35 protein-coding genes (1 of these 35 running past the window's edge) are annotated in these 57,671 nt (G+C 56.9%); 9 read left to right on the plus strand and 26 right to left on the minus strand.

Going from position 1 to position 57,671, the window contains the following annotated elements; all coding sequences use genetic code 11:
• Nucleotides 1-82 precede the first annotated feature (82 nt).
• The 5 genes from FTW19_RS20875 to FTW19_RS20895 form a co-directional block, all read right to left on the minus strand.
• Nucleotides 83-556, minus strand: coding sequence for a DUF6196 family protein (locus tag FTW19_RS20875; protein WP_147649483.1), 474 nt, complete (start codon nt 554-556; stop codon nt 83-85).
• Complete coding sequence (locus FTW19_RS20880) at nt 556-858, minus strand: hypothetical protein (protein WP_147649484.1); 303 nt, start codon at nt 856-858, stop codon at nt 556-558. Before FTW19_RS20880 ends, FTW19_RS20875 begins: the two co-directional genes overlap by 1 nt.
• Before the next feature lie 156 nt (nt 859-1,014).
• Nucleotides 1,015-1,545, minus strand: coding sequence for an ester cyclase (locus FTW19_RS20885; RefSeq protein WP_222705485.1), 531 nt, complete (start codon nt 1,543-1,545; stop codon nt 1,015-1,017).
• A 101-nt stretch (nt 1,546-1,646) separates the two neighbouring features.
• Nucleotides 1,647-2,249 (minus strand): gamma carbonic anhydrase family protein, encoded by a 603-nt coding sequence (locus FTW19_RS20890; RefSeq protein WP_147649485.1) that lies wholly within the window; start codon nt 2,247-2,249, stop codon nt 1,647-1,649.
• Nucleotides 2,250-2,613: 364 nt separating this feature from the next.
• Entirely contained in the window at nt 2,614-3,624 is a 1,011-nt protein-coding gene (locus FTW19_RS20895) for a zinc-dependent alcohol dehydrogenase family protein (RefSeq protein ID WP_147649486.1), read from the minus strand.
• A gap of 119 nt (nt 3,625-3,743) precedes the next feature.
• On the opposite strand from FTW19_RS20895, the gene FTW19_RS20900 reads away from it, so the two are divergent.
• Nucleotides 3,744-4,700, plus strand: a complete 957-nt coding sequence (locus tag FTW19_RS20900; protein WP_147649487.1) for a GlxA family transcriptional regulator — start codon at nt 3,744-3,746, stop codon at nt 4,698-4,700.
• A gap of 339 nt (nt 4,701-5,039) precedes the next feature.
• Here FTW19_RS20900 and FTW19_RS20905 read toward each other — a convergent pair whose 3' ends face one another.
• Complete coding sequence (locus tag FTW19_RS20905; RefSeq protein WP_147649488.1) at nt 5,040-5,906, minus strand: NAD(P)H-dependent oxidoreductase; 867 nt, start codon at nt 5,904-5,906, stop codon at nt 5,040-5,042.
• A 179-nt stretch (nt 5,907-6,085) separates the two neighbouring features.
• Here FTW19_RS20905 and FTW19_RS20910 point away from each other — a divergent pair, with 179 nt between their 5' ends.
• Entirely contained in the window at nt 6,086-6,481 is a 396-nt protein-coding gene (locus tag FTW19_RS20910) for a winged helix-turn-helix transcriptional regulator (protein WP_147649489.1), read from the plus strand.
• A gap of 397 nt (nt 6,482-6,878) precedes the next feature.
• On the plus strand, nt 6,879-8,021 hold the full coding sequence (locus tag FTW19_RS20915) for a glycoside hydrolase family protein (protein WP_147649490.1): 1,143 nt from the start codon (nt 6,879-6,881) through the stop codon (nt 8,019-8,021).
• 124 nt (nt 8,022-8,145) lie between these two features.
• On the opposite strand, the gene FTW19_RS20920 is transcribed toward FTW19_RS20915, so the two are convergent.
• Nucleotides 8,146-8,919 carry a hypothetical protein gene (locus FTW19_RS20920; RefSeq protein WP_147649491.1) on the minus strand — a complete coding sequence of 258 codons (774 nt, stop codon included), beginning with the start codon at nt 8,917-8,919 and terminating at the stop codon, nt 8,146-8,148.
• 242 nt (nt 8,920-9,161) lie between these two features.
• On the minus strand, nt 9,162-11,825 hold the full coding sequence (locus FTW19_RS20925; RefSeq protein ID WP_147649492.1) for a hypothetical protein: 2,664 nt from the start codon (nt 11,823-11,825) through the stop codon (nt 9,162-9,164).
• 173 nt (nt 11,826-11,998) lie between these two features.
• On the opposite strand from FTW19_RS20925, the gene FTW19_RS20930 reads away from it, so the two are divergent.
• On the plus strand, nt 11,999-14,179 hold the full coding sequence (locus FTW19_RS20930; protein ID WP_147649493.1) for an alpha-amylase family protein: 2,181 nt from the start codon (nt 11,999-12,001) through the stop codon (nt 14,177-14,179).
• 19 nt (nt 14,180-14,198) lie between these two features.
• Here the strand turns inward: FTW19_RS20930 and hemQ are convergent, their stop codons facing one another.
• The 7 genes from hemQ to FTW19_RS20965 form a co-directional block, all read right to left on the minus strand.
• Nucleotides 14,199-15,041 (minus strand): hydrogen peroxide-dependent heme synthase, encoded by an 843-nt coding sequence (hemQ, locus tag FTW19_RS20935; RefSeq protein ID WP_147649494.1) that lies wholly within the window; start codon nt 15,039-15,041, stop codon nt 14,199-14,201.
• 183 nt (nt 15,042-15,224) lie between these two features.
• A complete protein-coding gene (locus tag FTW19_RS20940; protein WP_147649495.1) occupies nt 15,225-21,044 on the minus strand; it encodes an Ig-like domain repeat protein in 5,820 nt (1,939 codons plus the stop codon).
• A gap of 438 nt (nt 21,045-21,482) precedes the next feature.
• A complete protein-coding gene (locus tag FTW19_RS20945; RefSeq protein WP_187143087.1) occupies nt 21,483-24,536 on the minus strand; it encodes a sensor histidine kinase in 3,054 nt (1,017 codons plus the stop codon).
• A 394-nt stretch (nt 24,537-24,930) separates the two neighbouring features.
• Complete coding sequence (locus tag FTW19_RS20950) at nt 24,931-25,623, minus strand: VOC family protein (RefSeq protein ID WP_147649497.1); 693 nt, start codon at nt 25,621-25,623, stop codon at nt 24,931-24,933.
• A gap of 63 nt (nt 25,624-25,686) precedes the next feature.
• Nucleotides 25,687-26,736, minus strand: a complete 1,050-nt coding sequence (locus tag FTW19_RS20955; RefSeq protein WP_246153424.1) for an alpha/beta fold hydrolase — start codon at nt 26,734-26,736, stop codon at nt 25,687-25,689.
• A 389-nt stretch (nt 26,737-27,125) separates the two neighbouring features.
• The gene (locus FTW19_RS20960; protein WP_147649499.1) at nt 27,126-28,424 is read right to left on the minus strand and encodes a trans-sulfuration enzyme family protein; all 1,299 of its coding nucleotides are present in this window, start codon (nt 28,422-28,424) and stop codon (nt 27,126-27,128) included.
• A gap of 357 nt (nt 28,425-28,781) precedes the next feature.
• Nucleotides 28,782-29,840 (minus strand): hypothetical protein, encoded by a 1,059-nt coding sequence (locus tag FTW19_RS20965; RefSeq protein WP_147649500.1) that lies wholly within the window; start codon nt 29,838-29,840, stop codon nt 28,782-28,784.
• A 40-nt stretch (nt 29,841-29,880) separates the two neighbouring features.
• Here FTW19_RS20965 and FTW19_RS20970 point away from each other — a divergent pair, with 40 nt between their 5' ends.
• Together FTW19_RS20970 and FTW19_RS20975 are read left to right on the plus strand one after the other, a co-directional pair.
• Nucleotides 29,881-30,402, plus strand: a complete 522-nt coding sequence (locus FTW19_RS20970) for a TlpA family protein disulfide reductase (RefSeq protein WP_246153425.1) — start codon at nt 29,881-29,883, stop codon at nt 30,400-30,402.
• Between the two features lie 273 nt (nt 30,403-30,675).
• The gene (locus tag FTW19_RS20975) at nt 30,676-32,871 is read left to right on the plus strand and encodes an alpha-galactosidase (protein WP_147649502.1); all 2,196 of its coding nucleotides are present in this window, start codon (nt 30,676-30,678) and stop codon (nt 32,869-32,871) included.
• 319 nt (nt 32,872-33,190) lie between these two features.
• Here the strand turns inward: FTW19_RS20975 and FTW19_RS20980 are convergent, their stop codons facing one another.
• Nucleotides 33,191-34,765, minus strand: a complete 1,575-nt coding sequence (locus tag FTW19_RS20980) for a sodium:solute symporter family transporter (RefSeq protein ID WP_147649503.1) — start codon at nt 34,763-34,765, stop codon at nt 33,191-33,193.
• Nucleotides 34,766-34,767: 2 nt separating this feature from the next.
• Nucleotides 34,768-35,784, minus strand: a complete 1,017-nt coding sequence (locus FTW19_RS20985; RefSeq protein WP_147649504.1) for a LacI family DNA-binding transcriptional regulator — start codon at nt 35,782-35,784, stop codon at nt 34,768-34,770.
• 247 nt (nt 35,785-36,031) lie between these two features.
• Here FTW19_RS20985 and FTW19_RS20990 point away from each other — a divergent pair, with 247 nt between their 5' ends.
• Together FTW19_RS20990 and FTW19_RS20995 are read left to right on the plus strand one after the other, a co-directional pair.
• Nucleotides 36,032-37,123: a hypothetical protein gene (locus tag FTW19_RS20990; RefSeq protein WP_246153426.1), complete on the plus strand. Its 1,092-nt coding sequence runs from the start codon at nt 36,032-36,034 to the stop codon at nt 37,121-37,123.
• On the plus strand, nt 37,120-38,331 hold the full coding sequence (locus FTW19_RS20995; RefSeq protein WP_147649506.1) for a hypothetical protein: 1,212 nt from the start codon (nt 37,120-37,122) through the stop codon (nt 38,329-38,331). The genes FTW19_RS20990 and FTW19_RS20995 overlap by 4 nt, the downstream gene beginning before the upstream one ends.
• 197 nt (nt 38,332-38,528) lie before the next feature.
• Here FTW19_RS20995 and FTW19_RS21000 read toward each other — a convergent pair whose 3' ends face one another.
• The 8 genes from FTW19_RS21000 to FTW19_RS21035 form a co-directional block, all read right to left on the minus strand.
• Nucleotides 38,529-39,929, minus strand: coding sequence for a family 43 glycosylhydrolase (locus FTW19_RS21000; protein ID WP_147649507.1), 1,401 nt, complete (start codon nt 39,927-39,929; stop codon nt 38,529-38,531).
• On the minus strand, nt 39,926-40,315 hold the full coding sequence (locus tag FTW19_RS21005) for a c-type cytochrome (RefSeq protein WP_147649508.1): 390 nt from the start codon (nt 40,313-40,315) through the stop codon (nt 39,926-39,928). The genes FTW19_RS21000 and FTW19_RS21005 overlap by 4 nt, the downstream gene beginning before the upstream one ends.
• Before the next feature lie 9 nt (nt 40,316-40,324).
• Nucleotides 40,325-42,598, minus strand: a complete 2,274-nt coding sequence (locus FTW19_RS21010; RefSeq protein ID WP_147649509.1) for a tetratricopeptide repeat protein — start codon at nt 42,596-42,598, stop codon at nt 40,325-40,327.
• A gap of 119 nt (nt 42,599-42,717) precedes the next feature.
• Entirely contained in the window at nt 42,718-44,337 is a 1,620-nt protein-coding gene (locus tag FTW19_RS21015; protein ID WP_147649510.1) for a DUF5597 domain-containing protein, read from the minus strand.
• A 29-nt stretch (nt 44,338-44,366) separates the two neighbouring features.
• Nucleotides 44,367-45,788 carry a tetratricopeptide repeat protein gene (locus FTW19_RS21020; protein WP_147649511.1) on the minus strand — a complete coding sequence of 474 codons (1,422 nt, stop codon included), beginning with the start codon at nt 45,786-45,788 and terminating at the stop codon, nt 44,367-44,369.
• Nucleotides 45,789-45,875: 87 nt separating this feature from the next.
• Nucleotides 45,876-49,424, minus strand: coding sequence for a TonB-dependent receptor (locus FTW19_RS21025; protein WP_246153427.1), 3,549 nt, complete (start codon nt 49,422-49,424; stop codon nt 45,876-45,878).
• A 230-nt stretch (nt 49,425-49,654) separates the two neighbouring features.
• Nucleotides 49,655-51,391: a CRTAC1 family protein gene (locus tag FTW19_RS21030; RefSeq protein ID WP_147649512.1), complete on the minus strand. Its 1,737-nt coding sequence runs from the start codon at nt 51,389-51,391 to the stop codon at nt 49,655-49,657.
• A 360-nt stretch (nt 51,392-51,751) separates the two neighbouring features.
• Nucleotides 51,752-52,963, minus strand: coding sequence for a hypothetical protein (locus FTW19_RS21035; protein ID WP_246153428.1), 1,212 nt, complete (start codon nt 52,961-52,963; stop codon nt 51,752-51,754).
• A gap of 339 nt (nt 52,964-53,302) precedes the next feature.
• Between FTW19_RS21035 and FTW19_RS21040 the strand changes: the two genes are divergently transcribed.
• Nucleotides 53,303-56,767: a TonB-dependent receptor gene (locus FTW19_RS21040; RefSeq protein ID WP_147649514.1), complete on the plus strand. Its 3,465-nt coding sequence runs from the start codon at nt 53,303-53,305 to the stop codon at nt 56,765-56,767.
• A gap of 159 nt (nt 56,768-56,926) precedes the next feature.
• On the opposite strand, the gene FTW19_RS21045 is transcribed toward FTW19_RS21040, so the two are convergent.
• On the minus strand, nt 56,927-57,671 hold the 3' portion of the coding sequence (locus FTW19_RS21045) for an NADP-dependent oxidoreductase (RefSeq protein WP_187143088.1). It continues 167 nt past the right edge of the window; 745 of the gene's 912 nt are visible here — the last part of the coding sequence; its start codon lies beyond the right edge, outside the window — the gene reads right to left on this strand; it ends in the stop codon at nt 56,927-56,929.

Below are 57,671 nucleotides of genomic sequence, written 5' to 3' on the forward strand. Positions count from 1 at the left end.
ACCATCGGATGCGCACCGCTACGGCGTCGCTAATAACCGTTGTCCCACAAGATGCGGCTCAGGTTTAGGCGCGTAATTTAGGTTAATGGACCGAGTATTCACCTGCGTATTCCCGGGAATCATCGATTAAATCATGGCGAAGTTCCTTGAGCAGGCTCATCGCTTCGTTGCGCATAGCCAGCGGGACGCCCCAGTAGTCAAAGATGCCCCCACGCCGCGAGTTCTGGCCACAAACAACGAAGACGCCTGTACCAAGGTTTCTCTTCAAGATCGAGGCGAGCCAGCCCACAAATCCGCTGTTGTCCAAGCCGTCCTGGAAATGGAACGAGAACAACCCGAAGGGCTCAGCGGCTTCCGGGCCAGCCCCCTTAAGCACGCTCCAAACCTCGTTGTCTCTCACAATGGCGAGCCCACGCTCAGCTTCCGAGGTTGGGAAGGCTTCAACCGGGAACTCATAGAATGCGAACGGACCTTCGTGCCAGGTGAGTTCCGCCGCGGCAATGACCCGACGCAACCGGCTATCGGTTTGTTCTGTTGTTTCTTGGCTGACGTACATTAGCTGACATCTCCGGTGTCTCTTATCTCTTCAAATACATTGTTGCCACGTCCGGGGCGCGTGAGCCATTGAAACGATTCCTCAAGGCGCACCCTGCCGTCCTGGAGATGGCTAATCGTGGCCGTTGACACGCCTGCGTCCACGTTGCCGTGCAAATCAATCTGCACATAACAGAAGCGCAGCGATGTTCCTGCAGAATCCAGCGTTCCAATCAGGTAGCCGTCTACGATGGAACCGCCCCGATAATGAGCCGACACCATATCGTTTGTCTGTTTGAACTCCAGAATGGTCTGCCCTGACACAACTCCCAGTGGATCCGTGGCGACTACTCGCAGGCGCTTCCCTTGCAGGTCAAATGTAGTGATGGGCGGCCCCCTTTTGTTAAGTACGGTGTCATAGCACCTATGCTTCGTCTCCCAGTTCGAGCGTTAGGAGAAGCTAGAACTTTTGCCCCGGGTTCATCGAGAGGCTTGATCCTTAGCGGCATTCACTCGAAGCTGTAGTTCTACACCCTTCCGATCGGCCTGAATCCAGTACTCAACGATCTTTCCGTCTTTCACCCGATAGACTGCGTTTGTGATCTCTACGATAGGCAGGCCAGTTGGTGCGAAGCCCTGGATCGATCCCAAGTGCTTCCCTTCCTGTCTCCAACGAACGTAGACCCGGTCTCCGTCCGAAATCAACTCCGTGACCGTCAGTTGATACCTCCCGTACATATTCAAGAATTCATGCACGTGTTCGGCATAGCTTGCTGGAGTTCTCACAACCGTAGTCTCGCCTTCCGAGTTAAGTTGGTGGGCACTAACCTGGTCCGCGAGAAACTCCGATGCCCTCTCGGGAGTGCGCCCCGAGCGCACCGTATCGATAAAACCTTGTACAACGCCTTTCGGCGAGGACGGATTGACCAAGGAGGACTCCTTTGGGCTTTGGGCCGGGGCAGTGACTTGTAGAAGAGCCACCACAAACATTAGATGTGCGTAGAGTTTCAAGATATTACCTCCTGGCATAAATCCGCCCGTTTCGTGCGAGTCGCGCGAGTCGTGCGAACGAGCTGGCAGCCAACTATGCGCACTGGATGCGTTAATCAATCTCAACCAACCGGGAGGTCGTTCCGAATTGCCTCTAAAGATTTCGAGAGGCTACTTGAGATGTGCCTCATAATGCTTGGGGTCTCACGAGGAACCCCATAGACCCAATCAGGAAAATTCAGTGGCTTTTGTATCGCCCAGATTTCCTCATGCTTTTCAGGAGGCAGAATCTGCACGGGATCGCCCACCGCGATCCAGCCGATCGGCACGATCATCCCCGCGCGCAAGTGCGTACGAAGATGGACAGTCGCATGCACTCGAACCTCCACACCCCGTTCCAGTCGCGCTCCATGGAAGACGGCGGCAGCTGTCGCTATGAAGACTTCATCGTCCAGTACAGCGCCGACAACGTGAGCATTGGGTCCAATCAAACAAGCATCGTTGATCGCGCACGGATGGTTTGCTGTGGCCCGAATAACCGCATTTTCCATCACGATGCAATCAGAGCCTATTTGGATCTTTCCGCCGTTTTCTCCAATGATGCGCGCCCCGTAAAGAACCCTTGTATTAGGACCAATGCTTACGTCTCCGCAAATTGTCGCGTCAAGCGCGATAGAAGCTGTTGGATCAATCGTCGGACGCTTACCGGCATGTTCGATGATCATTGTTTCCCCGTTTCTCGGATTCGGTTGACGTTCTATTCGCCTGCATCGCTTACCCATACGGTTTCTCACGGGCACGTCAATCGGCGCATGATGACGGCGATATGAGTGCGCGCCCCGTCTACGTGCGGAAAACCAGCATTGTCAGGATCGAATACGAGCGATAGATCTGTCCCGGCAAGCACGATGCATCCAGGTTCTCCCGTGAGATGAGCGTGTGGGCCATGGACTGCAGCGTCTCACGCTCGGCCGGGGAGGCCTGCGATTAGGCCCAGCATCGGCGGTGAGATATCGGGCGTCGTTTTTTCGCTTACCATAGGTGGCTCTCGCACCCCCTCGAACGGGCCTGCAGGAACGCGCGTCCTCGTCACTGCTGAATCCGGATGACAATCTTGCCGAACGCTCCACGATAGAGGTGCTTATAGGCCTCAAGCGCGTCGTCGAATGAATAGACCGTATCAATAACCGGTCGAATCTGGCTCTTCTCGAGCTCGGCATTCATTTCTTCGAACATCCGGCGCGACCCGGTCACAATTCCTTGAATCGAAACCTGCTTCTGCAACACAGGAAAGATTGGAATCTCCGACGTGAAGCCTTCCAGGATTCCAATGACCGCGATCCGCCCCCCAGGGCGAATGGCCTCAATCGACTGGCCTAAGCTCTTGCCTGCGGCAACCTCCAAGATCTGATCTACACCTCGCTCGGAGGTTAGTCTCAAGGCTTCCTTGTGCCATTCAGGTTTTCTGACATAGTTGATGGCGTCGTGCGCACCGAGATCTTTTGCTCGTTCGAGCTTCTCATCGCTACTTGACGTCACAATCACTCGAGCACCGGCCAGAGAGGCGAGTTGTAGTCCAAAGATAGAGACACCGCCGGTACCTTGCACGAGAACAGTCTGATCCGACGATAAGCCTCCATTCTTCACCAAGGCGTGCCATGCAGTGAGCGCGCCCACGGGCAGAGTGGAGGCTTCTTCATTGGTTAGGTAGGTTGGCGCTAAGACCAAAGCATCTTCGTTCAAAACCAAATACTCGGCCAGGCCGCCATTGATGGTGTTTCCCAACGTGTGTACAACCTCGTCAACAGCCGGCCTACCATCGATCCACCGTGTCGCGTAGTTTGAGATGACACGGTCCCCAACTTGAAAGCGAGACGCCCCTGTTCCAATCTCGATCACTTCTCCGACGGTGTCTGCCACTTGAGTCACCGGAAAGCGAAGCTCAGGATTGTAGAGGCCCTCAACGACCAGCTTGTCCCGATAGTTCAGAGACACAGCACTGACTCGGATCAAGACCTCGTGAGTTCCGGGCTTTGGGATTGGAATATCTACCATCTTGAGGTTCTCCAAACCGAAGCCTTCTAATGCCCAAGCTTTCATACAATCTCCCCCAACTTGCCTCTGGCGACATCAATCGTCATCACCTGCTACCGAGCTTAGGTGTAGGGTTCGGATGCTGCTAGTGGCAATATTGACGTTGTTTATGCAAAACTTGCCATATGCATGTCGTCCTGTATCTGCCAGAGGCTTTCTATTCTGCGATTGCTTCCACCTTTGTGGAGACCCTTCTGGCGATCAACGGGGTACGGGGCGAAACGGCATTTTCGTTCGAGTTTGTTTCGAGCAACAGCCACGCATGTTCGAAGTCCGGAATCATCTATCCCGTTAAGTCCCGCCCTTCTCGCAAGATGGATGTCTTAGTTTTGCTGACAGGGGTGGGGCTGAATGTCATGGAATCGGTTTGTGCCTTGGAAGAAGAGACCGAACGTGCAAAGTCGTTGGTGTTGCTTGCCAAACGGCAGGGCGCTCTCATCGCTGCAACCTGCGGAGCTTCCTACATCCTCGCGAAACTGGGCCTTTTGAATGGGAGAAATGCAACAATCTCGTGGTGGCTCGGGAAGGAAGTAAAAAAGAGATTTCCCCGTGTCAAATGGGAACCCGCACGCATCGTTATCCGAGATGGGTCCTTATATACAACCGGAGCTGCCTTCGCCGGGTTAGAACTCATCAGCAAGCTCGTGATCGATCTTGGCTTCGCAAAAGAGGAACGGCAAGTCAGGAAATTGATGGTGCTTCCGCCGGCGCGCGAGTCCCAAGATCCATACGAGGTTCCGGGGCTGGAAGAGTCCACATCCTTTGAAAAACATTTGCGCCGGCTGGCGCAGCGAAACCTCGTTGACCTTGATCTGTCATTTCTTGCGGCCAAACTCAATACTTCGCCCAGGACGCTCTCAAGGCGATTTGTCGATGAACTGCAACTTACTCCCGGAAAGTGGATTCAGGAGCAGCGGTTGGAAGCCGCACGTGTCTTGTTGGAATCGACGAAACTGAGCGTCTCTGAAATATGCTTTCGGGTCGGGTACCAAGATGTTGCTTCGTTCGGTAGGCTCTTTGCGAGAGCAACAGGTTTGACGCCGGGTGAGTTTCGTAAAGAGCTTCGTCCCACAAGTCGGTGATGGATTGATTGAGGCCGTGTTGCCGGATGGATGCGGCAAATGCCTCCAGCTTCGATGGTTCGAAGGTCGGACGTGGGTTGGTGGTGGATTCCTGAATCTGGTCGCTCTGGAGTTCAACACCCGCGAACATCACAACGTACCATTCACTGTGCCTTGGGGTGTATTGGTAGTCGATAGCGTCCGATCCCATTGTCGTACCCGACCGTTGGCAGGAATGCATTGACTGCAGTTCCTCTTCCGTCCATCGCAGGCCATCGTTACGTTGTCTCAGGTGCTCCTTAGCGGAGCACCCTGGTAGAAGAGGCGCTCAAAGCTATGCGGGGTCCAGTAAGAAGAGCCTCAGGACGCATCTCCGACCCGTGAGGTCGGCGGCACGTGGCGGGGTGTGTAATCCCCTGGAGTGCCCAGATAGGTATTGGAAATGAATGCTTGTTCCCCCTGATGTAGAGCATGGCCACTGGCGCCCGAGTCGAGATGAGGTTTGAGCACCTGAACGTCATCGTAATCTCCGCCATTCTGTGGCCTGAAAGGAATTGGATCAACGAATGGAGCGCTCAGCACGCGTTCAACATAAGTCTGCGTCATTGCCTCTACAGCTTCCGCACTCGCGTGTCCGACTTCGTAAAATACGGCCGGGGGCACGATATCCATACCGGGGTAGAAGAGAACTCCGTGTTGAATGGGCCAAAGGAGATCGTCGATGGTGCCATTGACTCCACGCGGGCCGTAATGTGCCATGCGGCCGCCAACAGTCATCGCGATCATGGAGCGCCTTCCTTTGAGCGTGCCTTCTCCAAATCGATCTCCCCACCTTCCTCCGCCGTGGACACCGACACCGTATGCGAAACCGTAGGCGTAGACGCGGTCGACCCACCCTTTTAAGATGGCAGGCATTCCGTACCACCACATTGGGAACTGCAGGATAACTACGTCGGCCCAGAGCAGTTTGCGCTGCTCGTCTGCGATATCAGCCGCCTGCGTTCCTGTCTTATAAGCTTCACCGGATGCTTTGTCGTAGTTTAGCGGCCCGCTGTCTTTACGTTCGGGAAAATCCTTAGCGTCATAGACCGCCTTCCATCCCATGGCATAAAGATCCGAAACGATGACCTCATGACCAGCAATCTCGAGCGCAGCAACTGCACGGTTCTTGAGATGGCCTGAAAGCGACAGGGGTTCTGGGTGTGCATAGACGATGAAATATTTCATGATCGAGGTCTTTGACTACATCTCCTTATTGAAGTTGGCGGAAGACGTGGGCGAGCCTGGAAGAGCCTCGCCATGCTTTCCTCTCGGACTGCAACAATGAGATGACGCGGGTCGCGACTAAGCTTCATAGTTTTGTTATACTTACATTTTCAGCACATACTTACATTTTGGATAGTGTTATGAGACAACGGCGCTACAAGTCCTACGAACTGGGCACTGGATGTGGAGTAGAAGCCTGCCTCGAAGTGATCGGCAGCAAATGGAAGGGTGTGATCCTGCATCAGCTCATGACGCACGGTGTTCTGCGCTTTAACGAGATACAAAGACTTAAACCCGACCTCAGTCCGCGCATTCTGACGGCACAATTGCGGGAACTGGAGAGCGATGGCGTCATCGATCGAAAAGTCTATCCGGTTGTTCCGCCGAAGGTTGAGTACTCTCTTTCTAAGACCGGTGAATCGCTGAAACCTTTGATTCAGTCTATGCAGGACTGGGGCGATGCGCATTTGCTTCGCACAAATGCGCCGGTAAAACCTCGCACGAAAGCCACTCCAACTGCTATTGCCGCTGGCTAAGCGCGATGGGGTCGCGATCGCCCACTAGGGCAGTTCATCGACGGGTTGGGGACTGGCTCATCTATCACGCCAATCCTGAGCCCCATCAAGGGTGCGGAAGCCACCGCAGTCCCGCATCCAGCCATTCCACTGGAATACGGATGGGCCCCCGCTTTGGGAAGCCTGTGCCATTGGAACAGCCCTTGTCGAGCCTTCCGATAAGTAACGAGCGTGCAAAACAAGTGTCCTGCACAGGTTCAATTCCCGCCCTCACAATCATTCAACCTCTTTGTACTCAGACCCAGCATCGGCACGAGAGTAGGAAGAACCGATCCACCGAGTAGAACAGGCTTGACAGGTTTATCGGTTAACATCTAGTCTCCTATCGATTTCTTACACACAGATCACGGGTGCGGACATGAAAACCTGGAAGTGGGGATCGCGTTTCCTTATCGCGGTGTGTCTGCCGCTATTCGCGGTCTTTTCAGGCCAGGCCGGCGCGCAAGCGTCAAAGGAAAGAACTGCTTCTGTTCCGCCGCTCGATTTTCTCCACATAATGCAGCCCATCCCAGCATCTGCTGCCTTTCATGATCCTGGCTATTTTGTCTGGTGCGGCGCCCTGATCAAGGGCGGCGACGGGAAATATCACCTGTTCTATTCCCGCTGGAAGGTCATCGACGGATTCGAGTCCTGGGTCACACGGTCGGAGGTTGCCCATGCGATTGGAAGTTCTCCTGAAGGCCCCTTTGTCTTTCACGACCTAGCTCTGCCGGCGCGTGGAAAAGAGTTCTGGGACGGGATGGTGACACATAACCCGACCATCCACCGGTTTGGGAGGAAATACTACCTCTACTACATGGGGAACCGGGGGAATGGGGTCGTCATGTCCACCCTCAACTGGGACCATCGCAACAATCAGCGTATCGGCGTGGCAGTAGCTGACAATCCCAATGGTCCGTGGAAGCGGCTTGATACTCCATTGATTGACGTCAGCGCAGATGCCAATGCACCTGATGCCCTTTGCGTATCCAACCCAAGCATTACTCAAGGGTCCGACGGCAGGTTCCGTCTGCTCTATAAGGCTGTAGGAAAACAAAAGCCGTTGCCTGGTGGTGGTCCCGTGGTCCATCTGATGGCGACTTCCGATTCACCTACCGGGCCCTTTCGTAAGAATCTGACACCGATGTTCACGTTTCAGAATCTCGCATTTCCCTTTGAAGATCCGTATCTGTGGTTTGACGCGAAGCGTGACACGTACTTCGTCATCATGAAGGAGATGGCCGGCATCATTTCCGGCACCGGCCACTTTTCGCTCGTGCTATTCCAGTCGCACGATACCGTCACATGGGAGAAGGCCGAACATCCACTTGTGTCGACACTGGAGCTTCACTGGAAAGAAATGCCTCTTCAGGCGGTGCGGCGGCTGGAGCGTCCGCAGCTGATGTTCGACGCAACAGGCAAGCCCATCGTGCTGCTCGTTGCTATCGATGACGGAAGCGCGGAGACTTATAACGTACGTATTCCTCTCTCTGAAGAAAACCCCAAAGAACGAAACCTATAGAGCGGGCCTTCAGCCCGTCCATGTCTTATCGGCACAGGACCTGGGGCGTTGCCCCAGGATGGTATAGAACGCGCCTTCAGCGCTTATATTGCTATTGCCCGGGCGCCCACCTCGCCGGCGGTGACTATTGGGCTTTCGCGATTGCTGCAGCCTTACGCTCGCGCCGTGCTTGCCTTTTCCGTTGAAAGTATGCGGTCAAGTCCGGAGAGAACTCCAGGAACTGGGCTCCGATCATTCCTTCTACCGTGACAATCGAGGCATTCTCGATCGTGAGGCCCGCTCCGCGTTCATCGCTGGGATAGTATGCATTCGAAATACCTCCGGCCATGAAGTTGCCCAGTACATTGGAGGCATTGAACTGGCGGTGGCCGTTGTCTCCGTGGCAAATAAACGCGGTCAACGCAGAGTACATCATGCGAGACCTGATCGAACCGGTCCCTTTACGGTAATACCGGGGATCCTGATGAAGAATACTGGGTAAGATTGCGTTCCCGATGAGTGTCCCGTTTGCGTTGTCAGCATACGCAGCGCCGAATCGCTTGAAGTAACCCGCTGGTCCGTGACCATAGCCAGTGTGATTGTCTGAATATTCTCCATAGCCGGCGGCGAGAACGGCCAGGCCTATGGTGGCGGGATCGGTGATGCTATGGAATGCGAGATCGAACTTCTGGGAGCGAGAGAGTGGCGCGGCATGACCATTTAGGACAACATTGAAGTTCGGGAGGACCCCGCCGATACGCTGCTTCTCCTCTGCCTTAACCTCACGCGCAGCCTCTTCCTGCTGATCCCTGGCCTGACGCTCGGCGTCTGTCTGTTGTGGCTCGGAAGAGGTTGACGAATTTTGTGACTGCATCAACGTTGCGGAAGGCGAATCCGGAAGGCTCGCCGCAGTAGCCACCAAATTACCAGCCTTAGACGCAGGCTGTGCATACGTGAGCGATGCGCACATTGTGAAGACAAAAAAAGCGGCCTTTGAGCAGCGGATCACGGGTTCTAAAATGCCCCCAGTTCTATTGCATGAAACGGCTTCATCCGGTTTGAGCCTCCCGATCGACTGCAAGAAAAATCAAGCGAACTCGTTTTGTGGCTGTTGTTTCCCAAAATCATATAGCCCGGCCCCGCCGCTTTTGACTGTCTCCATTACGGTTCGCGGCGATGAATGGCAAAGTACGGCTGATTTGAAAGCGTCCGGTTTAGCGACGGATAAAACGTTGCCCCCTGCGCCTTCCGCAGCTCGAAATAGTACTGCAGGGGAAACGGAGATTGGGTATAAGTTCCTGGAATCGCCGCCTGAAATGAACTATCTTTCCGCTGCATTGGTATAGACGACCAGCGCTCGCCATGCGTGACGTGGCGATACCAGAGACGCGCCTCGTCAATTGGAGAGTAAACTTGGAGATCCAATACCAGAGACGCGCCGGGACGGAAGAAAGTTGCGGCCGAATGAGTAGCTCTGAACTCCGGGCGTGGACGTGGCGTGAGCAGGGATTCTGCGTCGGCGCTGGTTTCATGGACATCTGCCGTAGCGAAGTATTGTTCGAGAGCGGACACATCCTTCTCGATCATGGGGACACGATCAGCCCAGTGGCCTCGCCGTACCGGGATAGAACCATAACTGACGTCGGCGGTGTAGGCCGAGCTGGCGCGGGTTGCCATCGTCTTCCATGACTCCAGAGCCTTTCGATATTGCCTGACGCCCTCAGCAGCTGTCTTCTTGTTCCCGGTGCCCTGGAAGAGTGCATAACAAACGGCGGCACGGAAGAGTCCGGCGTAGTATCCGCCCAGGCCGTTCAGAATGAGGATGTCTTCTTCCGCGCGGCGGAATGCCGGGGATGCCGTGCGGCCGGCGACAGACTTCTGCGCTGCGGCAAGCGCGCTCGATGATTGCGAGACCAGCTCGTCAATCCACTGCGCAACCTCGAGCGGATGATAGTGCGCAACGACGGAATGGCTCAGCAAGGCGCGTGCATAATCATCGATCGAAAGAAAGATCTGAGGATCGAGCGGACTGATGGCGCTGACATTGTGGGGAGCAGGCGAGTCGCTGTAGAGGGGCTTCTCTTTCGTCGGCAGGATCGAAATGGGCGTATAGAGCTCAAGCCATAACGAGTGGTTGGATGCGGAAGGCAGCCATGCCGTCGTGATCAGCGGAAGGATGCGGCTGGAGCTAGCCAGAGCTACCTCGATGTGCTCTGCCGCGCTGCCGTAGGCTCGACGGAGAGAACGCCTGTACGCTTCCGGCGCCGCGTCGGGGTTGTACAGGGAGCGGCCCCAGATAAGGTAGGTCAGCTCGAACTTCTCCGCATCGAGTGTCGGAGAAGCCAGTTGCCGGTTCGCATAGGCGTTGCGGCCATCGCGGTGTCCTGAGCCTTCCCTTCCCTTGAAGGTGAGCGGCTCACAAAGCTCCATGCCCGCGGCGCCGCAGAAGTGGGCGGCGTTGCCATAGCCTGAGGCGAGCGCAGGATCGGCCCACAGCAGGTGGCGCTGGGTTCCGGGCCAGGCGCGATAGAGAACCTCGATCTCAGATCCCTGTTGATAGAAATCTCCATACCCATAGCGGGTAAAGTTCCTCGCGCCATTCGAGACGGCGAAGGTGCCGGTCACATTCTCACGCGGATATTCGGTCGCACGAATATCCGCCTGGTGATAGCCGAGCCCCAGATGTTCTGCCCAGAACTTCGCACCCGCCGTCAGACGCATTCCAGTCTTGTGGCCGATGTCGATCATCGTCTGATTGAGGCCCTTGGCATGCATATCAATCTCGATGGGACGACCTGCATCTCGTATCGCTTCAAAGAGCGTCTCCCAGAAGGGATAGCTTCCTTCGGGAATACCGCTCTCGCCGTGAATGCGAAGCGTCAGCCCGGTGATCTCGGGACATACTTTCAGGATTTCCGCCAAGGCAGCGCGGCAGTACGCGGCATGCGTCTCCGGCGTCAGGCCAAGGATCTGGTGATCTGCATGAGGGCTGGCTGTCCACTGATAGGCATGCGTCCAGAGGCCAAGCTGGAAGTCGAGGCCGCGACGCCGGGTCTCCTTCGCGATGAACTGCAGGGTCTCCAGATTCTTTTCCCGTTCTCCCTCGGCCAGCGGTGGATCGACGCGCACATCGGGATGGGCCGCAAGTTTGACCAGGTAGGGATAGGGAAAGTGCAGGTAGTCCCCGGTTACTCCGGTGGGAAAGTCATAGCCGAACCCCAGCGCGAAGTTGAAACGGTTGAAGCGCGCGGAGGCGATGTTACCGAGATAACGTGTCCAGAACGAACGGTCGTAGAACCAGGACTTGTCTTCGATCTCAGAGCAGAACGCACGGGCAACGCTGCGCACGCGATTTGGACTCCGCTCAACGATAGACGCATTCAGCTGGAAGGCTGTGTCCAGGTGATCACTCTCGCGGATGCGATCTGCTAATTCCAACAGGCCATAGGTGATTCCTCGCCCGTCGAGGCCACTTACGAGAATGACGTTGCGTTCGGCTTTTGCAGCAACAATCATGGTCATCTCAGCGCTGTGATCGCCCGGCAGTTCGAAGGCTTTGGCGAGCTCACTAGCAGCAGAAGCGACCACGATCGTCGCCACCGGCTTGCCGCCGGTTTTGACAGATACTCCCTTTGCTTCCAGCGATGACTGCAGCTGTTCCAACGCCCATGCAACACCCGGCTGTTGTGTCAGTTTTTCTGCGGGATCGGTCTTGATCTGCACCGTTCCATGGGAAGGAGCCGCTGTAGCGGTGCGTCCAAGAGCACTCGTCGTCGAAAGTGCTGCAAGCTGTACAAACCGCCGCCGTGTGGTGTTGAGACCCATCGTGTGAACTCCTCATCGCCGTAAAAATTGGATCCTGAACGTCGTCGGACTTATACAGGCTCGCAGCCAGGGACTGCAAACGACGCCGATGCCAGCCATCTGTTACTCTGCGGTCGCGCGACGTAGCCATCATTAAACCGGCATGAACAACTGCGAAACAGGAGCTAACTTCAATGAGCATGAACCGGCGGGAATTCAACGCCCTGGGTGCAGGCACACTCATATCGCTGGCTGCAAAGAACGCTGCGGGTAGCGAGTTGGCAACCATCCTTGCAGCTCCGGAACAACAGAGCGACGCTCTTCCCTGGTATCGGACCATCAAGCGGATTGGCCAGACGAATTTCAACGAAAGGGACGGGGAGTCGCAGAACGTTGAACAATGGGCTGACTACTGGGCCTCCGCAAAGGTACAGGCTGTGGCCCTTTCGGTCTCCGGCCCTGTGGCCTTCTATCCTTCGGAGGTTCCCTTCTTCCACCACAGCATCTACCTGAAGGGCCGCGATCTCTTTGGAGAGTGCCTACGCGCCGCCAAAAAGCGCGGCATCCGCGTGTATGGCCGTATGAGTCCGGATATCCAGTGGACCGATCCGGAACTGCTGCAAACCCATCCACTCTGGTTTCGCAGAAATCAAAACGGAGGCCTGCAGCAATCTGCACCAGACATTGCCTTCACCTGCATCTTCAGTGAGCATTATTCGAAACAGCAGCCCGCTATCATTCGCGAACTGAACGCAAACTACGATATCGACGGCGTCTATATGAACGGATGGCCGACCATGCAGGTTTGCTACTGCGAGAACTGCCGCAAGATCGGAGACCCACACTCGAAGGAATATCGTTCGGCATTGATGGATAAGGCCTTCGAACTGATTCAGCTTTACAAAGCAACGGTAATGGAGAAGAGCCCGAACAACTTCTACTCCTGCAACCTGGGCGGTGGATTGAAAGAGTCGGGACTGGACCAGTGGCGTCTCACGCGTGAAGCCACCTGGTATACAGCCGACAACCAGTCGCGGTCCGGTGTTGCTGCTCCGGTCTGGCAGGATGCCCAACAGGTGAAATTCGCACGCGCTTTGATGGGAGACCGTTCGGTGGCAGCCGTCAGCGCTAGCTACGGACGCGCGGGCAGCATTATGTGGCGACAGGTGGCTGACACGTCCGTTGAGCCGGTATGCCGCATGGCGCAAACGGCTGCCGCTGGCGGAATCATCTGGTATCACTGGCTCGGTCTGGAACAGGGGTTTCATGACGATCGCCGCTGGCAGGCACCAGGCCGGGAGTTCCTCTCATGGCATGCGAAGAATGATGCGCACTTTCACAACAAGCGTTCTCTCGCAAAGGTGGCCATTCTCACTTCGCCGCGCTCGGTGACTCTTTACCAGGCGCCCTACACAGAAGATCGTACCGACCATATCGAGGGGATGTATGCGGCACTGCTGGAGGCAAGGATTCCGTTCGACTTCGTCCATGAGGAGGATCTGAATCAGGATCGCTTGCGCGCATACTCGGTTCTCATTCTGCCGAACGTAACTCTGCTCTCCGATGTACAGGCCAGTGCGATCAGGCAGTTTGTGCAGGCGGGCGGTTCCCTTCTGGCTACCTTTCAGACCGGTCTGTTCGACGAGAGCGGCAAGGCGCGTAATGATTTCGCACTCGGAGATCTATTCGGAATCAAAAAAGCTGGCGAAGCCGTGCGCACTACCGCGCAAGCGACGGACCCTATCGGCGGTATTCATCTTCAGTACATCCGCAATCGTGGACCTCTCACCGAAGGTTTTGAAGAGACACGCTGGATCGCCGGTCCGGTATGGCGGCAGCCGGTCGAACCGATTCAAAGCAGCACGATGACCTTCATCAAGCCTTATCCGGTCTATCCGCCGGAGGCCGTCTATCAGCGAGAAGAGCCGAGCGATCTGCCGTCGATGGTGGCTCGTGAAACAGGAGCATCGCGCCTGGTGTATCTGGCTGGAGATATGGATAGCTCCTTCTGGAGGCTGGATCACCCTGACCTTGGACGGCAGATCACAAACGCCGTGCGCTGGCTGTTGAAAGACACCAATACCGTCGATGTGCATGGAGAAGGACTGATGGAAGTGTCCGCATGGGAAACACAACCGGGCTATGCCTTCCACCTGCTGAACTACACGGGGGCGAATGCGTTTCGCGGACACATGCGCAAACCTGCAACCCTGACAGATCAAAGGCTGGAGATTCGATTACCGGATGCGAAGAAGATCAAAAAGGCATCCCTGCTCCACGCAGGGACGCCTGTTGTGTTCCAGCAGAATGGGAATCGTGTTTCTGTTACTGTCCCTCGCGTGGAGCTTTACGAGGTAGTCGCGCTGGAGGTGTAACAGCGCAGGGTTCTACAGATCAGGCGAGCGTGCCATCAAACCACTGATTGACATTGGAGGCATGCACGCGAACCGAGAGGAAGAACTGACCGAAGGAAGCGTAGACGGCGCTCACCTTGTCGAAGCGCATCTCGTAGATGAGCTTTTTGAAGACGATGGGGTCGTCGGCGAAGAGGTCAACGCCCCACTCCCAATCATCGAGGCCGATGGAACCGGTGATGATCTGCCGGACGTGATCGGCGTAGCGGCGACCGATCAGGCCGTGCTCGTGCATCATAGCGCGGCGGTCAGCCATGGGCTCGGTGTACCAGTTGACCTGTTCGCCGCGCTTACGATCCATGGGGTAGAAGCAGAGATACTTCGCCGGCGGGATGGCCGGAAAGAGGCGCGAACTGAGCGAGGCGAAGGTGCGTGCAGTGGCCTCGCCGGCTCCGGCGTTCCACTCGGGCGTACCAGGCTCAAGACCCTTTTCAGCAAGTTGCGCGTAGATCTTCTCCGAAGACTCGTAGAGGCCAAGCTCGACGACGGAAAGGTACGAGGATGTCTGTTGAAGAAAGGGATAGAGACGGGTCTGAGCCAGCTCGAGCTCGACACGGTTCAGGTCTTCCAACGAATCGCGGAAGTGGATCAGGATAAGGTCGCCCTTGTGGCCGATCTGCGAGAACAGTGCTGACTGGTTCGGGTGCCCATTGGGCTCAGTGTTGCCGCCCTCCCAGCGAGCGAGGAGCCCGCTGAACTCCTCTGAAATGGCAGTGCGCTCGTCAAGGGGAAGCTCTTTCCAAGCAGTCCAGTCAAAGCGGAAAATCTGATGAAGGACGTTGGAACCTTCAAGCGTCAGGGGTACCTGTGGGAGTTCGGGCAAAAGGACATACCTCCGTTCACCCTTAATTATCGCAGCAGAAGAGATTCAGATCCCTACCGGCATTGTTCATCTACAGTGCGGGAATAAAAGCAGTCTCGCTTCGCTCGATATCCCACCCTTGTTACCCCACCCTTTCGCTTCGCGAAAGAATGGGGCAACGAGTGTATTGCCTCACTTGCGGTGTTATTGCGTAACCGTAATGGTTGCACTCCCCGATCCTGAGGCATAGTTGGCTCCGGTAAAGGTAGCCGTGATGGTGTGGCTGCCGGCCGTCAGACTGGAGGTTGTATAAGTGGCTTTCCCATTGCTGTCCACCGCGATAGTCGCCAATAAGGTGCTGCCATCATAAAAGGCGACCGATCCGACGCCGGCCGGCGGGCCTGCGCTCCACGAGGTTACAGCCGCCGAGAAGGTCAGGCTTGTTCCGGCGCTTGCATACCAGCTCGATGGCGTGAGCGATACATTCACAGGAGCCGCCGTTATGGTGAAGCTCTGCGCCTGAGTCGCTGTGCCATAGTTGGTTTGCTGTGGATAGGTAATGACAACCGTGTGGCTACCCGCCACAGGCTTTGTCAGAGTAAAACCAGCACTGCCGTTGCTCAGCGGAACAGATACCGCCGCGCCGCCGTCAAGACTGTAGTTGATTCCTCCCTGTGGTGCGCCCGCATTGGAGCTCACGTTGACCGTGCATTGATAGTTAGAGCCGTAGGGCGAGGACGCATTCCAACACGAAGCTCCCATGGTGACCGGAACCGGAGTGACATTCACCGTGGTCTGCGCCGAGGTGCCTCCCGGGTTGTTTCCATCACCGGAATAGACTGCGGTGAAGGTGTGCGTACCGGCTGCCAGCCCAGGCGAGATGTACCAGTAGGCGCATCCATTCCCTTGTAGCGACAGCGTGGTTAGCGAAGAAACTCCGTCTACGATCTGAACGGTTCCAGTGGGCGTTGCCGTCGTAGCTCCCGTCACACACGCGGTGACATTGGTAGCGCCGGGATACGTCAGTTGCGTACTTGCGAACTGAAGCGCGACGGCAGCGTCGTAGACATTCAGCGTCAGGTTAGCTGAGCCGGTGAGGTGGTTGGTATCCCCACCATACTGAGCCGTAATCACCTCACTGCCGGAAGTTGTCGGGACAAAAGAACAGGTTGCGACGCCTGATGTACTTACCGTTGCCGTACACAACACGTTTGAGCCCGCGCTGAAGACGACGGAACCTCCGGGCTGACCTGCCCCGGAGACCGTAGCTGTCAGCGTCTCTGTCTTTCCTTGTGCAGCAGGATTGGAGCTTGCAGCAAGTGCCACGGTGGCTGCGACTTGCTGAATCGTCAGTGTCCCGTTCACATAGTGCAGACTGTAGTTCGCCACGCTCAGAGTGCCTGCCGCAGCCGTGATGGTGTACGAGCCGGCATCGGTTGGAGTGGCCGGGTTCGTGGTCAATGACGGCGCGCCACTCAGGATGGACGCCGTGTCTCCGTTCACAAACCCGCTGTAGCTGGCAGTATAGGCCGGTACAGTCTGGCCATAGGTGATGGTCGAAGAGGCTGCGGTAACAGTCAGGGCCGGCTCCGACGCTGTAATAAAGCTCACGTTATCGAACTTGCTGGTTTCTGTGGAGTAGGTTGTGATGTCTCCCGAGCATGCCGCAAGACCGACATAGTAAGTGCTTGCCATGTTGATGGTGCGAGTGTCGACGACAAACCAGGTCACACCATCAGAGGACTGCGAAGCGGTGAAGACATTGCCCGCACGCTCCAATCGGAACCATACCGGTATCCATGTGTACTGGTTACCGGATGTCCAGGTCATAGTGTCGCCTGTCGACGCCCGTCCTCCCATCTGTGCGATGCGGCCGCCGGTCGACCCCAGGACCATCGCCGCAGCGGTGGCATTGGCATCCAGTGTCTCCCGCATCATCAAGCCGGTATTGCTCAACGTTCCGCTCTCACCGAACAGGCGTGCGGTCAGTGTGAAGTCGCCCGTGACCTGTTGATAGGCATAGTGCAGCGAATCAGCCGCGCCTCCGATCCCGCTTCCTTGACCGGTGACCACGAACGTATTGCTCGCTACGGTGGCATACTGCGCACTGCCAGGCGCCTGTACGACGCCGATGTCCGCATCGAGCCAGCCCGTCGGTAATGCTCCCGCACTCATGGGAGTAGCACTTGCAGAGGTCGATGTCGCACTGGTTCCTGACTGATTGACCGCCTGCACCTCGTAGGAATAGGCCGTGCCATTGGTCACGCTTGAATCGGTGTACTGCGCCATTGTGGTCTGTGTGAGGCTGGCGATCACCGTATACGACGCACCGTCCGTGGAGCGTAGAACGTTGTAGCCGTTCGCTGTTGCTGTCGTTGACCAGTTCAGAAAGACCTGGCCCACACTGGCGGTTGCGGTCAGTCCAGTTGGCGCAGCAGGGGTAGGCGACGGAGGATACGCCGACGCAGAAGCATTCAAGGTAAAGGTCAGTGTGCCATATCCGAAGTGGTCGGTGCTGCCATGCTCCGGCCGTTGCAACTGAGCCATTGCCTGGGTGTTGGGTGTGCTTACTCCCTGAAGAACGTTGTAGTGGTTGTAGAGCAGCTCCCACACTGGACGATCATCCAGACGGTCGCGTCCGTTGGTGGAAGGGTAGTACTGCAGCACATTGTCGCTGTTGTTGTAGGAGGTATACGGAACCGTCTGGTTCATGTTGTACTGCGCCACATATTCGCCTCCCGCGAGAAGGCGGTTGTTGCCATAGCCGAAGAGATCGACGCCCTGGTTCCATGCCGTCTGCGCCGCATAGCCGAGCAGGCCTACACCGAGCTGGGCATGCTCCTGGTCACGGCCTGATTCCTGCCATTGCCCCAGCGCTCCATCGTTATAGAGCGTCCAGAGCGCGTGATTGATTGCGCCATTCCCTGCTCCGTTCTGATAGTAAGCAACGCCCTGATTGAACCAGTCGGTGTTGTCATTGAGCACGCCCATGGCAATCAACGCACCAAGATTGCACGCATCCCAATTCGCCCAATAGTGATCGATTGCCGCGCCATTGTGATTGGTAAGGAAGTTATTGACCACCGGATAGAGGTAGTTGGTAAACATGTTCTGGAAGGCGGCGAAGTCGCTATCGGACCAGCCGGAGTAACCGCGCAGGGTCTCGCCGGCGAGGGCGAAGTCCTGAACAGCGATGCCCATCAGGCCCGGGATATCGGTGCCTGTCGGCACCTGGTTCACCTTCGAGGCCCATGCGTTCAGAATCTTCTTCGACTCCTCCGCATAAGTCGTATCGCCGGAGATGCGCCAGCGGAGAGCGTTCAGATAGGCGGCATGGGCATCCAGGTCCGCGTTCTGACGGCTGCTGCCCATATTTGCTGTTGCGTGGTTTGCATAGGTGCTCTGCGCCTGTGAATCCGTGATGAGCAGGTTCCAGTCATCAATCCAGGGATGCGCACCGGCGGCCACCTGCGCTGCCATACGGTCGAAGTCGGCCTGGGTATGCAGCCCGCCGGGATGCACAAAGGCACGGCCTGAGACCGTCACGGTAATCGCCGGCGACGTACCGCTGGTGTAGTTGCCGTCTCCGCTATAGGTTGCCGTCAGAACATCGGACCCATCGGGGAGTGCTGTTGTCGCAAGCGTCGCGATACCGCCGGTCAAAGTTCCAGTACCGAGGACAGTGCTTCCGAAGTAGAAGGTCACTGTGCCAGTTGGCGTAGCGCCTGCTCCGGATACTGTGGCTGTCAACGTTTCTTTCACACCAAGATTCAACGAAGCTGACGATGGCGTGAGCACAACGGTCGGTACTCCATATACCTGAACGGAGACCGTGGACGACGAAGCGGCAAAGGTGGCATCGCCGGGATAACTTGCCCGAACGCTGTTGAGACCGACCGGCACTGCCGTAGTCGACAGAACCGCGTTGCCCGATCCGTCAAGAGCCGCACTGCCAAGCAGAGTGATGCCATCGTAGAAAGCAACCGTCCCTGTTGGCACGGTTCCGCTGCCCGATACGGTAGCGGTGAAGGTTACGTTCTGCCCCTGGTTGATGGTTGCGGGAGAAGCCGCGACCGAGGTTGTCGACGACGCGCTGCCGGTGACGTTCACCGAAACCGTGTTCGAGGTGGAGCCTGCATTCGATGTATTTCCGGGGTAGGTCGCCGTAATGGACAGTGCGCCGGTCGCCGGTGGAGTGTAGGTCAGCGTCGCTACTCCAGAGGAATTCAATGTTGCTGTCCCCAGCAGCGAGCTACCGTTGTTGTAGAACGAGATGGCGCCGCTTGGGCTTGCGCCGCCGGTGACCGTCGCGGTCAGGGTCATGGCGGTTCCCACGACCACGCTACTGACGGAGGCCTGCAGCGTCGTTGTTGTCACCGGCAGAGCCGCGGCCTGCAGCAGAATCTGTTGTGGCGACAGCACTCCATCGGTCACAAAGGAGAGAGCGGCCGAGCTCGCGTTATTGTCCTGCGGCGAATAGGTGATTGCGAGTGTGCAGTTTGCTCTCGGAGCCAGCGAGGTGAAGTTGCAGGCATTTGTGGAAGAAGTTGAAGCGATAGCAAAGCTACTCGCGTTTGTACCGCTCATGCTCGGAGCGCCACCGGTAAAGTTCAACGTGGTATTGCCCACATTGCTGAGCACAACCGACTGCGCGGCGCTGGTTGTATTCGGAGCCTGCCCGGCAAAGACCAGCAGCCCTTGCGGACCGGCCTGACGCACCTTGAGATTGCCGGCATCCGTAATGTAAACGCGGCCGGCTGCGTCGACCGCGACACCTCGCGGACCGCTCAGCAGAGCGCTTGTGGCAACGCCGCCATCTCCGTTCGTCCCAGTCACAGTACCGGCGGTCCCAGTGCCGGCAACCACGGAGATGACGCCCGTCGCCGCATTCACTTCAAGGATCTCGTTATATCCGTTCACGGCGAGATAGATGTTGCCTGCCGGGTCGGTTGCCAACCCTGTGGTGCCATTCAATTTTGCCGTGGTCGCCCGCACTCCATAGGGAGAGAGTGTGCCGCCGCCTCCAGCGATGGTGTACAGGTTGCCCTGGACCGGAGATGTAATCGTCGGATTCTCAAGAGTAATGAGCGCAGCAGCGGCGCTGCCGCCGACATAGATCATCCGGATGAGGTTGTTGTTCTTATCGGAGATGTAGACGTTATTCGAGGCATCCACAGCTACCGCATAGGGCTGGTTCAGCAGCGATGAAGAAGCAACAGTGCCGTTTCGACTATTGCCCGATGCGCCTGATGCAGTTCCGCCGCCTCCAGCGATGGTGCTGATAAATCCGGTGGAGGCGCTCACTTCACGAATCGAGTTATTGCCCTGATCCGCCAGGTACATACTGCCGACGGAGTCGAACTTGATATCGTCGACACCGTGGAGTCCGACGGAACTGGAGGTTGCCAGGGTTCCGTCACCTCCATTCGCGCTGGTGCGGCTGCCAGCCACGCGATAGATTGCGCCCAGTGTCGGGTTGGTGACGCTTGCTTCAAGAGAGATAAAGTTGGTGCCGACCGTATTGGTTCCTCCGGCATAGATCACCCATACCGTCGAGGAGGTCCCCGCGACGTAGATGTCACCGGCGGAGTCGATTCCGAGTCCACCGGTATTCGGGGTGATCTTCGCGCTGGTCGCCAGGGTACCGTTCGATGGGGTGCCGCACTGATTTTCTATACCGGCGACTACATAGATATTGCCGATAACCGGAGAGGTAACGCCGGTCTCAGCGGCGATCAACTGCGCTGCTGTTGCCCCGCCTTCATAGATCACGCGTACGGTGCAGTAGGTGCCGTCGACGAAGAAAACGTCACCGGAAGAGTCCGCAACGACTCCTTTAATACCGCCTGACATCAGAGCGCTGGTTGCCGGTCCACCGTCTCCCGTATACCCCGCGGCTCCCGTACCGGCGATGGTCGTAATGATCTCGGGCTGAAAGGTCAGGGCCGGCTGCGCCAGCCCTGGCACCAGTGAAAGGGTAAAGAAGAACCACAACCAGATCGCCAACCGCCCTTTTCCACTCATTCTCACGTTCGTCACTCCTCCATACGGTCCTGCGTGTGTGCGCACAAACACCTTCACCCCCGGGTTTCCCCATGGAGCGCTTCCTAAAAACTGCAGTGATTACCGGGAAAGACGTCCCCGGATTGCGTGACGAGTCTTCGGGTGGCTCTGCCGGATCGTCAACGTTCCAAACAGTTCAGCCCTTGGACGGGAAAACGATTTCCCTTTGATTTCAAGCACTTAAAATCGCGCAGGACTTCGTAACAGGACACGTTATGGACAACGTTATGGATTGTTAAATGCGGCGCGGAGGGCGAGGCGGTGGATCTGTAACCTTCTTGAAGCAAATGCGCGACTAATGCCGTAGAGCCCGCCAGAGGCTCTGACCAGATGCAGATGTCCGCACCCATCCAAATGTCCGGAAGGGTGCGGTTCTTTTTACCCGACCTCCAGGGCGTGTCAGATGTCATCGTTCGCTGAAGGGTGGAAAAGCCGACGGACGGTTTCCTTCAACTTGTGGAACGGTGTCAGATGTTCGTAGCGGTAGACCACCGTGCCCGGAACAACGAGCGTGACTTCGGTTCCGGCGGCCGTGGAACCTACAGTCAGCTTGCTGCGGATTCGCGAAGCCCGCTCCCTCATCCCCTGTAACCCGAAGTGCCCCTCACGGCCTTCCGCCAGAAGAGCCGGATCGATCCCCTGCCCGTTATCCTTGACGCGCAGGGAGAGATCGTTCGCATACCGAAGTTCGATCTCCAGACGGTTTCCCCGGGAATGCGCTACCGCGTTGCGAATCGCTTCATAGCCGATGCGGTAGATCTCGTCGCGCACGATCGGATGCATGTCTCTGGCATCACCAACTGCGGAAAAGGCGACGCTCATGGAAGCCGGCAGCTGATGTTCTTCAGCGGCCCGCTGTAGCGCTTCAGAAAGATGGTTCTTCTCCGTAGTGCTATCCCGTAGAGAGTGCACCGCTGCCCGCGCCTCGTCGACTGCCCTCCCCAGCCATATCGACAGCTTTTCGAGCGCCTGCCGCCGGCGTTTTTCGTCCGTGTCCTCGCTGAGAGCGTCCTCCGCGACCATCTTGCTGCTCTGTACGGTTTGCAGGAAGGTATCGTGCAATTCGCGCGCGAGCCGTGTTCGCTCAGCCAGCCGGTCGTCGAAGCGGGCGCTCAAAGTTGCCGCAACCTGACGCAAACGCAGGCGGTAGATCATCCAGATGATCAGGATGATCGCAAGTCCACATAGAACTGCAAACCAGGCGGTCTGGTACCAGGCGGGCAGAATCCTGAAGGAGAACGATGCTCCCGTCTCGTTCCAAACGCCGTGATCGTTGCTTGCGATGACCCGGAAGGTATAGTGGCCGGGCCGAAGTTTGGTGTAGTAGGCCTGACGTCTGGTTCCGGCGTCCGACCATTCCGTATCGACGGGATCGAGCCTGTAGCGAAACTGGACCCGCTCCGGAATTCTGAGACTGAGCGCGGTGTAATCGATCTCAATGTTTCCATGTTTCGGAGGAAGCACGAGATTTTGCAGGTGAGAGTAGGTTTGTCCACCAGCAACCAGAGAACTGATCAGAACCGTCGGCGGCACCAGGTTATAGGAGCGCTCAAGCGACGCCGGATCAAGCCATGCGATCCCTTTGGTGGTAGCAAACCATAGACGGCCATCCTCTGCTTCCACCATCGATGGTTCGGGAAATCGTTCGGCAGCCAGGCCCGGAAGGCCATCCAGCGTGTCGAAGCTCTCTGCGGATACGGCGTAGTCAGGATTCGCCAGCCACTTCGCCAGCTCGTCGGCTCTGACGCGGACGATGCCGGAAAATCCGCTGATCCAAAGATCGCCAGTTTTGAGGTCGCCTGTTTTGGTTTCGACAATACCTGACACGCGCCCTGGCAGATTTGCATCTTGCCATCGCATGATGCGGAATTCACCGTGGCTCAATAGTTGCACGCCGGTCTCAGAGCCAAGCCAGACGTGTTCCCCTTTGACCGTAAGTGCATTCGGGAAGCGGTTCTTTCCGGGGTAGGTGTACTTCTTGTAACTGTTCCCGTCCCACTCCACCACATGGTTGGAAAATGCAAACCAGATGTTGCCTGCCGGATCGCTTTCCATGGTGCCTAATATGCCCGGTTCACGGCCGAGAGCGACGTTCTGATTGACCCAGGTCTGGCCGACGCGCCGATATACATTTTGGCCGAATGTTAGAAGCCAGAGTTCGTTGTTTTTATCGAGTGCAATTGAGGCGACGACCTCGCGGTCATCGTTCGGGTAAGAGACCGGCTCAAGATGATCAGCATGGACCTTCCAGAGCAGATGCTTCCCCAGACCGGAGGACCAGATGCCGCCTTTAAAGTCACGGCGAATAGCGATGACCTGACCGGTCTCAGAGAGCGTCCTGCTTCTGCCGTCGAAACTGACTTCCGTCAGCGGCATCGTCCGACTGCCAATCCAGACGTTCTGGTTGTCGCCAATCGCGATAGCGAACTGATGTTCGCTGGCCGGCGGTGTTGCCAATTGCGAGATCAGATTTCGTCGAAGCTGATCCAGTCCCGAGTTGGTTGCGATCCAAAGGCTGCCTTCGCGATCCGACAGGAGCTTCCAAACAACATCGGAGCTGAGTCCCTGAGCGACGGTGAAACGCTGGCCGCTTGCGGAATCGACACTCACATCGATTGGGCTCTTCTCTGGCTCTGGAATGCGCAGGATGCCGTTGCCGCTTGCGGCCCAGAGTGTGCCATTGCTATCGAAGGTGAAGTTACCGAATCGAGGCCGCGTTGGTATTCGCGAGGGGTGTTGCGAAGGTACGTTTGAAGTGGAACTGTCCTCTGAGACTCGTCGCAGCCCCAGCTCGTCGGAGAGCCACATGGAGCCATTCGGCCCCCCATGAAGGTATGCAAAGTCTCCGACCGGTCCCTCTCCATGCGGGCTGATGACGAATTTGCTGCCACCGCTCGGAAGATAAAAGAGTTTCCCAGACGGCATCTTCAACCAGATAGTACCGGCGCGATCGATCGCGATGGCGGAAGGAAAGCCGCTGGGAAGACCATAGCGGCTGCTGACCAGCTCACATCTGTTATCACGAACAAGAAAGAGGCCAGCCGACCCGGCGACCCATAACGTGCCATCGCGATCCTCGACGGTGGAACCTGTCAGCAGTCCTGGCGTGCAGCCATTGCCGGGGAACGCCGATAGCTTTCCATCTTTCCAAAGAAGCAGTCCAGGCGCTCGCGTTCTGAACCAGACATCTCCGGAAGAGGCCACAAACACCGAGTTCAACTCCGCGTTTTGCGCAGCACCGGCGGTGATGGCATCGGCTGACTCAAAACGGACTCCATCAAAACGGAAGACTCCCTTGGAGGTCGTCAGCCATAGATATCCATCCCGGCTCTGCTGAATGTCGAAGACCGCGCCTAAACCATTTTCCGACGACCACGCTGTGTGATGAAAGTTCCTCAGCTCCTGGCGGGAGTCTTCCGGTCGTGCTCCCCAAGCAGGTTTCGCTTGAAACACCGATACTCCAAATACCGCGATGAGGAGCATCCCCGCGAAGACATCTCGCAGAAATATCGGGAACGAATGGATATCTTTCGGTCTCGCGGCTACGCGACAGCGAGCTGTTCTGGCCACAATCGCACTCTCGGTGTTTTCAGATACGGTTTGCTGGGATTTGGAGCAGAAACTCAGGGAATGGGCAGACCCAGGGGAACCAAGGACCTGCCCTTTCCCAAAAGGATTTCAAACATACGCAGACAACACCACCATCGATGGTGATATCACATTGCGTCACGTTTTCGAAATTTGGTGGGGAATGAGTGACCAGCCGGTTGGCGATCTGCCGTCCCGGATGAGACGACGCACACCTACCTTCCGGCTGATCAGATTCGACAAAATATCCGGCAGCGCCTTACCCCGGCAGTGGCTCTCCGGATTGCTCCTTGACCATATATTCGGCGTACCAGTCGTACCAGTTCGCATCCGCCTGACCGGTCCGCTCCTCATGCTTTCCGTGTGCGGCCGCGGCGCGGCGTAAGGCACCGATCAGGTCAGCAACCGAGGCATAGCTCGTATCACCAACGACACGGCCAGGAAGCCGGGTCGTTATCTCCTGGAAGAGCCATTCGTTCCCGTCCGGATCCTGGAAGGAGGAAAACGAGCGATAGCTGCTGCGTGCGGGGTCTGGTCCAGCGACGCGATTACTTCCAAAGAGATATGGTTCGTCGGCCCCGGAGTAGTTATCCGACGCGCCGTGGAAGATCTCGCTAACCGCAACACCGCGAGCAAGTAGCTCACTGCGGGCAGCGGCGAGGTCGGAGACGATCAGGTACAGCCCCTTCGCCGACCCTGGCGCCGCCGCGGTCACATCTTTACCAAAGATGATTGAGCAGCCGGAGCCCGGCGGCGTGAACTGGATCACACGATAGTTGCTTCCCTGCGCAAAGTCGGCGTCGAGCCGCCATCCGAGTTGGGTGTAGAACGCCTTTGCCCGATCGACGTCCGATACCGGGATGACTACAATTTCGAACTTCATGTCGACCTGTTTGGCGCTCGCAACACTTACGGCCGCGCTGCTGGACGCTTCCTGAACTGAGCTTGCCATATGCTTCTCCTTCCAAAATCGCTGAGGATCATTCCAGTGGCCCCGGGTGTTCGTACTCCCCTCTTACAAACGGTCAACGTCGATCACTGCCTGGGCAAAAGCCTGTGGGGCTTCCTGCGGAAGGTTGTGACCGATACCGCCCGTTATATTTCGGTGTTGATATTTGCCAGAGAATTTATGGGCATAGGCCGCAGGGTCCGGGTGCGGAGCTCCATTGGCGTCACCCTCCAATGTGATGGTTGGAACGCGAATCGAAGGGGCCTGTGCCAGTTGCTTTTCGGAATCATCGTACTTCTTCTCGCCTTCGGCAAGTCCAAGCCGCCAGCGGTAGTTATGGATGACGATGGCGACATGGTCGGGATTGTCAAAGGAGGCTGCGCTACGGTCAAAGGTCTGATCGTCGAAGTTCCATTTCGGTGAGGCGAGCTTCCAGATGAGGTTTGCGAACTCTTTCCGATATCGCTCATACCCCGCTCGGCCGCGCTCTGTCGCGAAGTAGAACTGGTACCACCATTCGAGCTCAGCCTTCGGAGGCAGAGGCATCTTGCCGGCTTCCTGGCTACCGATGAGATAGCCGCTGACGGAGACGAGCGCCTTGCAGCGTTCCGGCCACAGCGCGGCGACGATATCAGCCGTACGGGCGCCCCAATCGAATCCTGCCAGAACCGCCTTATCGAGATGAAGCGCATCCATCAAGGCCACCAAGTCAAGCGCAAGAGCGGAAGGCTGACCGTTGCGAACCGTCTCCGCAGAGAGAAACCGCGTCGAACCATAGCCGCGCAGATACGGAACGATGACCCGATACCCTTCGGAGGCTAACCGCGGAGCAACTTCTGCAAAACTGTGAATGTCGTATGGCCAGCCGTGTAGAAGAAGGACCGGTTTTCCATTGGAAGGCCCAACTTCGGCGTAGCTTACACGAAGTAGGCCTGCATCTATTTCTTTGAGCGAGTCAAACGTTGTGCTCTGCGCGGCAGCGGCCGATTGACTTGGCGCCGGCGGCATCTCATTTTCTTTGGCGAAGAGAGGCAGTTCTCCTAACAGCGCTGCTCCGGCAGAGAGTCCTACTCCCAATATACGTCTGCGAGACAGCTTGTTTGCTTCCTGTTGCACGGTAAATCTCCTTTGATAAGCCTTGCAATATGGATGGATGCCGCGCAGATCTCTTCGTTGCAAGGGATTGTCAGCATGCGAAAGGAAATGCTCTGCAAGGTCATGGCCTTGGCCCCGTCGGGAAAGGAAATATTCCAATGGAGATCGAATCGGTAAACCGAGCAAAGCTCGAATCGGGGCGGGAGACGCGGGCTTCAGCCCGCGTTTGTTGGCTCTATAAGAAACGGGCTTCAGCCCTGGGCTTTTTTCCAACAGGAAAAGCCCAGGGCTAAAGCCCATTTACTTTTACGTCTTTATCAGCGGGCTGAAGCCCGCTGAACACCCCAGCCAGCAAAGCTGGCCGGGGACCCCGCTGCCCCCACCCGCAAAGCTGCGGTTCGAGGAAGCAATCAAATTTGATCGAGTGCATCAAATAGATCGCGTACGAGATCCTTTGAGCTTTCCAGTCCGACGGAGAGACGAATCATGGAGTTGGTTATTTTGCATCGCTCGAGATCATCTTCGCTCATATCCGAATGGGTCATGGTTCGCGGATGTTCTATCAGAGATTCTGTACCTCCAAGCGAGACGGCAAGATGACAGATTTTCACTGCATCTAGAAAACGTGAAGCTTCCTTGAAGCCAGCATCTTTAAGATAAAAAGTGATCATTGAACCAGGTCCCGTGCATTGCTTCTTGTACGTTACGTAAGAAGGACCGTCGTTCTCGCTGAGCAATCCTGGGAACAGTACTCGCTCAACTTTAGGATGCTGTGCCAAGGCAGTCGCTACTTTAGTAGCCTTTTCCGCTTGTCGCTCCATTCGTAACCAGCATGTTTCCAAGGAGCGAGTAAGCATCCATGCGGTGTCCGCGGCCAGAGTTCCGCCGAGAATTGTCCGGAAGTCGCGTATAACTCCAATGAGATCTTTGCCACGCCCTTCCCCAGCCAGTACGATGCCTGCGATCAGATCGCTGTGTCCGCCAAGAAACTTGGTAGCCGAGTAAAAGACGAGATCGACCCCTTGCAGAAACGGATGTTGAAACACGGGACCAAGAAAGGTATTGTCGACCGCGATCAGCGTCCTGGCGCCATTGCGGGTCCTAATCAATTGGACGACGGCTTGAATGTCAGTAATCGTCATACTGGGGTTAGAGGGAGTTTCGAGGAAAACCATATCGTACGGCTGAGGAGAGTTGTCTAATGCCGATTCGACGGCGGACAAGTCACTCGTATCGACTGCGCGTGCCGAATAACCGAATCGCTCTCCGAAGTGTTCTAAGAAAAAGTACGTCCCTCCATAGACCGGATCGGTATAGAGTATTCGCGCGCCTACAGGTAAAAGCGCGAGCAGCGTTGTGCTGATGGCACTCATGCCGGAAGGGAAGGCCGCAGCAAACGCAGCTCCATTCTCGATGGCAACCATCTTGTCCTCCCAAATCTCGACGTTGGGATTGTTGAGGCGCGAATAAATCAGTCCGGGCTCTTTTCCATCGTCGCCGGGCAAATGGTAGGCACGTTGAAAAAACTGACGACCCTCTTCAGCACTACTGAATTCAAAAGTCGAAGTTCTGAATAGCGGTGGCTTCACAGAGCGTTCAGAAAATTTCGAAGCGTATCCTGCCAGGATCGCGCGGGTGGACGGATGAAGTTCTCTCAGCCTGCTTTTGTAGGCTGGTTGTGATTGATCATTACTTTCGGACGAGCTCATTTGGGTTTCCCTCTTTTTGCGAAAGCCTTCTCATGGCAACGAACATGTTACGAGCGTAGTCCAGAAATGAAAAATGTCTTCACCCCGCGATGGAGCCCGATACTACGGCTCAACAATGGGCCAGTGGAGGAGTCGCGCGTAGCGCGATACCCCACCCTAGTGTGGTGAGTCTAAAGTTCGACATAAATCATGAACAGCTTTACCATCCGAAGCGTTGAAAAAAGCAGGTCCTTCACTACGTTCAGGATGACAAAATTTACGCTAAGCCCCAGCGACCAAGTTCGCCGGGGACCCCATTCTTCGCGGTTCACCGCGAAGAATGGGGCAACGAGTGTAGTGGCTTAGCCGGGATGAACTTTAGAAGTGGTGCGCGATTCCCATGACAAGGGCGTAGTCCGCGAAGGCGGCATCGCCGTGGCCTCCGACTGCCAGGTCAGGTACAGACGCCCGGCGATTGCGCTGGATCGCCCAGGGAGCGTTCACCATCAGAGTGCTTCGCCCATACTGGTAGGTAATACCGGGATCGAGCGAGATGATATAGCCCGGACGGCGGAAGCCATTGCTCTTGCCGAAGGCGTCGCGAACGGGAATGCCTTCCATGCGGCCACCGAAGGTGGCGGAGAGGCCGCGAACCTTCGGAACATGGCGGCCAAGTCCGGCCCGGAAGAGATACTGGTCCGTCACCGACATGTACTTCTCCAGCGGCCTGCTGCGGAAGGTCAATACATTGTTTGTGTCGCGCGGGTTGAAGAGCCAGGAACCCTGGAAGTAGGCCGTCGTCTTGAAATAAGTCTGCTTATACGCCTGCGATGACAGCGTGAAGCCCCAGCTACCATCACCCGGCTGCATCGACTGGTCGGCTACTGCCTTTCCATACGTTCCGTTTGACAGCAAGGCTGTGCCTGTCGCATCGCTTACGCCGGTCGGAAGCTTGAGACCGAAGCCGATGGCAACGTTTCCTCCCCACTCAGTGGGTCCACGGAAGAGCCAGGACTGTGCACCGACGATAATGTCACCCACACCCGCGATCTCGTATACGCCCTTCGGGGTGTAGAGCTGATTGCGCGTTCCCTGCAGCACCGGGACGGAGACATTCAAACTCCAGCGGGGATTCAGATCGTAGTTGACGGCGATGTTGTAGATGTTCTGGTGGTTCTTGATCTGGGTGCCGAGAACCGCGCGCTGTGTCTGCTCGACGGTGCCGACATAATGCCGAAAGGAGCTGAAGCTGCGCCAGTCCACTTCTACCGAGACCTTATGCATGAAATCGTGTGGACCGCCGTGCGTTTTGCCGCTACTTGTTTCTTCCTGTGGGCCCATCGCGCAGATTGACTGGTTTGTGTGTGCGGCGATACAACCTTGACCAAGCGCGAAGGTGGAAGACACAATGAGGGCGAACAGGGTAAACGTTTTCATGGAAGTACTGAGACAGAAGAATACGCCTTTTAGAGCGCTTTTGTGCACCTTTTTTGCGGTCGTCTTTGCGCTTGCTTCACAGCAAGGATTCGCACAGGGACAGGCTCTGCGAGAGCCTTCCGCCTTACTTACCGACCTTCAGGGCCATCGCCATCTGATCGAGGAACTTCACGGTACGCCGGCCGTCATAAACTTCTGGGCGACCTGGTGCATGCCCTGCAAAAGCGAGATGCCGCGACTGGTAAAACTCCAGGAACGCTATCCAAAGGTTCGCTTCGTCGCCATCTCCATCGATAATGCCGACACACGTGCAAAGATTCCTGCACTGATCGCGAAACGCAAGTTTTCCCTCACGGTGTGGCAGGGGGCATCCGCAGATACCTTGAAAGAACTTGCACTCGGCGAACTGGTCCCGGCAACGGTGATCCTCGATACGGACGGCATGCTGGTAGGTCGTATCGAGGGCGAGGCGAGCGAAAAAGACATCGCGTCCCGCCTGGACTGGCTGCTCAATGGCCGCCAGGGCAAGCAGCCCAAACTGGTCCAGAAAAATGACTGGTGAGACGCTTCAGATAACCTTTCCAAAGTAACCGGCTTACGCCTGTCATTGCGCCACGTACGAGACCTGATTCCGGTGACGCGCACGAGGCCTCTATACCCTTCCCAACTCTGAGTGCCTTTCACTACAATCCGCAGGTAAACGCTTTACTCGAATTAGAGTCTCTGCGATCAAGATCCACTCCAACAACATCTCAGCGAAATCCAGACGTACCCCGTCGAAACGATGCGGGGAGCATCCCAACTACTGTATTGGCGAATCAAGAAGGAGCACTGCATGAAGCATGTCACCTGGGCCATTCTCTTCCTCACACCGGTTGCAATTGCATTGCAGGGCTCCGGCGGGGGAGCAAAAGACGGACAGCAGGTCTTTCGGCTGAACGGCGGTGACGTGAGCTATGTCGTTGGAATCAACGATAAGGGCCAACTGCAGACGGTCTACTGGGGAAAGCGGCTTCCGGACTCACAGGAGTTCCAGGCGCCAAAGCAAGGGCGAGAAGTAGCTTCATTCGATATGTCCTTGAACACGACTCCGCAGGAGTTCGCAGGCTGGGGCGGGGGACTCTATGTCGAACCCGATCTGAAGATCACCTTTCCTGACGGGAACCGCGACCTTGTTCTGAAATATGTCTCGCATACGGCGACGGCCGACGAACTGGACGTCGTGATGAAGGACATCTCACGTGAGGTCTATGTGAAGGTGCAATATCACATGGATTCCTCGACAGGCGTCGTGCGCCGTTCAGCCGAGATCTCGAACCGCACCGGCGCACCGCTCACCATCGAACAGGTCGCAAGCGGAACCTACAATCTGCCCCGCGGCACCGACTATCAGCTGCACTACGTCACCGGCCGCTGGGCTGCGGAATGGAATCTGCAACAGCAGCCGATTCATGGCGGCAAGACGGTTTTGGAGAGCCGCCGGGGAACGACCGGAGCGCAGAATAATCCGTGGGTCATGATCGATCGCACTGGAGATCATGACCAGGATCACGGAGACGTATGGTTCGCAGCACTCGGCTGGAGCGGATCGTGGCAGATTGCCGTGGAACAGGATCCTGCCAAAGAAACGCGCGTGACCGGCGGACCGAATGCCTTCGATTCCTCCTACTACCTGAAAAATGGGGAGACATTCCAGACGCCGTACTTTTACGGCGGCTTCTCCAGTAACGGCACCGGCGGCGCATCGCGTCTGCTGCATCGTTTCGAAGTCGATTCTCTGCTGCCGCATGCGCCGCATCCCAAGCTGCGCCCCGTTTTGTATAACTCCTGGGAGGCCACTACCTTCAATGTGGACGAAGCCGGGCAGATGGCGCTCGCCGAAAAGGCCGCCGGCATTGGGATAGAGCGCTTCGTCATGGACGACGGCTGGTTCGGGGAACGTGTCAACGACCATGCCGGACTCGGAGACTGGTATGTCAATTCGAAGAAGTTCCCTCACGGCCTGAAACCTCTGATCGACAAGGTGCATTCTCTGAAGATGGACTTCGGCCTGTGGGTCGAACCCGAGATGGTGAATCCAGACAGCGATCTCTATCGGAAGCATCCGGACTGGGTTTTGAACTTTACCAACCGCCCCCGTACCGAGGGCCGCAATCAGCTTGTGCTCAATCTGGCCCGGCCCGACGTGCACGACTATGTCCTTGGCTTTCTGGACAAGCTTCTCAACGAGAACGATATTGCGTTTCTGAAGTGGGACTATAACCGCAACTGGTCGGAGCCGGGCTGGCCGGCTGTTCCGGTCGAACAACAAAAAAATGTATACGTAGACTTTATTCGCAACTACTACGACATTTTGCAGAAGCTGCGGCAGAAACATCCCGGAGTTGAGATTGAAAGCTGCTCCGGCGGCGGCGGCCGCGTCGATCTTGGTGTGATGCATCTGACGGATGAGGTCTGGACCTCCGACAACACCGACGCGTACGACCGGCTCTTCCTGCAGGAGGGGTTCAGCTATGCCTACACACCCGCAGTGATGATGGCCTGGGTCACGGATTCGCCCACGTGGGTGAATCAGCGTTCTCTTTCGCTGGAGTATCGTTTCCTCTCCTCCATGCAGGGTTCTCTTGGGATCGGAGCCAACCTCAACAAGTGGACTCCGGAGGACTTTACGACCGCGCAGAAGATGGTTGCGGCCTATAAAACCGTTCGCCAGACGGTGCAGCAGGGTGATCTGTATCGCCTGATGTCTCCTCGTGAGGGAGAGCAGACCGTGACCGAGAGCGTCTCCCGCGATGGGAAACAGGCGGCGGTCTTCGCGTTCCTGCATTCAAGTACGCAAATGTATCCCTTCCCTCGGCTGTATCTGCGGGGTCTCGATGAGAATGCGATGTATGAATTGCATAGCGTCGCCGGCAAGGTGAATGAAGACACTCCGGTCAAGGCGACAGGAGCATATTGGATGCATCACGGCGTCGATCTGGCACTTCGGGGTGATTTTCAAGGGGCGATGTTTACGCTTGAACGGCAGTGAGTGGTTGCTGAAGGTATCGCGACAGCTTCAGTGTGGCTTTGAATTGGGTGCCCCATCCATCGCATCGCGATAGGTGGGGTGTTCGAACGTACCTCAGCGGCTAAAGCCGCGTTTCTTGCCGACCGGTGTGGCACGGCTGAAAGCCGTGCCCTTAAGCAAGACATTCGCGCATTGCGCGAACGAAGAAGCAAGCTCTTGGCTTGCCTCTCTTGTTTTGCTTCTTAGTTTTGCTTAAGGGCATGGCTTTAGCCATGCCGTATTCGGGCTGGAAAACATGCGGCTTTAGCCGCTGAGGTACAGTGTTACCTACTTTGCGGCCCTACCACCACAAAATATTCATCAGAATGGTGGAGGCGAACAGGATGACCGCGAGAACGCAGAGCATCCGGTTTCCTGGGATCAGGTCTTCGCGTTGCCAGCGGAGTGTTGCATGCTGCTGGGCAGCATCCGGCGTCACAGACGGGCTTGAGAGCCAGCCTACGACCATCGCGATCGTAAACGCATAAATGGAGGCATAGAAATTCGCCGACATCGTGCTTCCGTAGTGCAGCCACCCGCGCATAACAGCGATGGAATGCAGCGAGGAGAGGATGGACCCGGCAAAGAAACCGATCATCGCGCCGCGTTCCGAAGTTCTGCGAGAGAAGATACCCAGAAGGAAAACCGCCCAGAACGGCGCGGCAAAGACCGAAAAGATCAGTTGCACGTGCTCCATCAGGTTGGCGAAGAGGAAGTTGAGATACGACGCAAACAGACTGACGATGACTGCAAAGATTACGGCTACCCGTCCCATCGTCAGGTAGTGCCGGTCAGACTTTCCGGGCCGAAGCACGTGATGGTAGATATCTTCGGTCCACAACGCGGCAAATGCCGAAACGTTCGACGCCAGCCCCGACATCAGACTGGCAGCGAGCGCCGTGATTCCCAGGTCAGTCAGCCACCGGCCGTAGAGCAAGGTCATCAGGGATGGCAGCGCCCGGTCATAGCGGTTCAGGTTCGGCACCAGACCGTAGGCAACCAGGCCCGGCACGATCACGATCATGGAGAAGATGTGTTTGCCGAAACCCGCCCATAGCGGCACCTGCCTGGCCTCAAGTTCTGTGCGGGCCGTGAAGGCACGCTGCATGAGCACAAAGTCGGTGCACCAGTATCCGAAGCTGAGGACGAGGCCAAGGCCGACAACAACACCGAGCACATCCATGGGAGCGTGCGGAGCAACCAGCGGCAGACCACGCCAGAGATGCACACGGTTACCGAGAGCCCACGCGGGAAGCGTTCCGAAGCGGCGTGCGCTGAGGATCGCCAGCGGAAGCAGGCCGGCGACGATGACGGCAAGCTGAAAGATCTCGTTATAGATGGTGGCTCGAATTCCGCCGAGCAACACATAGATCGTCAGCGCGACAGAGCAAAGCGCGATGCCGTATTCGAACGGAAGCGACATGGTCGCTGCCAGAACCTGGGCGACAGCGTACTGGCTGATGCCGGCCAGAAGCAGGAGCATGATCGCGGTGATGCATGCGTTAATAAGGCGCATGCGCGGGCCATAGCGGAGCAGAAGATATCCCGGCACACTGGTGATGTTGTTTCGCCGGTAGATCGGCATCATCCAGAGCGCGAGAAAGATCATGGCCGGGATGGCGCCCACCCAGTAGAAATGAAGCGCCTGCGCTCCATATTGAGCCGCCATGGCGCTAAGTCCAACAATCTCAAGAGCGCCGCAGTTGGTCGCGATGTAGGCAGTGACCACCGCCCACAGAGGCATGACGTGGGTCGCATTCAGATATTCGCCGACGGAGACATTCCGCCGTTTCGAAAACCATCCGATGAGCATCGTGACGATGAGATAGGCAGCAAAGAAGGCGAGATCGGCACCCAGGGGCCTTCCGGATTGCATGCTCAACGCTTGCTCTTTTTCTTCGGCGCACTCTTCGGTCTCGCGGTACTTTCGCGGACGATCAGTTGTGTGGGGACGGAGAACTCAGCACCGATTCGCTCGAGATTCTGTTTCGTATAGTTCATTGCCTGCAGACAGGCTGTCGCAAGCCGCTTGCGCGGAATGCGGATAGTGGTAAGAGGCGGCTGCACGACTTCACTCAGAAAAAGATCATCGACACCGACGATCGAAAGATCTCGTGGCACAACACCGCCGAGACGATGGATGCCAAGCGCGGCTCCCAGAGCCGTGAGGTCGTTCGCGGTAATGATCGCCGTTGGAGGAGCAGGCATCTTCATCAACGACATAACTGCAGCTTCACCACCCGTGACCTGATAGTTCCCCCGCCGTGTCAGTCCTGGATAAAAGACCAGGCCGGCGCCGCGTATTGCCTGTTCGAACGCATTGGCCCGTACTTCCGAAGTATGAGGGCCTTTTGTGCCCCCAATGTACCCAATCCGTTTATGTCCAAGGGATTTCAGATGTAGCACGGCTTCGACGAATCCGCGCTCGTAGTCGATGGAGACGTCGCTGCAGCCGACCTGTACCGACCGGCGGTCCACGGTGACCAGCGGGATCTGGCGCAGAAGCAATGGTTCTACCGCACCGGTATCAAACTCAGAGGAGACCAGGACAGCGCCGTCAACCTGCCGCATCAGCATGCGCCGGACAGATTTCACCAGTTTGTCTGAGGTTTGCACGCTGATGGGCAGCACTTCGTGATCGATGTCGATGAGCAGATCTTCGAAGGCGCCTACAAACTCGCCGAAGAACGGGTTTTGAAGATCCGGGAGGACCAATCCATATGTTCGACTGCGGCCATACTTCAACATCGCCGCACTGGGATTGGGAATGAATCCGGCTTCGCTGACGACGTCTCGGACTTTTTTAGCTGTGTCCTCACGGACGAGGGAGGAACCACTCAAGACACGCGAGACCGTGGCACAAGACACGCCTGCGCGCCGAGCAATCTCGCGCATATTCACAGGTCCCAAAATACCCACCGTTACCCGTTCCTAGACAGGGCCCATTTCTCTACATCCGGACTTGTCGCACAGGCACTTCTGGCGATCAATCAGGGCTTGAAATAGCTAGTTTTTATACGATATCATCGGGCACAAAGTTTCATTTCGCAGCGGAAATATCTGTATTAAATCAATGAAGTACGATGCTTCATTCCAGGCGGTTTCAGCTTCACGACGTGCTTTCCTACGCGGCGCTGTCGGGATGGTTTCGGCAACTTCGTTCAGCAGCAGCCTGGCACTGACCGGTTCTGCTTTGCGCCCTACCGATAAGACGATCGTCGTAACCTTCGGTGGTGGCGCGCGCGATGAGGAGACCTTCGCGGAAGAGGGCCAGGCGAATATCCCCAACCTGCTGCATACGCTGCTGCCTCAGGGCACCTTCTTCACGCAGGTTCGGAACGCCGGCATTCTTGGTCACTATGTCGCGACGGCGAGCATCGTCACCGGTGTTTACGAACGGTTCAACAATTTCATCGCCCAGCCGCCACCGAATCCTACCCTCTTTGAGTATTTCCGCCGCGAGTTGCGGCGGCCGGAGACCGATGCATGGGTGATTGCTCCCAGCAACGGCTTCCAGAAGATTGGCAGCAGCAGTGCCCGGGGCTTCGGTCCCCAGTTCGGAGCAGGCGTCATTCTGCCCAAACGTCTGCTCAGCGCCGCTTCACGAAACACTCCCAATCTGTTCGATAACGATCAGTTACAGCATTTCCTGCAGGACAACTACGAGATGCCCTCGTATGACATCTCAGCGACCGCGCAGGATAACGAGATGCATCTGGACACGCTGGAGTCGACCTTGCGGCTCTCGGTCCAGGACTTCGTGCAGCATGCCAAAACCCTGGACAGCGCCGACGAGCTCTCCATATTCATTGCCAGACGGTTGATGGATCAGCAGGCGCCTTCGCTCATGATGTTGACCCTGCACGATATGGACGTTGCCCACTCCGGAGCGTTCTCGCTGTATATCGACGCGATTCAGCGCGCGGACCGTCTCTGCGCTGAGCTTTGGAAGGCAGTACAGTCGCATCCGGAATACAAGGACCGTACGACCGTTTACATCATGCCGGACTTTGGCCGCGATGCTGATGATGATCCGGCCGGCAATGGATTCCAGCATCACCGCACCGGCAGTGCGATGGCTCGCACGACCTGGCTGCTTGCCCTGGGACCGCATGTCCGTCAGAACACCGTCGTTGATCGCGCGATTGAGTCCATTGACCTGGTGCCGACCATCGGCTGTCACCTTGGCTTCAGCACGAACTCACCGGGCCGGTGCATTGAGGAGCTGCGATGACACCGGATCAACTGCAGCCGTCGTCGTTCGACCGCTATCCACCGCTGGCGCGCGGCTTCGCGGTGGAACACCTTGCTCTGCTGCGGCAGTTGCCGCTTACAGTCTGTCCGTCGTTCCTGGCGCAGATCGCCGATCTCGATACCCGGTTTCCCATTGAGAGAAAGACTCTGGCATGGCAATGCGATTCGCTTGCGGCTCTTCCTCAGGAAAAGCGCGATGCTCTGCTTGCTCCCTTACGTGCCATTGCAATGGCGCCGGAGCTGGAGAAGATCGACTGGGTTAACTCGCCTGCCGTCTTCGTAGAGCGTCTGAGCGCACATCTGTGGTCTACCGGACAGATCAACGGCTTCCACGATGCGTCGCGTGAACTCTTTGCCGCCATTCCGGATCAGCCGAATGAGGCCACACGCCTCGCACTGATCGTTGTCGGCCAGGGCGCGAACACGTCCCGGGCGTCGATCCTCAGCAAGCTGGCACGGAAGGGCGTCCGCCTGAACGGTGTGAACCCGTCAACCGCGCAGCAGCAATTGCTGGAAGCCTTCGCGAAACACGCCACGAAGGAAAAAGAGGCATACGCACACTGGTATGTCGACGGCGGCCAGCCATGGGTGCTGCCGGAGAGCGTGCGGGCTTCCGCTGTCCAGGTTAGTTATCCCCAACTCGCTCCTTTGCGGAAACGTGTGCTGGAGCGCATGCAATCGATCCTTAACACGAATCAGGCGAATGCCGAGAAGATGCGCAGCGATCTTGCAGCAATTGCTCCGAATGAACTGCTCAGCGGACAGGTCGCATCCGATCCTATTCTGCAGCGCTTCTATACCGAGCTGTTCACATCGGGCTCGGGCACGCAGATCTTCAGCACCTCATTCGTGCAGTGGGCCGGGCGAGAGCTTGCCCGCCGGGCACAGCCGCACACCGTGCTGCTGCGATACACACCGCGCCAGCGTCATCGCGGCTTCAACGAGATGGTGAGCGATCCGGAATCGAAGTCGCTGGATCCGGAAGGCTCGCTGGTCGATGCTGAGATGGACGCCTACTACAACTGGATCGAGATGGGCCGTATTGCAGCACCCGGCAAACTGACCGTGCTGGCATGGGTAGAGGGCAGCTCCAAGGCAGTGATGGTCAGCCCGAAGACAAAGCCCAATACGATCTCTAATCAGGCTGTCACGATCGAACAGGCTTTGGCGTCGTTCGCGGTGGTCTAGATTCAGAGCGCCTGAAAAGCGTTTATTTCCAGACGATATCGGGTGGGAGCAGCGGGCTTCAGCCCGCTGATAAAGCGCAAAAGATGATGGGCTTTAGCCCTGGGCCTTTTCCGACGATCAAGACGAAAACCCAGGGCTAAAGCCCGACGTATTATTAGGCCTAAATCAGCGGGCTGAAGCCCGCTGCTCCCACCCACCTACTGACTGCGATAGACGTTCCACTCAAAGATCGCGAGATCGGATGCAGGAGTACCTGCGGCGAAGTTCAACCGCAGATAGCGCACACGCGGCAGGCTCGGAAACTCCGTCGGTGAACCGCTTGCTCCATCTCCGGTCTGATCGACGATTGGGAACCACTTCGTTCCATCAAGAGAACCTTCCAGACGATAGCGGTAGCGCTTCCATGCGTATTCGAAGGTCACCCTTGCCGTTGTTCCTGTAATCGGCTTACTGAGGTCAAGGACAAGCCACGGAGCTTTATCATCCGCACTCGGTTGCCAGCGAGTTGCGTAGTTGTCATCAAGAACTGCGCCTTCCGCGAAGTCTTTACTTGTGGTACTGGAGGCAGTCGCCGTTACAGGAAGTTGACCGGCATCGCGCATGCTGGTGTGCAGCAGTGCTGGTCCGGTATGTGTGGGCGTCACTTTGCGCAGTATATGAGCCGCGTCATCCACGACCAGCTCATCCATGCAGAGCTGACGCAGGACAGACGCGGTCTGGAATGGCAGGCTATGACGGTGATAGACGATGTAGGTCTTGCCATTACGCTCGAAGACCGCATGGTGCCCAGGCCCGAGAATGTCATGTTCTTTGTCACTCACAAGGATCGGGCTGGTGGCGCCTTCATGGAACGGACCGAACGGATTGTCAGCGACGCTGTAGCGCACGTTGTAGGTGTCATCCGTAGTCTTGCCTTCGGAGTACATCAGGTAGTACGCGTTTCCGTGCTTGAACATAAACGGGCCTTCGAAGTAGTGCCCGGGAGTTACATCCTTCGGTTCGCCATCGAAGGTGATCATATCGGGCTTCAGACGGACGACGAAGCAGTGTCCGTTTACCCAGTTCAATCCTGATCCCCAGTACAGGTAAGCCTGGCCGTCGGTATCGACAAAGACCTCTGCGTCGATCATGTGATACCTGCGATCGAAATCCGCACGGATAAGAGGGCGGTCGCCCAGGGCGTTGCTCCAAGGTCCGAGCGGCCGATCTGCAACACCGACCCACACCTCACTGCCCACTGAGACATACATGTAGTAACGGCCATTGGGCGCATGAATCACTGACGGCGCCCACACCATGCTGTTTTTGGAGGTAGGGCTCGTCGCCGCTTCCTTAGTCGGCCAGTTCAAGGAACACGAGGACCAGTGCACGATGTCAGCAGACATCCAGCAGCTCAACGTGCGGCCGCCCCATGGATCTTCTGTCGCAAAGATATAGGTGATTCCGTTGTCCTGCAGGACCGTCGCGTCGGCGTTGTATCCCGGAATGAATGGATTTCCGTTATGAGGCGCGTTCCATTTCGTCGATAACGGCTGCTGGGCAGCGGCGAACCCGGCAAGAGTAAGGCATAACAAAAGGAGGTTCCGACGGATGCTCAATGCTTCTTCCCTGAACGCTGTTTTGCATCTGTGTTTGTCTTTGCCGGCGCTTCCTTCATCTGAGAGAGATATTGCACCAGCGTCTGGATCTCGTCGTTGGTCAAAGCCTCACCAAAGGGCGGCATCGATTGGCCGCCGTTGCGGATCTGACCTTCGATAAAAGTCTTATCCCGGCGCAGACCAACGCCACGAAGAGAAGGCGCCTTCCCTTCTGTACCTTCGAGGTGCTCGCCGTGGCAGTAGACACAGCCTTTCTGTTTCGTTAACGCCGCTCCATCGAGCGGCTGGGCGGGCTGCTGTTGCTCCTGTGCCTGGACACCGCATGCAACCGTGAGCCCGAAGAGGACAATACAGCGAAGACCTGTGAGCGAAAGACGTCTGTACACGCGTGCCCTCTAGTTCTGCGTCGCTGTAAAGTTTGTTGGAAGTGGGCCTTGGATATGATCCTGATCCGAATCGAGCTCATGCGCATGCCAGAACACACTTTCATTTGCGATCTCAGGGTGCTGGTTGAGGAAGCCAAGAGCGAAGCTATTGGCGGAGGGATCGTCCTTCTGATCATTGAAGGTCGCTGACTCCTTTGCCGCCATCTCCTTATCGCCGAGTCTGCGGTAGAGGATCGAAAGGATATAGTGTGCCGCCAGATCGTCGGGATCGATGCCCTGCACCTTCAGATACTCCTCCTTCGCCTCAGCATAGCGGTGCAGTTGATAGAGCGAGAAGCCCAGTTCGCGATGCGCATCCCGCGAGCGCGGGAAGGTGGCAATCACTTGACGGAAAAGAACAATCGCTTCTTCCAGGTCTCCGGTGTTCCGCTGCACCAACGCGAGGTAATACTGTGCCCGCGCATTTCCGGGTGAGAGTTTCAGCGCTTCATGCAGGTGATTGGCGGCGTCACTGTACCGCTGCCAGAAGAACTCCGCAATGGCCTGGTTCGTGTAGGCATCCGCATAGGTAGGCCGCAGTGCCGCAACATGCTTGAAAGCGTCGAGCGAGGCGGCATACTGCTGCGCATCCAGCAGCGCGATCCCGTAGTTATTCCAACGCATCCAGTCGGGATTCTCATTCGGAACCGGCTCTGTGCGGCCGTTCTTTCCGACCTGGATCGTGCGCGACGTAGACACGACCTCAACCACTGGCTGTGGGTAGTGATCGTTGCCGGTCTTCTTCATGCCGAAGTCCATAAAATGTTGATTGAACCGGCGATACCGCACGGTTGCCGTCAGTGTTACCGGTCCGGTGCTTGCAGCCGGCATATGGAAGGCGTAACGCACCAGTTGCGAACGGCCGGACTGGATGGTGTTGTTGTACGCAACGATCTTGTTGTTCCAGACCTGATGTTCACGGTTCTGCACTCCGTCAGGATTGATCAGGCGATTGGTGAACGAGTGCGCCCGCGGATCAAGATCGCCGTTCGGTTGCAGGAAGCCGCTTTCAAACAGCACCTTCCCGACCTTGTCCTTGACGGTGAAGTCTACCCACGACTCATAGAAGTCGCGCTGCTCCGGCACCAGAGCGTGCGCGATGCCTTTGTTCTGCAGCACTACATCCGCCGTAATCAGCTCGCCGGGCTTCACTTCGAAGCTTTGCATTCCCAGAGGCGCGGAGACATCCTTCCCGTCACTGCCATGCTCCAGTGCGAAGAGGTCGACGTTGATGTAGTTGCTGCGCAGGAACTCTACGATCTTCTTCGCCTGCTCGTCATAGCCGTAGAACTGCGGAATGATGGTATTCGCTCCCAGCCAGCGGTGCGAAGCCAGTTCCCCATTCTTCGCTCCAGGATCCGGAAGGGTGATCTTCTCGCGCACCATGTGGCAGGTCACGCAGGTGGAGACGGAGTCCTTCACATAAAACGGCAGTGGAGACTGCTTGGCAAACGAAGAATTCTGCCACTCGTCGTAGAGCGAGATCGCGCGCTGCCACTTATAGTCGTTCAGGTCACGGGGAAGAGCAGCCTTGTGGCACGCAGCGCAGAACTCTGGAGTTTTATAGAGAGGCTGCATGACCGCTGCCTTGTGACGGTCGAGATGCGTCAGAATCTCGAGATCGGAGACCTGGCGTGTGATGCGGGCTCCGCTTTCGTCCACGAGCACTGCCGGAACTGCAATGACGTAGGAACCTGTGCCGCGGGTGTCGGTCTTCTGGATGGAGTGGCAGACAGAGCAGGTGACACCATCGGCGTCAAATGGACGGCGTTTGTCAGCACCCTGCGTAAGTGTTCCGGCGACCATTGCCACGGGATCGTGGCACCCTTCGCAGTGACGTGTGTATTCCACGCCCTTTGTGTCTTTCAACATGTCCACGTTGCGCAGATACCACGGCGCTCGATTGGAGTTGGAATGTGCCGACTCACGCCACTGATGCTGAGCTTCTTTGTGGCAACGTCCACAGTACTGTGCGGTTGGGAAGTCCTTGGGGTCGATGAACTGCCCCGTATCCGTCGTCATCAGCGAAGGCAGGAAATGCTTTTCCGCGCTGAAACGGTCGTTATAGTTCGCGTTGACCTTCTCGTTGTACGCTGCGCGCTTTGCAGCAGCGGTCTCTGTCTCGGTCGCGGCTGAGACCTTGCCGCTGCTGCCGCGCAATGCAACCGCAATCCCCAACGGGAGAACGGCTGCCGCGGTCAGCAGCAGGCCAATACCTTGCGAGGAGAAAAGGCGCTGCTTCATGCTAGCCACCACCTTTCAGAGACGGTCATACGCGTACTTGTGCAGTGTGTTATCAAAACCGGGATACCTGTGTCGAGATCAATTGCAAAATCTCCGAAGTGATTGTTTCCATTGGGCATTCAGAAGGTGCCCAGACGAATTCGGACAACGGTGTTCTGGCTGCGATGGAAGTTCAGGCCACGATCGGTCTGATCGCCGTTCCACAACCGTTTCGCCTTCCACGCGCCATTAACATACTCGCCTTCTTCGGCGCTGAGGATCTGCATCCGGAGCCCGGGAAGACGATCGGGAACGTGAAACGCAACGCTGGACTCGACGCCCGTCACCAGAAATTCGTTGGGACCAAGTTGCGCGACCAGCGCTCGGCCAGAGTGGTCAGGAGTGCCGGGTGCATGACGGCCATCCTGCTGCGGAAATCCGAAGCGCACGGACGCCTTCCAGGGACCGAAGTCGAGTTCCTGCTCGGCCTGTCCGGGGAGTTCCACCGAGGTCTTCAGCTTTCCTTCAAAGTTGAGCTTCGCCAGTTCATCCGCCATCGGTCCCAGCAGAGCATAGTTCCGGGTGTGAGCCTTTGGTCCGTCATCTTTGCCGAAGGTCCAGCCGGTCTCGTCCACACCGAACGGCGAGAAACCGATGGCTCCATGGCCTAGAGCTAAGAACAGATAGGGGGCATAGCTGTCGCCGTTACCGGTCTCTGGAATCCATAACGCGTTGTCCGGACGGGCATAGGCTTCAATCACCTGCCGGTAGAAGCCCGGATCGTCGGAATAGATATCCGGGCCGATGACATCGATCGACGGCGCAAGAGCCTTCCAGAGTGGAAGCATCGCTACCGTTGGCCCGCCGGAGGGATAACCGATGCCTGGGTTGCGTACCTGGCGTTCGGGAAGCTCCCCGATGGGATAGGCCAGCCAGACGTTGCAGTACAGGGGAATATTGAATTCGTGCTTGCCGGCTGCGGCGATCTCATTGACGTAACGAGCCTGATAGTAGGCCTGGAAGGCTTCGTCCGCATCGCCGCCAAATACCTCAAACCAGGTTCCCGGTCGCTTATGCAGAGCATTGACCAGGTCAGTGGGCACAGCGCCGGCGAACTCGCGGTTTGATGCTTCAGAGAAGTCGCGCGGTGTGCCGATGTTGCCAGACTCATTTTCGACCTGCACAAAGATCACGGTGTGATCCTTGCTGTCGATCTCCGCCAGATGGTGCATCATCGCCGCAAAGGCGTGCTTGTCAGCATCGAGGTTGGTACGGGACTGCGCGGAGAGCACGTCCAGAGGTTCACCCGACCGATTGATCACCCGTGCGTACTTCTTCGGATCTTCTTTCACCCATTGCGGCACATAGTGCATGTTGCCGTTCTTCCATGTGCCGAACCAGAGAATGACCAGATGCATGTTGTGCTCGCGGCTCTGCCGCACCAGCATGTCCACGGAGGAGAAATCGAACTTGCCCGGGGTCGGCTCCATCTGTTCCCAATAGATCGGGGCTTCGATGGTGTTGGTATGCATGCGCTCCAGAGCAGGCCAGACCTGCGGCATGGTGTCAGGCCATGTGCTGGAGTTATTGATCTGCGCTCCCAGTACCAGGAACGGTTTGCCGTTTACCAGCAGGGCGTGACGTCCGTCCTGCTCAACAACCTTCGGCGCCGGGACTGCCTGTGCCTGCGGTGCGGCCTGCGGGACAAATGCCAGCGTGGCTGCAAGCGCGAGGGTCAGGCGAGTGGCAGAGATAGGCATGCGATAGCTCCTGTCATAGAAAGATGGGTCTAGTTCTTTGCAGTCAGGAAGGTAATCACTTCCTGCATGCGGCGGTTGTTTTCGTCTTTGGTTTGCTGGGCGTACTTCTGCTGTAACGCGATCTCGGCCTGAGCCTTGTCCCCTTTTCCGAGACGCGCATAGGCGCGTGAGAGACGGTAGTGAGCTTCAGGAAATGCGGGTCGCAGCTCGACAGCGTGCTCCAGGGACGCCGCACTTTCATCCCACTGATTTCTGCTATGCTGCAGCACACCCAACTCATACCAGGCATCGGCAAGCCGAGGGTCCGCCTTCAGGGAGTGCTGTAACAGCGACTCCGCTCTTGCGGTGTCGCGCGTATCGGTTGCTTGATGAAGAATGCTGCTGGCGGCATAGAGCGATGCCATTGCATTCTCAGGGTGTGCGTCGGCAAAGGCCTGCAGCGTGTCGCAGCCGGCAACAGAGGCACTGGATGCGACCTCGCAGCTTCTGCCAAGCAATTCCGCTGCAGTGGCGTTCTGCGGAGAGCGCTGCAGCACCGATTGAAAGGGCTGAGCAGCCAGATCGTAGCTGTGGTTGCCAAAGTATGCGATGCCGAGCCCCATCTGCAGTAGCTCGCTTGATGGATACTTTGAAACTCCGTACTTGAAAATATCGATCGCCGAGCCAAAACTCCAGTGCTGCAACATCTCGTTACCGAAGCCGAAGATCATGGACTCGGAGGGATCAAGCTGGGCAGCAAGCTGAAAGTGCTTCACCGCCTCGGTGTAGTTCCCTGCCTTCTCCTCGGACTCCGCAAGGATCTCTTGCGCGGGCGCGGACTTAAGAGGTTCAGGGTCTGCGAGCAGATCCTTCGCTTTGGCCGGCTGCCCGTTCTTCAGCAGTGCCGTTGCCCAATCGATCCGCATGTCTAAACTTACCGGAGCGTTGACTGCTCGCAACGCTGCATTCGCCTTTTCGAAGGATGCAGCGGCGGCGGCGAACTCTTCCCGCTGCATCTGCACTTCGGCCAATGCCAGGTGATAGTCAGGCTTTGCGGGAGCGCGCTTTACCAGATTACTGAAGATCTCTTCCGCGCGCTTCGTGTTGCCGGACTTCATCACAGCGACGCCGAGGTTGAAAGCGATGGCAGCATCATTTCTGTTCTGAGTATGCGCATGCTCCAGGAACGGCAATGCACCCGCGTTGTCACCGGAGTCTGCCAGCGCCATACCAGCGGCGGCCTGAAGTTCCGTTTGGCAGGGATAGGTCTGCGCGAGCTTTATAAGCTGGGGTTTTGCCTGTTCGAGATCGCCCTTGTTATAGCTTTCGAGCGCGTTGCGAGCCAGGGCGGCATCTGCCGGCGAAAGGGAACATGTCGCGGGATGCACCGCTTGTTTCGCTGTCGTCTGTCCATGCAACGTCAGAGGCACACAGCACAGCAGAAGCACGGCGGCTTTTGAAACAGGGCTCACAGGGTCCGGGAAAAATTAGATGGCTTAAGACTGCGATGTGCAGCCGGACTCATCGTCCGGCTGCACATCATTGTATGAAACTGCAGGTTAGAAGTTGATCTTGCCCGCGAACTGCCAGAACCGCGAGTCTGGGGTGAACTGCCCCAGGCTGCGGGCGGAGGTAATCTGTCCGCCACCGGATCCGATGCTTTGATCGGGGTTGCCGTAGGCGGGCGTGTTCAACAGGTTGAAGTAGTCAGCACGAAGCTGGAGTGTCGTCGACTCCCGCCAGATGTTGAAGGTCTTGAAGAGTGAACCGTTGACGCGCTGGTATCCCGGACCGTAGACCGAGTTACGAGGCGAACCAAGATAGGGTAGCGCGGCGGAGCCGGTGATGACAGCCCCAGAAGCAACCGCGGGTGGATTGATGAAGGAGCACGGGTTATACCAGTGTGTCGTGGTTTTAACCTGTGTCGGGCAACTCGTGATGTTGTCAGTGCGCCGCGAATCGGGAGAACCACCCGCCGAGAACGGATCGCGGATAGCCACCGGATGCGCGGTTCCACCGGCCTGCGTGGACACATTGGTGTTCATGCTGAATGGATTACCCGTCTGCGCGATGAACGTCAAACTGTTCGTCCATCCCCCAAGGATAATGTCCATCGCACCATGATGATTGCCATACTTCTTGCCGACGCCGTACGGGAAGGCATATGAGCCGTTGAGCGCAATGCGTTGACGCACGTCGAAGGGTGAGTTGCTCCAGTCCGGGCCCAAGCCGATCAGATTCGGGTTCCGGAAACCGGCGTCGCCGCGGCTGCCCAGCGGGGTTGGAGCATTATCAAGAGCATGCGACCAGGTATAGCTCGCCAGGAAGCTAAGCCCGTTATGCATGTGCTGATCGAGTTTTGCCTGCAGCGAGTTGTAGCTGGAACCTCCAGCGTACGAGCTGTAGGCCGTACCGTTAACCCCCGGGAATGGCCTGTAGGCGGTTATATCCTTGCCCGTTGCGAGCAGCGCTGTCGATCCGTTCTTATCCGGAAAAACAATCAGGTGACGTGAGTTGGAGCCCACATACGCCAGTCCCGCAGAGAGCGTGGGAGAGATCGCATATTCGGTTGAGAGGTTGAACTGCTGACTGTACGGCGTCTTCACCTGAGCATCCGATCCGCGCAGGCTGGGGTTAGAAACCGAATTCTGCAAACCGGCGGCGATCGCGGCGGAGAAGCCGTTCTCCAACGTAATACCGTTGTTACGGCAGCTTGTGGCGCTGCAGGATCCATACAGCGTCGTGGAGTTATATCCAGACTCGAACATGAACGGATAGTTGAGGCCGAGGTTGGGATAGTATCCCGCGCTCTCGAGACCGCCGTAGAAGAGACCATAGCCTGCGCGCAATACCAGCTTCTCCGTCGCCTTGTAGGCGATGCCAAAGCGGGGTGCGAAGTTGGTCTTCTGCGGTTGAATCAGGAAGCGGTTGTCTGAGTAAGCAATGTTGATACGGTTGGCCGCCATCGTGTTCGTGAAGCTGCTTGCCAGCGATACATTCCGCTTGGAGCTCGGAAGATAGTAGGTACCCGTTCCTGTGCTGGGTCCGATCGTGTTCACTACAAAGGCCGCCTGGTTGTCATGGCGTTCCATATAAGGCTGCGCATACTCGTAGCGCAGGCCTAGGTTCAGAGTAACCCGCTGCGAAATCTTCCAGTCATCCTGGAAGTACGCCGCACGAATCCACCGAACATCATCCGTCGTTGCGATGTTGGTAAGTGCTGCCGTGTCCATGTTGTTGGTAAGGAAGTCCGCTACGCCGGAGCCCGTGTATGCGATTCCGCCGGTCGTGGGCGAACCCGGTCCCGCGGTGAACTTACCGCTGTAGTTATAGGTTCCCCGCGGTTCGATGGGCTGAAGCGTGGAGAAGCGAATACGTTGGAAGTTAATGCCGGTACGGAAGCTGTGGTTGCCGACAATCTTGGTGACGTTATCCAGGATCTGGTAGACGTTCTGATGCTCATCGGTTGGCGTCCAGGTCGGTGTGCCAAATCCATTGACACCACTTACAGAAACGTTAGGCAGACCGCCATTGGCGGAGCCTCCCGGAATACCGCCAAGTCCAATGCTGGCAGCCAGATTTGAGTTCGTCGCGTTCGGCTGCGTGAACCCGAAGTGACCGTAGTTGTAGCCGAAGCGTGCTTCGTTGACGAAGCTCGAGTTGAAGACGTGCGTCCAGCTTGCTGCCAGAGCTTCTGAGAAGTTGACAATGTTGCCGGTGTCGCCGAAGCCACCGCCATCCAGAACTGGCCCCAGGAGTGGAGCGCGAGTGCCGGGTGTATCCGAGTAGCTGACGCGAACGAACGCCTGGTCACTCTTGGTGGCGTTGTAGTCCGCACGGATATCGAATTGCGTGGTGTTATCGATCGCGTTTCGGGCGCTGTAGTAGTTATTCGTGATCCTGCCGCCGATGCTCTGGTTCGCGACCGGATACATGTTCAGAATCTTCAGCGCAGTCGCATTGATCTGGCTTGCGCAGAGGACATTGTTCTGGCCATTGCAGCTCATCGGCGTGGCGATGTTGCCTGAGTTCGGCTGCAGCAATTGTACGGGATTGCTATTTCCGGTCTTAGCAGGATTCAGAAGCTCTGAGAAGTTACCCTGGCGCATCAGCGTCGTCGGTACAGTGATGTTGCCGCTCTCGCCGAAGATGATGCGGTTTGCCTCTACATCACCGAAGAGGAATAGCTTGTCCTTGATGATCGGGAAGCCCAGCGTGCCGCCGAACTGGTTCTGGCGGTATTTGGGAACAGGGTTGCCAAACGATGCCCACTCATGAATATCGAAGGCATCGTTACGGATATATTCCCATGCCGAACCGTGAATGCTGTTGGTACCTGATTTCACGGACACGTTGACGACTGCGCCGGCCGAGTGGCCGTATTCCGCGCTGTAGGCGCCGGTCTGCACCTTGAACTCAGCCAGTGCCTCCGGTGGGGGCTTCACGCTGTACGAAGCTCCGTTGAAGAAGTCCACCACGTTGACGTTGTTATCGACGCCGTCCAGAAGGAAGTTGTTCTGCTCGGACCGCATGCCGTTGGCGGAGAAGTCGCCCTTACCCGAACCGCGCGAACCATTACCGGGAGCAATGCCGGCTGCGAGCTGCGCGATGAAGACGTAGTTACGTCCGTTCAGCGGTGTATCGACGATGGTCTGCGCTTCAATAACCTGTCCCGTCGAACCATCGCCGGTCTGCAGCAGAGGAGCTTCCGTCGTTACGACGACCGTCTCTTCCGCTCCGACCTGAAGTGCGATGTCCACAGTCGCGCGTTCAGCGACGTGGAGCTGAATGTTTTCCTGTTGCTTGGTGGAAAAACCGGAGGCCGTAACTTTCACGGAGTATTTGCCGATTTTGATGGGGGAGAAGGTGTAGGTTCCTCTGGAGTCCGTTCTGTCCGTCAGGACGAATCCCGTATCCACGTTCGTTACAGTCACCGTCGCATTCGGGACTGCAGCGCCGGAAGGATCCGAGACGGTGCCAGTGATGGCACCCTGGTCGACCTGTGCGTACAGAGGATGAGTTGCCAGAGAAACAAGTGCGAGAAGCATGGACAGTACCCATGCCATACCTCGCCGCGTGCAGAGTTGGTTAACTGCGCGTGCGTTCATGCGTTTTGCCCCTCGAATGGAAAAGCTGCTGCTTTGTTTGAATCCGGATTCATAGAGTGTTTGTATCCGGATTCATCTAATAGCGAGAAAACGTTATCCGCGTCGCTAAAGCTATGTCAAGAAATCTTTTATGAGACGTTTCAATCGGCCGAATTAGTTCACGGATCGAAGTTATCGAGAGACGTCTCACCCAAAGTAGGTCCGCTTAACGACACAAACGAAAAAGCGCGCTATTTCGCGGGTTCTTCGATACGAAGCGCTTGATCTTGATTCCCACTCACATGTTGCAGGCGTTGCCGGATGCCGCTCGGCCACAGAATCTCTACGTCTGCTTCCGTACTGTCGCCCAAACCGAAATGAACCCGCTTGTCACTGCTGGAGAGATACGAGCCCGCGGTCGAGACCGTGGCGTACTGCGATTGGCCGTGACATATCACGCGCACATTGGCCCCGATTGCATCGCGATTGGAGGTATGGCCGACGAGAAGCAGCGTCAGCCAGTGATTGCCGGACTCAGTCCGATTCAGGATCAGGTGCGCAGGCCCATCGTTGATCGTGACCACCGCATCGAGACGGCCGTCATTGTCGAAGTCGCCGAGCGCCAGCCCCCTTCCCACCCACGGTTCCCGAAAAACTGCTCCAGCTTCGGACGAAATATCAACGAACTTTCCTTCGCCGACGTTACGGGCAAGCAGCATCGGCTCACGGTAATGAAGCTGCGGGAAGTTCAGCTCCACATTGTCCAGGTCATGTCCCTGGGCCACGATCAGATCTTTGCGGCCATCGTTGTCGTAATCAAAGAAGCGAATGCCCCAGCCGGAGCGCAGCAAGGTCATCTTCGCGATACCCGAGCTGTAGGTGTCGTAGTTGAAGGAACCATCGCCGTTGTTGCGATAGAGCGCATACTTCTGCATGGCGAGGTTCGTGATGACCAGGTCCGGAAGACCGTCGTTGTCATAGTCTTCGAAGTCGATTCCCATGCCGGCGTACGTCTTCCCTTCACTGTCGACGGCAATCTCCGCAGTGAGGCCGATCTCGCTGAACTTGTCTCCTTCATTTCTGTAGAGGAACTCGAACATGGAGTCATTCGCGATCGCCAGATCGACCTTGCCGTCACGATTGAAATCCGCAAGAGCAATGCCCAATCCCTTTGCCGGCTTATCGAGACCGAAAGCAACGCCCTTCTCCGTAAAGGTCCCATCGCCGTTGTTGCGATACACCATGGGACGAATCGCAGGGAAGATATCAGGATGGCAGTAGGCGCGATACCCCTCGCGATGCTCTCCACACCAGACATCCTCAAAGTCCCAATGCACATACCGCAGCGCGACAAGGTCAAGCTTGCCATCGTTATCGAGGTCGACCCACGCTGCGGCGGTATACCAGGTATCACCCTGGGCAGCCGCGCCGCCCGTGCCGGATTTCTCCGTCACATCCGTAAACGTGCCGTCACCATTGTTGCGATAGAGGCGATTGCCTCCATAGGCTGTCACGTAGAGATCTTCAAACCCATCGTTGTCGAAGTCTCCGACGGCAACCCCCATGCCATAGCCGACACCTTTCAAGCCTGCGCGCTCGGTCACGTCTTCGAAGCTGCCATCGCTTTTCTGGTGATAGAGGCGATTCCAGTCTTCCGGCCCCTTCTTTTGCGGTATGGTCCCCTTCGGTGCAGGGTTCGGCACGGACGCACCATTCACGAGAAAGATATCGAGACGTCCGTCGTTGTCGTAATCGAAGGCTGCTACGCCAGAGCCTATCGTCTCCATAATGTACTTGTGAGACGAGTGGTAAGCACGCGCCTGAAAACCGGGCTTGAGGCGGTCTGAGGCATCGATGAAGTTCGCATGCTCCACCGGAGATTTCGTTTTGGAGCCTGCTGCAGGAGCTTGTCCTGCAAGATTCGTCGTTCCACAACTCAGAGAGAGGAGCAGCCCAAACACAGCGAAATTCGCCGGAAGCACCCGCATAAATGATCAGCCCTTATCGATAGAGATTTCATTGAGGCGGGAAAGCTTCCGAGCCTCAGGCAGAGTCGTTGCTCTGAAGGTGAATCTGCGCAGCTATCGTAGCAGGATGCGGTCGATGCGAGTAGACGATGTACTTCCCAGGCCAGGTATATTGAAGGATTCGATTTCGCGTTTTGTTAGAAATTTTGGGTATTCCTAACCCATCCTGGCGTTGCGAGCATTCACCCCAACGAACAAGTTCGTCGGGGCCCCGAGGATGGGGCACCCGGGCAGGATAAGTGCGGTCGCGCGAAGCGCGATACCCCACCCTTCGCGGTTGCACCGCGAAGAATGGGGCAACGAGTCCATCGCCAACCGCTACTAGCGAACATCTACGGCTACGATACGTGCCGGACCTGCGATGCCGTTATCAACATCGGTCGTCAGTACTGCCTCAAAGTCATGATCGCTATTCTCTGCGCCGATGCGCCGCTCGAGCTCGGCAACCTGGTTGGAGTTCGAGAGAAATTCGCCTGCCGCGGCTGTTCCGCTCATGCCGATACCGGCGGCAATCACGATCACCTGCCCGAGTGCCTGGCTGTGAATACGGGCGATGATGGCATAGTCGCGATTGACCGTAGCCATCTTATCCTGCGGATGCAGGCTCCATTGGCGGTTTCCAGGATCCTTGCTGTCACGGATATAAAAAGAGTCCATGTCGCTTCCACCGAACTGGTATCGCAGCGGTTCGATCAGCTTGAGAGTCCATTGATTATCGAGACCGCCGAGAAAGACCGTTGGTCCTTCACGGAGTTCATTGAGGTTGGTTCCGAGATTCAGGCGGACACGAACCGGCCGGTTCTGATGTCCTACAACAGATTCCAACCTCATCATGGCAAGAACGTCTGAATAGACGACATTCTCGCCCAGCGTTTCGTGATCGAAGAAGGTTCCGGAAGAGAGCAGCTTCGTATCTTCCAGATCCAAGGCGTGCGCGATGGCCGCCGGTGTTGTAGCGGCATTCCCCGGCCAGCGTTTTTTCGCCGAGATCGGTAGACAGAAAGTAATAGGTCCAGGCGCGGCAAAGAATGGTGACCATAACCGATCCAACGGTGTGGGTGTATAGCTCCGCCAGAGAAATCCAGAGGCGATGCCGATCACAAGGAGAAGCACTGGAATAACGGTCCAGACCAAACGGCGCGAGAAGCGCGGCTTCTTCACTGGAGTGGAGGCAGGTGCGCTTTCGTCTGCAACATCATTCGCAGGGGCTGGCACCTCAGCGGCGGATCTATCGCGCGCCGGAAAGAACTCGGGGATATAGGAGCCGATGTTGAGCTCGATGCGAAGCTCTGAGGCATGAGACGATTCATGGTAATACTGCGCGATGCGTTTGCGAATCTCCGCGACAGTCACGCGGACCACAGGATCTGACGCAGTATCGTAGTCTGCCGGACGGCCAAAGACCTCGACACCGAGGGTTCGTTCCTTCAGATGCGCCCCTCGTCCTTCGAGCGTCTCCTCAACCATGTATCGCAGCAGCGTAGGGTATCGCTTGCTGTTGCGAAAGTGAGTGGAGTGGAGCAGGCGCTCCATCTGCGCCCGGATTTTCTCTTTATCTTCCGATGAGAACGGTACGAGCGTTTGCGACTCAGGAGTGCTCGGTAGCATTTGGCCTTCCCCAATGGTTACAGAAGAATAGGCCGTTATAACCAGCTTCCGCAACCCAGGTCTTTACCTACCTTTACCTCCTTCATACCTCCTGCTATCTCCAAGCAAAATCAGGGTCTACCCCGTGTATACCCGTTAGACCTGACATGTAATGACATGCGGCACCTAGACTCCGCTGGTCGTAGAAGTACACCTGTGCCCGCGCCCCGAAATTTCGCTGGCACGAAATCCTCCAAAAAACACACAACAACAGAGGGAACGACCATGAAGCAGAGAGTGCATTTTCTTGAGGTAGGCCATCTATGGGTACTGCGAACCCTGAAGCTCGCAGCAGTAGTGATCCTGTTCCTGTTCGGCGCCGGGTCGATGCATGCTCAATTAACCACGGCGGATATTCTGGGAACGGTCACGGAACCGACCGGCGCCGTGGTGGCGAACGCAAGAGTGGAGCTAAGAAACACTGCCACCAATGTCACCCGCGTTGTCACCACGGATGAGAGCGGCAACTATACCTTCCCTCTTCTGCAGCCGGGACACTACAGCATTAAGGTCACCGTGCAGGGCTTCAAAGCTTTCAACACTCCGGACCTTGCTGTTGAAGCCGGTGACCGCGCCCGCAATGACGCTCACCTGCAACTGGGCGATGTCAATGAGACTGTCAGCATCGAAGCGCAGACTCCTTTGCTACAAAGCGAGAGCGCCACTGTCAGTTCAACGGTGACCGCGCAGAGCGTGCAGGATCTGCCATTGAATGGCCGCAACTATGTCCAGCTTATCCAGATTGTTCCCGGTGCAAATGAGGGACCAGGAAACGGGCTGACCAGCGGAGGACGACCGGACGATCGCCGGCAGTCGAGCTCCTTCTCGGTGAACGGGCAGGACGATACCCTTAACAACTTCATCATTGACGGCTTCGATAACAACGAACGCATCATCGGCACCAGCGGCGTTCGTCCCAATGTCGAAGGTATCCAGGAGATCAGCGTCCAGACGAACAGCTACGCTCCCGAAGCCGGACGCACCGCCGGCGGCGTCGTCAATATTGTGACCCGCAGCGGATCGAACCAGTTTCATGGAAGCGCGTACGAGTACTTCCGCAACGATATCTTCGACGCGCGGCAGGTGTTGCAGACCTCCGGAAGCAAACCCGAACTGCGGCAGAACCAGTTCGGCGGCTCCATCGGTGGGCCAATCTGGAGAGATCGCACCTTCTTCTTTGGCGACTATGAAGGCTTCCGCCAGGTCACAGGCGTGACCTACCAGAGCACGGTACCGACGATCGATGAGTATAACAACATCAACAGCATCGGCGGGGGATCACCGCAGGCGCTAGTGGCAGCAGGCAACGGGACCTCGGGTCTCCCTATCAATCCCATCGCCCTGAATTACCTGAAGCTCTTCCCCGCCCCGACCAACTCCAGCCTGACAAATAACTACGTCATCAGCCCGAGCAAGACGCAGTACAGCCAGGTCTTCGATGTTCGTATCGACCACAGGTTTAACGCAGGCAACCTGTTCTACGGCCGCTACACCTACAACCATGTCGATTCAACCATCCCGCCGGCGCTCGGCGTTGTGAATGGTCTTGAGATCTCGGGAGGCCGTTACATCTTTGCCGGACCGGCAAAGAACGGCGCGCAGCAGTACGCCTTCGATTACACGCACATCTTCACGCAGAACCTGCTGATCGATCTAAAGGCCGGCTTCACCCGTATCAACAACCTGTCACTGCCGCTGAACTACGGCAAGAATGCGGATACCACGGTCGGCTTCGGCTCAAACATGAACTTTACGCAGAATGCGAATGTACTGACGCCGATCAGCTTTGGCCCATTCAGCGACATCGGTGACGGCGCCTATGTGCCGCTGCAGGATATCGACAACACCTTCCAATATGCGGCGAACGTCAACTGGAACAAGGGCAACCACAACATCAAGTTCGGTGCGAGCTTTATCCGCAGACAGGCGCGCAACCTGCAGAGCGCCTTTCCTGCCGGCCAGTATGGCTTTGGCCTGAACACTGACAACTGCGTTCCCGGCACGGGATACAACACCGCAACTGGAGCCTGCAACGCGACCGCCTCCGCGAAGCAGCGCCAGGATAACAACCTTGCGAGTTCGCTCGTGGGCGCATTTAGCTCGTCGAGCCGCAACTACAACCTGAACACGCCGGACTACCGGACCTATGAGCCGAACTTCTTCGTGCAGGATTCATGGAAGCTGACACCGAAACTCACCTTGCTCTATGGCGTGCGCTACGACGTATTTACGCCCTTCACGGAAGCCCATGGCAGCATCTCGAACTTCGATTTCAACCAGGCGCTGACGCTGAACAGCAGCAACATCGGACAGGCGCTGAAGGTGGCAAACCAGAACGGTGTGGACGGACATGCCGGTATCAGCACCGACTACAGCAACCTGGCTCCACGAGTCGGCTTCTCCTGGTCACTGGCGCCCCAGACCGTACTGCGTGGCGGCTATGGCCTGAGCTTCTTCCCAGGCAATTACACGTCCAATGCCGACCTGAAGAATGCGCCATTCGTCTCGGTCTATTCCCCAAACTGCATCTCGAGTGTCGCCTTCCAGATTCAGACAACGCGGAACGGAGCTCCGGCAAGCGCAAGCAACCCGGACTGCGCCACCATCTCGGGCGCCAACACCAGCTTCAGCCAGGGCCTGCCGCTGCCGCAGCCACAGACGATCAGCAGTACCGGTCTGAGCTTCGTCGCCGAGTCTCCAAACTTCCGGTCAGCGATGATTCAGCAGTTCAACCTGCAGATACAGCAGCAGTTCAGCTCCAATGTGCTGACGATCGGCTACGTGGGCAACGTTGCCCAGCATCTGCCGCAGACTATCAACGACATCAATGTGCCAAGGCCGGGCAACAGTGTCAGCGGCGGAGCCTCCAGCGCGCGCCCACTCAGCGGCGTTCTGCCAAACCTCGCAGGCGTCAACTGGTTGGTAAGCGAAGGTATTTCCAACTACAGCGCATTGCAGACCAGCTTCCAGCGACGCTTTGTGAAGGGACTGGCCTTCGACGCGAATTACACCTGGGCAAAGGGACTGAGCGATGTTACCGGCTTCAGCCAGGAAGGCGCACAGGGAGCCTATAACGCGGACCCGACACGCATCCGGCAGATCGACTACGGCATTGCGGAGAACAATATTCAGAACCGCTTTGCTCTCTCGTTGAACTATCAGTTCGCCGCCGGTCACACCTTCGGCAACTCGCTTGAGCGGTTTACATTTGGCGGCTGGCAGATGAACACCATCACCATCTGGCAGACGGGCAAACCGTTCTCCATTCTGAATGACAGTGCCGCCGGCGGATACGGCAACCGTGCTACGCCCATCAACAATGGTGGAGGCGATCGCCCGAACCAGGTCGGTGATGATCATGCCGTTGAGCGGAGCTTCCAACACTGGTTCAATACAGCGGCATTTGCACCCCAGACGCTCGGCACCATCGGAACATCGCAGCGGAACGCACTCTCCGGCCCGAACTTCAGGCACGTCGATCTGTCGCTGTTCAAGGACTTCTTCCTGACGGAGCGGGCGAAATTGCAGTTCCGTGCTGAGGCCTTCAACATCTCCAATACACCGAGCTGGATCATCGGTCAGGGCAGCGGCAATGTGAAGATGGGCAACTCCGCCTTCGGCACGGTAACCGCCACCGACTCGAACTACACACCACGCCTATACCAGTTCGCTCTCAAACTCAACTTCTAGCGTTTGCAGTGTAAATCGTGCTGCCTCCAAGCCGGGCTGTTCTTTTATACAGCCCGGCTTTTTCTTATGCGGGCACTATTCCGGCTGCGATGAAAGTCTGTCTTCGGGCATACAGAAGGCCAGAGACTCTTCAGTCTCTGGCCTGATGTTCCTAGGCCGTCATGCCCGGACCGAGAAGACGACCTTGCCAATTCCATCGAGTTCGCGCTTCTCCCACAGTGTGGCCGGCGACCAGAGCGTCTCGACTGCGGCGATCTGTGGCTTGACCTTCCCGTCGGCAACCAGCGTTGCGAAAGCATTTAGCCCTTCGGTCGTCACGTTGGTCTCAACGAATGCGGCTTCAATCCCCAGACGTGCCGCCTCCTCCGCGATCGGCGGTCGATTCGCCGTCACGGCGGCCCCGCCGGGCTTCACCAGTGCATAGGAAGGCACGACGGTATCACCTCCTATCAGATTGAGGACAGCCTCCACCTGCTGGATCTCTTCCAACCTCTGCTGTGCAAGATCGATAACACGTTCTGCTCCTAGTTCTTGAAGAGCAGCGGCTTTGCTTTGGCGGGCTGTGGCGAGGACATGAACTCCGGCGTCTCGCGCCAGTTGCACCGCCAGTGACCCTACACCGCCCGACGCACCCATGATCAGCAGCGTCTGCCCTGCCTTGATCTTCGAGAGCTCCAACATCCGCGTCGCGGTCTGACCTACCAGCGCGATTCCGGCTGCTTCCTCGGCGGAAATGGCTGCCGGTCTGTGGGCCAGACTGGTAGCCGTGACAATCACAAACTCGGCGTACGCACCGGCCTCCCTTGTATAGCCAAACACCTCATCGCCCACTTTGAAGGTTGTGACGCCTTCACCGATCGCAGCGACCCGGCCTGCAACATCGCCACCCGGCGTCCATGGAAAC

The organism is Terriglobus albidus, from assembly GCF_008000815.1.
Lineage (GTDB): Bacteria > Acidobacteriota > Terriglobia > Terriglobales > Acidobacteriaceae > Terriglobus > Terriglobus albidus_A.

Coding starts and splice junctions, on each gene's coding strand:
- FTW19_RS20875 (WP_147649483.1), bottom strand. CDS start 556: ATGTACGTCAGCCAAGAAACAACAGAACAAACCGATAGCCGGTTGCGT.
- FTW19_RS20890 (WP_147649485.1), bottom strand. CDS start 2,249: ATGATCATCGAACATGCCGGTAAGCGTCCGACGATTGATCCAACAGCT.
- FTW19_RS20895 (WP_147649486.1), bottom strand. CDS start 3,624: ATGAAAGCTTGGGCATTAGAAGGCTTCGGTTTGGAGAACCTCAAGATG.
- FTW19_RS20900 (WP_147649487.1), top strand. CDS start 3,744: ATGCATGTCGTCCTGTATCTGCCAGAGGCTTTCTATTCTGCGATTGCT.
- FTW19_RS20905 (WP_147649488.1), bottom strand. CDS start 5,906: ATGAAATATTTCATCGTCTATGCACACCCAGAACCCCTGTCGCTTTCA.
- FTW19_RS20910 (WP_147649489.1), top strand. CDS start 6,086: ATGAGACAACGGCGCTACAAGTCCTACGAACTGGGCACTGGATGTGGA.
- FTW19_RS20915 (WP_147649490.1), top strand. CDS start 6,879: ATGAAAACCTGGAAGTGGGGATCGCGTTTCCTTATCGCGGTGTGTCTG.
- FTW19_RS20925 (WP_147649492.1), bottom strand. CDS start 11,825: ATGGGTCTCAACACCACACGGCGGCGGTTTGTACAGCTTGCAGCACTT.
- FTW19_RS20930 (WP_147649493.1), top strand. CDS start 11,999: ATGAGCATGAACCGGCGGGAATTCAACGCCCTGGGTGCAGGCACACTC.
- FTW19_RS20940 (WP_147649495.1), bottom strand. CDS start 21,044: ATGAGTGGAAAAGGGCGGTTGGCGATCTGGTTGTGGTTCTTCTTTACC.
- FTW19_RS20950 (WP_147649497.1), bottom strand. CDS start 25,623: ATGGCAAGCTCAGTTCAGGAAGCGTCCAGCAGCGCGGCCGTAAGTGTT.
- FTW19_RS20960 (WP_147649499.1), bottom strand. CDS start 28,424: ATGAGCTCGTCCGAAAGTAATGATCAATCACAACCAGCCTACAAAAGC.
- FTW19_RS20965 (WP_147649500.1), bottom strand. CDS start 29,840: ATGAAAACGTTTACCCTGTTCGCCCTCATTGTGTCTTCCACCTTCGCG.
- FTW19_RS20975 (WP_147649502.1), top strand. CDS start 30,676: ATGAAGCATGTCACCTGGGCCATTCTCTTCCTCACACCGGTTGCAATT.
- FTW19_RS20980 (WP_147649503.1), bottom strand. CDS start 34,765: ATGCAATCCGGAAGGCCCCTGGGTGCCGATCTCGCCTTCTTTGCTGCC.
- FTW19_RS20985 (WP_147649504.1), bottom strand. CDS start 35,784: ATGCGCGAGATTGCTCGGCGCGCAGGCGTGTCTTGTGCCACGGTCTCG.
- FTW19_RS20990 (WP_246153426.1), top strand. CDS start 36,032: ATGGTTTCGGCAACTTCGTTCAGCAGCAGCCTGGCACTGACCGGTTCT.
- FTW19_RS20995 (WP_147649506.1), top strand. CDS start 37,120: ATGACACCGGATCAACTGCAGCCGTCGTCGTTCGACCGCTATCCACCG.
- FTW19_RS21010 (WP_147649509.1), bottom strand. CDS start 42,598: ATGAAGCAGCGCCTTTTCTCCTCGCAAGGTATTGGCCTGCTGCTGACC.
- FTW19_RS21015 (WP_147649510.1), bottom strand. CDS start 44,337: ATGCCTATCTCTGCCACTCGCCTGACCCTCGCGCTTGCAGCCACGCTG.
- FTW19_RS21025 (WP_246153427.1), bottom strand. CDS start 49,424: ATGAACGCACGCGCAGTTAACCAACTCTGCACGCGGCGAGGTATGGCA.
- FTW19_RS21030 (WP_147649512.1), bottom strand. CDS start 51,391: ATGCGGGTGCTTCCGGCGAATTTCGCTGTGTTTGGGCTGCTCCTCTCT.
- FTW19_RS21035 (WP_246153428.1), bottom strand. CDS start 52,963: ATGGAGCGCCTGCTCCACTCCACTCACTTTCGCAACAGCAAGCGATAC.
- FTW19_RS21040 (WP_147649514.1), top strand. CDS start 53,303: ATGAAGCAGAGAGTGCATTTTCTTGAGGTAGGCCATCTATGGGTACTG.